Source organism: Poseidonibacter ostreae (genome assembly GCF_009208075.1).
Taxonomy (GTDB): Bacteria; Campylobacterota; Campylobacteria; order Campylobacterales; family Arcobacteraceae; genus Poseidonibacter; species Poseidonibacter ostreae.
Genome location: NZ_WFKJ01000010.1, coordinates 1 through 57118 on the forward strand (window position 1 = coordinate 1; position 57118 = coordinate 57118).

Consider the following 57118-nt stretch of genomic DNA (forward strand, 5'->3'; position numbering starts at 1 on the left):
ACTGTTTTTTGAACTTCTATACAAATATTTTAATCAAAAATTATCTAATAATTCCTTTCTTTTTTTGTCATATTCATCCTTAGTTATTAATTTATGTTCATACATATCCTTAATTTTTTCTAATTTATTCATAGAATCATTTGAGTTAGAATTTTTTAATATTTTTGTATTTCGGTAGTTATATCCTTTAGGACATCTGTAAATACTAAAACTAGCATTACCTGCTTCTCCAAAACCTGCAGATAAATAGTGTTGTAAATAAGCGTTCCCATTATTAATAATAACATCGTTTATCATTAAAATTTTTGCATTTTCGACATGCATATCATGTCCCAAGCCAATTAGATTTAATACTCTAGATTTTTTAATAAACTCACAACCCATTGTTGCAGAATCATTAGGAAGTTCTAAAATATTGTTTGAACCAGGAATAGGTTTATGTGCACAACCTGAAAATAAAAATATTCCTATACTTAAAATAATTGAAGTAATTTTCATAATAGTTCCTTTATAATAGTTTTTCTATGATAACAAAATTTTATCTAAAGAATCTGATAAAAGATTCAATTTTAATTGAAGTTTATAAAAAGGTATACGATAATCATATTTAAGAATTATGCTAGCGTAATAATACATGTTCAATAAGGACTGCTTTAGCAACAGTCTAGTTTATAAGGTGTCATTCCAATTCTTGTTTAATCCACACCAACTCTAAAACCTGGCAGATATAGTACATTATTACTTCTTTAAGATTTACACATTAATAAAATAAATATTTTTACTATATTTAAAAGATACAAAGTTATAATACTTCTATGAATAAAATACAATCCTTTCCGAATGCGCAACAAGTTAAAAGTGATATAAAAGATAAATATACAACTTCAGATAAATTAGAAGAGTGGGAAAACTTTGCTATTAAAATGATTAAAGTATACGAGGTTAGAGAACATAAGAGAGAAGAACAAGAAAGAAAATGTCTTCATTGTCAAGAAGATCTTCATCCAGATAATAGGTCAAATTCTTTACATCATTTAGATTACGATCATATATGTAAAAATAAAGACCGCCCTCATAAATACAGAGTAAAAGAAAAAAATGATGATATTGAGATTCCCCCTTGCAAAAGTTGTAAGGAAGAGTCACCTAAATTATTCAATCAATGCATGGATAAAATTGTTTATGTTCATCAAGAGTGTCATAATGTTATACATGAAATTGAAGAACCAGTTGATAAAGATGGAAATCTTATATTCTAGTATGTAATTAACTTTATTAGATCGTTATCATAAATTAAATTTTCAGTTAATAATCTATCAACATTAAATAGGATATAAAACTCTAAACAGTCTTATCCTAAAATTTTTATATTTGGAGCAGTTTTTACAAAAAAATAGCTTGTTCCAAAAAAAGTTGAATTGTGGAACATTCTCCAAAAGTACAGTTTGTTGAACTTTTTGCAGCCACTTGTAAATAAACCCTTCTTTACTACTAATATAGTGAAGTTTTATGAATATTGAAGGAGTGCAAAATAGCCATTTAAATTTGTCAATTCAATCATTAACATAAGGGTCTATAACAATTACTCTTAAATTTTATATTTTAATGAAAACTATGCGCACATAATTTAGTCTTAGTTATTTAAATATTTCAATCTAAAAAGATGTTTTCATATAACACAATTTGTTTTGTTTTGTATATTCATTATAGAGTCAGCTTGAATCAATATATGATTAAACCCATTTATTTTCAAATCTATCTTCATCTTATTTGTAATAGATTCTATCTCTTGTAATGTTATACTATCATCATCTAATACTATATGAAAAGAAATAAAACTGTATTTTGAACTTGGGTTACTAATATGTAAATCATGATACTCAACTATTCTGGTATCTTTTTTTATAATTTTTTCGAGTTCATGTTCGCTAATATCTGATGTATTCATATCCATAAGAGACAAGAAACTTTTTTTAAGTAGTGGGTATGAATGAAATAAAATATAAACTGAAAAAACCATTGTTAAAATAGAATCAATATAGTAAATTTTAAAAAAATAAATAAATATACCAGCAACAACGACAGCTACTGAAATCAAAGCATCACTTAACATATGTAAATATGCTGATTTTATATTTGCATCTTCGTCACCATTGTGATTATGAGGAGTGTGATCATGTGAAGCACAAGCAGATACTCCAATATTGTTTAAAATATAAGCACTAATACCATTAGCAATAACTGCAATAATACCAACAACTATCATATAAATAGGATCTATAATTTCAGGATTAAAAAATCTATCAATAGATTGATAAATCATTAAAGCCATTGTAATAAATAAGAATAAAGTATTTACAAAAGCAGCCATCATTTCGGCTTTTATGTAACCAAATGTTTTTTTGAATGTTGTAGTTTTCACGCCTAAAATTAAAGCTATATAAGTAATTATAACTGCTAGTACATCACCAGCATTATGTAAGGCATCAGCAATAAGTGCAAATGAGTTGGAGATATACCCAAATATTATTTCAGAAACTACTATTAGTAGATTAACAATGATTATGAGTAGAATTTTCTTTTCTTTTGACATTTTTATCCCTTACTTTATTTATATGTATCATCTTAAAAAGGATTATAGCTAAATGTGACTTAATGAAGAATAGTCTTTAGCAGCAGTTGATTTAAACTTTACCCAATCAAATGCAACTAATAGAATTAAGCAATTAGAAAAGAGTTTAGGTTACCTCCTTTTTCATAGAGTGCCATCTGGTGTTATTTTGACAAAAGAGGGAGAAAAACTCTATCCTATGGCTGTTGAGATTATAAAAAAAGTTGAAATAGCACAATATAAAATGCAAAATATAACTCATCAAGAAACACTTCGTATTGGCTCTGGTCAAGCAAATGTTGCATTAAGATTATTACCCTTTATAGATAAATTAAATAAAAAATATCCAAATATGCAATTAGAACTATATGCAGACGCAAACCCTCAAATATTAGAAAAACTATTAGGTTATAAACTTGATATTGCATTTATTACAGGCGCTCCAAATCATAAAGATTTAATGATTTTAAATAGTTTTGATGATGATTTGTATATGGTAGAACCCAAAAAACAAGATTATACTAACTGTTTATTTGGATACAAGAAAGATAGTACACACTATAAATTTTTAGTTGAATATGAAAAAAATAGAGGTAATGAAAATTTTAAAACAATTTTTATTGAAAACTATGAAGTAATGCTTGGTTGTGTGAAAAATGGAATGGGGAAAGCATATCTATCAAAAAGAATTATTGATAAATATGGCTATTCAAATAATTTAATTCTTACAAAACTTCCAAATGAGTTAAAGACATTCTTGATTTGTAGAAAAGATTATATACCAATAATAAATGAATATTTGAAGAGAGTTAAACTACATTAATTAAAATATAATAAATAATTTGGGTCATATGAACTTCCTATCATTCCTTTTTGAGTAGGAACTTAGAATATTAAGACTTTATAGGACATAAGTTCTTAATAATCTTTTTCTAAACCTCTTATCTTTGGAACATAGTCAACTATTATGAGCTTTCCGTGTTCCACAAAGTGTTCAAAAAGTAAAAACTGTAAAATTCCACAAACATTAAGGGGTTATTGAACAAAAAAAGTAAGCTTTTAAACCATATATTTAAAGCTTCGTCTAATTTTCCTTCAAAAAATATAACCAATAGAGAAAGTCTTAAACTCTAATTGAGAAGAATGTTTAGAAAAGATAATATATTTAATAAATATTTAGAAAAAATGAGTAATATAAATAGTTCAATAGGTTTATTAGTAAGTTAATTATTGAAAAAATGCATTTTACAAGTTACTATTAAAAATAGGCATGTAACTTAACCAACTTGTGGAAAAAACGAAATAAAATAGGTAAAAAATACCTATTTTATATTTATTAAAATAATGAAGATTGGATATATGTATTTCCATCTGTTCCATAAATTTTATTATCTTCAAAATGTTCTTCAACATCTTCTTTTAAATCAAGTATGATAATATCAGTAACCTCATCATCATTAAATTCTTTTTAAATTTTTCTACTTCATCATTTACTTCAAGATTATTAACTATTGAAGAACTAGAATTATTATTGATTGGTTTTTATGGTAATAAGTTTTTTAAATCTTTAGCAGTTATTATAAAATTTTAATCCCAATATTCTTGAGCTTCATCTATTGTAATATCAAATTCTGCAGTTGGATGTAATGGGTTTTTTAACCAACCTCTTAATCTACCAACTTCTGAATTTAATTTTTTGATAAACTTTTTATTTAATTGAAAATGAACATTTCCATATTTATAACCTTTTCAGTTAAAAAAATATCATTTTCTATTTTTGGACAATTCCATTGAATATAATCACTATTGATTTTATATTGAACCTCATCATTCTTATTCTTATCAACATAAACATGAATAACACCATCTATTAATTGAGTTCTTTCATTATTAGGGTTAACTGTTGAAGTATGTAAATAAAACTCTTCAATCACTCCTACGTTAGTTTTTTACCCTACTTTTAAAATTTTCTTTTTAGAACAATTAAAATAGGCTGTTTTTTTCTCTTAAATAAGCCTTAAAACAATTTGCCACTAGAAAAAAGGTCCATTAGCTCTTGACTATATAAAGTTGAACCTGTAACAGTAGCAACCTTTTCGATATTTTGAATAATGAATCCATTCGCAATTCTACTATAGTAAGCGATTTCTTTTTTTATCACATATTTGTTAAATGCTTTAAAATTTGAAATTTTTTCTTTGATTCTAAAAACTTTTAGTATTTCTCCTGTTTCTGTATGAGTAAAATCAACAATTTCAGAAGATTTAATTAAGTCTTCAAAATCTGTATTGTTATCAGCTTCTTGAGTAATTGATTCTTTTTCATTAGAAACAACAATATCAATCTTCTGGATAATAGATTCTTCTTTAGTGAATAAATATTTTATTTCATCACCTATAAACCTTTCCAAGTCTTTATTTAATGAAATGTGTTTTGACATAAAATCATAATTATTTTTTAAATTATCCCCTATTCTCTCAAAAATATATTCTTGTGATTCAGGAAACTTTTCTAACAAAACATCAACTATTTCTTCTGTATCAAATGTTTTTCCACTAAATCTTGCTAAGTAATTAATACTATCAAGACTTTGTAGATATTTCTTCATTATTCTTTTATTTAACATCAAACTTGAAGTAGACATATATATACTTTTTTTAGGAAACTTTTCTAAAAAATAAAGAAAATACTTAATAAGATTTTCTTTTTCAATCAATTTTATTTCTTCTAAATGTTGAACTACTAAAGGATGAACATCTATTGTTTTTGTAACAAATTCTGTATTGTTTAATAAATTCGTATCTGCAAAAAATAAAGGAGTTTTGAAAATAAATCGCATATTTTCTTTAAGTTTGAAAAAGTAACTATCTGTTATATGTTCTTTTATATGTGCCTTGATAGACATTCTTGTACTAACACTAAACCCTTTTGCAAGTGCAAAAGTTTTAATTCCTTCCAGAAGCTTAGTGATTTTTAATTCATAAAGAAAACCTATGTAATCTTTATTTGATAGATTCTCTTGCATTTCTTCTAATAGAATTAATACAATGCCTGATTTATCATTACAAACATAACTCCAATTTGCAGCAGTCATTGATTTATTATGACCACCACAATAAGATATATTTGAGATAATAACCAATGCAAGTTCTCTTAGTGTTAGTGAACCTTTATTTTGGATTATTAATTCTATATTTGATGAGGTTACTAATGAAAATAATGCCTTTTTTTCTTTCTCTTGTCTTTTTCTTTCTTCTTTTAAGATAGAGTAAGCATCTTTTTCTTTTTCAATTCTTGAATAACTTGTGTCAATTTTGACAAAATTATCTATATTAGTATCTAATATCTCATCATAAGTTGTATCATAGAACAAAGTATATAACTTGTTCATTTCATTAATTGTTTCATCATTAAATGATAGGAAATCAAAATAGATACCTTCATATTTAGCATAAAATTCTCTTGATTTAATTAAATCAAATTCTTCTGTACTTTGAATGAATTTACCTTCTTCAAATGCAAATAAACTTGCAACCTCTAATGCTCTAGCTATTACTTCTTTAGAATCAGTATAATAAGCATCTTTTTTAATTATTGCTTCTTTTTCTAATTCTGTAACATTTAAATTATTAAAGTTAATTCTACTTCTTAATTTTGCAATCATATAATTAACAAAATCATGATTATATATATTAGTATTTGATAAGTGTATGAAGTGTGCTATCTCATGCAACAAAGCACTTGTATCTCTTACATCTTCTGCAACTATTAATCCTGATTGAAAGAAAACACCTCTAGCATGTAAATTACCTAGTTTTCTAAACTTTAATGTAAATTTATGAGTGCTATTGATTTTTAATCTTTCTATTTGTTTTATTAGTTTATATGCTTTTTCACAATCACCATCACCATCTATTTCTACAGCTTCAATATATTTGAATTCATTATTCATTAATTTTGAAGCAATTTTTCTAGCTGCTGATTTTTGAGTATGTACACATTGCAATATTCCATCTTTGTTAATGTACGTAGAATTTTGAATAACTTCAGTTATACCACTTCTTTTAAATGTAGTATCAAATGAAAGTTTTTCGTCAAACTCCATAGTATTTCTATAATTATTAAACTTAGTACTTATATGCCCTATTCTCTCAATTAGTTCATCTGCTAGAACGATTGAAGGATAAAGTACTGCTTTCTTTATTTGTTCATTTGAAGTTTCATATAATGCAAGAGCATTAGATAAGTTCTTCAAATCTTTTTTATTTGTATTTAAAACATTTAAATATATTGAATTAATTATTTCAGTTTTTGTTGGAAATGTTTTTTCATTAAGAAAAAATCTAACACCTGATAAAGTAACTTTGTTACCTATTTTGTTGTATGTCTTTCCGAAGAAACTCTCAACATTATTATCAAGTGAATTAATATCCATTACTAGACCATTATTAATACTTAATAAGATATCTTTTGAATCTATTAAGTCTTTTGCAGTCTTATCTATATCTTTTTTAAGTGCTTCAATAAATTCTGATTTAGAACATCCAAAACTTAAAGCTTCTGATGATTTGTCAGTATAGATTGTAGAACCAATTTCATTTAATTTGATAATTTTTCTTAATTTATCTTCATGTTTTGAAACATTTATTAAACTTTTATTTGCCATTTTATTTTCCTTTTAAAAAAGAAAACAGACCAATCCCATAAGGGGTTGGAAAGTTTCCAGAACCCCTTGATGGGTTTTTGTTAGCCAAGTGGCGAGTTTGCTAATTACCAAATTTATTCTGGTAATTATTCTTTTTATTTTTTAAATAAATAAGCTTGAAATATCATTCCAAAAGAAGGCGAGTAAATCATCATCTTCAATTGTTATAATATTGCTATTTATAATGATTGCTAAATCTTCATCAAATGAAAATCTATTATCTTTTATTGTTGAATTAGTACTAGAAATATCTATCTCTTCTAGATTTATTAAAGCTTTTTTCATTAATTGTATATCTAAAATTTCAAATTCTACAGGTAACATTTCGTGTCCTGTACTTATTAAAATTCCAAACTTATTACCATCAAATAATAAATAGTCTTTACCTTCATTAATATCATGATTAAATGCTTCACAAACAGCTTGAGTAATTAGAGTATTTTTTAAAATCCTCATTTTAACAACCTAGTAAGTTCAGCTCTTAATTCAATATGCTTATCTGTTTTTTTAATCTTTTCAAAATCAAAATAATTTCTAAGTCTTCTTAATGCAGGGTTATTACTATTTAAAACATAGTGTTTCCAACATCTTGTAGATGTCATTAAATTTAAAAGTTCAAAAGTGATTAATTCAATATTTAAATCATTTAGAAGCTTTTTCTTTTCTAAAACTTCATTACTATGTATATTAAACAAAGCATTTAATTCAAATCGAGTGATTTTTTTTAATTTTTCACCATCAAAATATAAAAAGTCTTTATTTGTTGTATTTAAGTAATACCAAATATTTGATAATCTAAATTCCATTTGTTTTTCAGATTTAGAATAATCATGTTTATTAATATCTAGTAAGCAAATGCTAGTTCCTTTATCCCTATAGGCATATAGAAACGCACCCTTGTAGTTTTTTAGTATAGATTTATCTGTAACAGTTAAATCTTCTTTAAAATACTTTAAAGTTTTAAGTACTGTATTTTCTAATTCTTTATATATATTTTTGCTCATAATGTTTGTTTCCTTATTTTGAGAAAACAGACCAATCCCATAAGGGGTTGGAAAGTTTCCAGAACCCCTTTGGGTTTTTATTAGCTTATAGCAACTTAGTTAGATGATATTAATTCATCTTTATTATGTAGTTTATGACTAGTTAAGACACAAGTATAATTGAAGTGACTTTTTGATTAATAATAGTATTGATTTGCTCATTAGTTAAAAGACCATAATCTTTAATAATTCCTAATGTTTTATCTTCAACATCTACTTGAGTGTAATTATCATCATTATCAGTTTCAGCAATCCAGTTATCAGACTTTTGTAAAGTGTCAATTAAATCTAAATAAGTATCTTGTGGAACTTTTCTAATTGTATATGATGAGGTTATATTCTCAATACCTGCACTTTTGTTAACAGCTGCAAGTTTAATCAATTCAGAAACACTAATTGATATCCTACTTTCTTTATCCATCTGAAGAATTTTATTAAAATCTATATCTTCATATGTTGGTAGTTGATCATTAATAATTTCCCAATCGTAAGTTTCTCCATTTATAACTAAACTTCCTGAATCTTCACCTGCAAGAATTCCATCATTAATTGACGTTATGAAAGTATCTTCAAGCTCATTTGTAAATCCATTAATTTTAATCTCATGTCCAAGTATAGTTGTATAACCATATTCAATTTCAGTAGTCATTTTTTTTCCTTTTAATGTTAATGGTATGAAGTGATTTTCATAAACCATTTAGTTATCGTTAGCCTGTAATGGCATTGTATTTTTAGGTTTAAATAAAATCAAATAAATCAGTTTGCACCTGTTCTTCTACGTGATGAAGTTCATATGCTTTTTTATAGATTTCATTTCCTTTTAATGTATATATAATTGCATTGTCACCAAAGTTAGAAATTTCATTAATTTCTCTATTGATACTTTTTCTAAATGTTAATTCTTGTCTTATTAATATTTCTGATTTTTTATCATATGTAATTTGACCATTATAACCGTCATTTTGACATATTGAAGAACCACCATTTCTAAAATTAGGAGCATGTTCTTTGAAATATTTATTTATTTTTGATATAAATTCTTTTGAAGTTTTAGAATTGCTAATTTCATCTTTCCAATCAAGTAAATTTGAAAAATAGCCATTCATAAATTTTGTAACTTCACAGATTAATACTTCCTCATCTGTTTGATAATCAGCATATGGAACTTTTAAAGTTTTCCTTAACCAATCTATGAAACTAGGTTCAAAGAAGTCAAATGAAGGAAGTTTAGTTTTATCATTATCGCTGTTACGAGAATAATTAAATTTTCTACCATCAAACCAAAATATTTCTTCAATGCATTCTGGATGAACCCATGAAGAGAAAGATAAGTCAGTAGTTACATGTTTATAGCTTTTACGTTTAATAAAGAATAATCTTGTCGTAAACATGACTCTTCTATATAATTCATAATCACTTAATGCACCTGCTCCTGTAATATAATCATAAGTATCATCAAACCAACCATCATCATAACGACCACAATTGTCTTTGTACTTTAAAATTACTCTTTTTAATTCTTCTAATACCTCATCTTTAGAAGGTAAAAATTTTCTCCAATCAATATCTGAATAAAGCCAATATGCATTTGAATCATTAAATAATTCAAAGAATGTATATTGCTTCATAAGATTTGATCTTTGAACTTTGTTACGAGTATTGAAATAACTATTCCATACTCTATCTTCTCCTTGTTTTGGTGAATCAGGTAACTTATCAAGAATAATTCCAGATTGAGGTTCTTCAAATAATGATAATTGAATACTTTCATTGCTTTTCTCAAAACTTTTTAGTAAATCAACCCAATTTAAAATCTCATTTACACAAGATTCCAAATATTCAATATCACTCTTTCTATTGTACATTTCATGATTAGCATCATTTTTTTGTATTTTTAACTGTAACCAAACACTAAATTTAACATTTGTATTAACTTTATGTATTTTATCTTTACAAGTTAGTAAATTATATTTTTCATTTGAAGAATCAAGTTCAACGACATCAAAATATTTACAAAGCTTGTCAAAGTCTTTTATTTTATTTTTTTCATTTATTAAGTTATTAAAACTCATGTTTTTTCTCCCATAAATGTTTTCCATCTGCACAAGTCCACCAACCATCTAAATCATAGTTCTTTTCTTTTGTTCCAAATCTAAATGGTGAAGTATAACTTTCAAAAGAAGATGGTTCTTTATAAAAGCAGTAGCCTTTATAATCTCCTATAACTTTCCATTTTTCGCCTTTTAATAGTGCAATTGATAATGCTTTCCTATCTTTAAACTTTTTAGTAATTTTATTCATATTTTCTCTTTTTCATTACCCTATTGATGGGGTAGTTATTTTTGTTTTTAATCTTTAAAATAAAGATTGTTGTTTGTAAACTTCTTTTGTATCAAAGAAGTCATATATTGCGTTAAATAGTGAACACCACATTATTCTAATAAGATGTACGTGGTTTCCTCTATCAATCATTATTTGATTATTCCAATGACAATGCCATATCTGAAATTTATAATTTTCAAACTTTTTATTGATTGAACAACAGTCAGCCCTGTATTTAATAACACGAGTTCCTGTAATTCCATATATGTATTCATAAACCATTTCGTCAGCAGCATCATGTTCTTCTGAAACAAAAGTACTAGAGAATTTAATTGGTTTAGGAAAGTTAAGTAATTTTTCTTTTAATTTTTTGCCAGAACTGATACTTTTTAAATCAAAGTTACCAATGTATATATTGAAACATTCTTCAATTGCATCAATGTCAATTTGTTTAAATTCAACATCATTATATTTTGTATCTGTATATCGTTCTAGCCATTCTTTTATATTTTCTAAATTGGGTTTCATGTGAAATTCCTATTATTAATTTTCAAACCATCTCATTTTGTCTTGTAAGGAAATACTTTCACAATGGATAATGTCACCTTTTTTATTGAACTCATCTAATTGTTCAAAGTGACTACCATAATCTCCGTCATATCCGAATAAGTTATGTTCTGGTTGTTTAATTTCTTTATTTTCTAATTTATTCAAAAAGGTAATAAAACCAATTTTGTCTTTTCGCCACTCTTCTCTAATATAGTTTTCTTTTGTTGAGTCAACAAAATCCATGCTAGTTTCAAGAGGTAGTATTTTTATGTAGTTAATAAGCATTTGCTTATCTGATAATTTAATTTTGTTTGAGTGTAGTGATTTCATTAAAGCTATAGAGTTTTTTTCTTTTTTTTCAAGTTGAATAGCCATTTGACAAAAGTATCTATCACAAAACTTACTGCTATCAAAAGCAAACTTATCGTTTTCATCATAAACATATTTCCAATTGTACACATCAACATAACCTACTTTAGGTTTAGTAAAATCTCTCATTTCTTCAACAGCAACTAATACTCTAGGATATAAGGGATTGATTAGGTGTTTAAAATTTCTATCATGAGCAATTTTTACAACACTCATATCTAAGTCACCATCTTCAATCCAACATTCTTGAATATAAGCTAATTCTGCATCTGTAATAAGAGGTGTTTTTCTTTCTTCTATTACTTTTCTTTCACATTTTAATAATTCAGATAACATTCTTTTTCTAAAATATAAAGTGTAACCCCCAGGAATTTTCATTCCATGTCGGTGGTTATCAAAATCATAATTTTTCATTTTATGTTTACCATGAATATATACATCTCTATTATGATCCCAATGACCATCTCTATATTTAGCAAACCAATTTCTTAGTTTTTCCATTTCTTTCATGTATGGGTAGTGTTTAGTTAAGTTACCTAATGTTTTGTCTTTTTCAAAAATCATACAAGACCAACATCCGTATCTAGCACTCATTCCACATTGTAATTTAGAGCCTGTTTCAAAACCTTCTAAAAGACTTCTACATTCATCTCCATCACCAGATGCTTCAGCATAAACTCTTCCAAGGGTTAACGAATCAATCCAAGTAAGTTTGTGATTATCAATATGATTCCAAACGTCAGAAGTATTCCAATGTTCAATAGGAGCATAGAGATTACAATCTTTGAATTCATGTACTTTAAACGAGCCTTCAACCGTTTGTGCTTTCATACGATTTTTTCTCTCTAATGATTCATCTTGTCTTTGACCTGTAATTGCAATAAAACCGTTTTTAGTTTGATTTAAAATGTTAACAATTAGTTTCTTTTGAGGTTGGATTTTTAAACGATCAGTACACCATCTTTTTGAATTTCTAGAGGGCATAATGTAACCTTTTCCAATCAGCAAAGAGAAATAAGTGTTCTTAGTACTAGGTGAAACTTTTCTTACATCTAAACAAAGCTTGTGTTTAATACCAAATTCATCAATCTTATTGATTGAGTTTAAAATACCTTCTATAACGGGGTCCATTTCAAGTAAAGTATCAGAAAAGATTACATAAGTAGTCTTATTAATAAATTCTTGTCCATACATATGTTTAATTAATAATAATGACTTTAGAACTACATCCATAGTTACAGTTGAATCTTTTCCACCCGAATATGCACAACTAAAAACTCTTGAATCAACAACATATAGGTATATTAATTCGCTATATGTATTTATCTGTTTTAGTATGATAGGAGCAGTAAAACCTTCTATATCTAATGAGGTTATACAATTTAAAAAAGATTCAATATCTTGTTTAATTAATGTAATTAGTTCTTTGTCAAAACCTTTATCTTTAAATGATTTTCTTTGTAGTTTTTTTATTTTATCCTCAAAGATTCTTATATTAGGTCTATATGACATAATCTTCCTTTTTGTTGAATGCCAATAATTGGTATTATTTATTAAAATTTGAACACACCATAAAGAGATGTACTAACCCAAAGGGAAAGTAAAATCCCTAGGGGTTTAGCTTTAAAAGCGATTAATTTATTATTCTTTTATTGATTTAAGCCCAATCTTTACCTTCAGTACCATAATTACTATATGTTTTTTTATATAGGCTTTTTGATTCTGATACTTTGATAAAATATTTATTTTGATCAAACTTACAAACAATATATTTCTTTATTAAATAACAATCTGTAGTAACAAGATCAATTGATGTTTCAAAATCAATGTCACGTCCTTTATAGATAGGTTTTTTATGAGAATAATAAGAACCAAAGTCTTTATTTGAAAGTCTGTTTAGTAACTTTTTATCAATATCCTTCATACAAAAAGTATTTACTTCTCGATGTGCATCTATATTGTCTAAGTTATATCCATAGTTTTCAATATCAAATTCAACTTCTTCTTTATTATCTATGTAATAAATTTCCTTTTCATCAATAACTATTTTCTTTAAAGAAAAAACATCTAATTCATTTTCTTCTAAAGCATTAAATGCATATTGAAAATAAGAAACATCTAATTCTTTCTCTACTGTTTTTGATAAAAATAAGTCTATTACTTCTTGATTATTAATAATTTCACATTCATTTAATCTATTAAAAAAGATTTCATTAAATTTTGTGTTCATTCTATTTCCTTTTATTGAATACCATTAATTGGTATTATTATTTAAAATTCAAATACACCTTGTTTTGATGCATGTTCAAATTTTTTAAATTCTTTTGGAGAAAAGTTAACAATTGAAGTATCACAGCTATCAGCACTAATGCTTCTTGCAAATTGAAGTCTTCTTTTTGAACTTACTCTTCCTATATGACATCTTTTATCATACTTATGAGCTAGTTTTGTCCACGATTCCATTGTTTTTAATTTCCATTCGACTTCTGTTGATTTTGGTTTTCCAAATCCGTTAAACGTAGGAGAGCCACCAACAAACAAACCATCAAATTCTATATTTTGTTTATTATTATGTTTACATAGATAAGGTTCTACATCAACTAATTCCATACCATTTTGTACAACTAAAAATTTCGGAAATGGACAAAAATCTAATTTAGATAAATAACTAATGCTATATTCTAAAGATTCAATACCACCACCGATAATGTCAGGTACAACGATAAAATCAGGAAATTTTCTTTCTCTATGCAATGTTCGTAGTTTTTCCTTAAACTTTTTGTCATTAAAGGATAAACCATTTATAAAATCAGCAAATACACCATTATCAAATGCGAAGCCATGTTGTTGAGCATCACTTTGTTTAATTCTTAACATATTTACAGTTTCCATTGTGGACCAATTATTCTCATAAGTAGCAGTTCTTTTTTTACCTGTTGGAGAACCAATATAAAGTTTAGTTTTTGGAATATAGTTCATACCCATAAACTTAAATATTTCAATATCATCAACAAAACTATCTTCTTCAATACTTAGATCAAGTAAACTATTTTGTAAAACAAATTCAGTTGCCTTGTATCTAAACACTTCAGTATGATAATCAATATCTAACATTGAAACAGGTGGTAAGTAAAACTCATATTGATTTGCAACAATAATTTCACCAATTAAGAGATAGCCATAGTGATGATTAAATGCAATATAACCTGTATATTCATTCATTAGATTTCTCTAAAGTGATTTAAGTCAATTTTATTTATCATTACACCAAATGAATGAGTGTCATCTATCCATTGATTAGAACCATTAGTATAGAAGTTTTCTTTAAATCCCTTATAGAGTTCTTCAAAGCCTTCTAGCATAGCATTGTAAGCTTCATCATATGATTCAAAATAACCAAATTCAACTCTTGAGTTTGAATCAAAATGTGTATTGAATTGGGAAAGTTGATATATGTGATTAAATTTATTTATTTTTATAGTTACTTTATAAGAAGTGCCTTTAGCCCATTCTTTGTTTTTTATATAGTTATAAATACCGATTTTCTCAAAAGAAATATTTTCAAAAATCTTAGTTAATTCTTCTTGTAAATCTAAACATTCTTGATTGAATTCAAATGTTATAGCGTTTTGACAATATAAATCACTAGATAAGTATTGATAATTTAAATCTGGTATTGAATCTAACTGGTTTTTTATAACTTGTAATATATTTTTATTTTTAAACATAATAATTGCCTTATAAATTTAAATAAGAGAATACTAACCCAAAGGGAAAGTAAAATCCCTAGGGGTTAGCTTTAAAAGCGACTAGTAAGTAATTTAATTTTTATTGAATACCATTAATTAGGTATTATTAATTTTCTTTTGAGTTTTCAATTATGCTTTTTGTAATTCTTTCAAAATCATCAAGCATGTAATCAAGTGGGTAATTAATATTATAAATAATTTTTTCGTCTGAATCTGAATTTAATATTTCAGTTGTAGACATTTGTTTCATCATAATTTTAATATAAGAGCTATACTCTTCATATGGGTTAGTAATATTTTTACTATCTAAAACAGTATGTAATATTGCATAAAATTCTTCATCTTCATCATAAATTTTTTCAATAAGTTTAGCTTCCTCTTTATAAGAATCAGTAAAATCATCATCAAAAATCATTGAGTATTCGTCATTGCTTGTTTTTTCAGCTACATAAACATGTAAAGAAGACCCAGATGTTAATTCAACTAAGTATTCTTTTGCATTAAATTTAATTTCTTTTCCGTAACTCATAAGTTATCCTTGTTTATTTTATATATAATAAGTATTGTTTCTAGTTGAACAAAATTCCATAATCACGTCTTAATACATCCATCTCTAACTTTTCGTTAAATACCATAAGACCTACTCTAATTCCTTTAGGAACAGGTGTATTATCTAAATAACAAAAATTCATGAACATATCTTTCTCATCATCAACTCTTTCTGTTATACACTTAGATTCAATTGAATCTTTTTTAAAGTAGTATGTACGAACTAATTGAATTGCTTCAAAACGAAGATTAATAGGAACATCTGGATGAAAATAAAAACTATGATTTTTTGCATAATAATCGAAAAAATCATCTGTATTTTCTCCACCAGATTTTTTGTAATATTCTTTTAAAATTTCCATTCCTTCAAATGCTGTATCAAACTTCCAATAATGAAATTTATGATTCATTTGATTTTTCCATTCATCATTTGACCCATTGATAATTAAATCATTAATAGTCAAAGGGTCAAGTCCTAGTTCTTTAAAAAAATCCTTAAACATTTTATTTTCATGTCCAAGTTTTTTAATCGCATTTACACTTTCTAATGTAGATAGTTTCTTATTATTCATAATATTTCCTGATTTTTGATTTTATTCATAAAAGACATTAATTGTATTTATGAATGTTAATTAGTTAGTAATGTGCTATTACAACATTTATTTAGTATTGAGATTCAACACAATTTCCATGAGAAAATTTGTATCTTTGTAATTCCTCTAATGTAACATTAGGATATTTTTCTTTAGCTTCATTTAGCATATCAATTAATGTAAATGCATTGCCTTTATTGTTTCCATCTTTATGAAGTCTTGCAGTAGCACCAAGATTTGGAACTTTCATTTTTAAAACTTTTTCTGTTTTATTTATGAAGTCTTCAATAGATGTATTATCTTTATAGTTCAAACAATTAATAGTAATTTGTGTATTAGTTTTAATTGCAGCTTCTAATTGTTGATTTAGATATGTTGTTGATATCTTTTCTAGTAAGTCGATTCTAATTGTTTTCTTTTGATCTGGATGAGGTTTAGCTAATTTATTTAAAACAATATTGTGATTGTTCTTATAATGCTTTAGTTTATTCTCTTCTAAAACAACCCACTCTTTGAATTTCATAGGTAAGTTCATATATAACCATAATATTTCCATGTGAGAGCCACTTGAAAAAGGACAAAAAATACAATTAGAGGGAAAGGGAACTTCAATATTTAACGAATTAATATACTGTTGACAAGTTGTTCTATCATAACCTATATCAAGTAATGGATATTCAGTAATTATAGATTGTCTTTTCCATTTCTCCTTGTATTCTACATTGTAAGTGAATTCAATTAGAATTTCTTTTTTATTAATTTGAATATATCTATCTGAATCTTTATAGGACACTTTTAAGTTACCATGTTCAGAAGTTGCAAAATATTCAATACCTTTAATAGTTCGCAGATGACCTAATGTTTTATTATTATTCATTAAGATGTGCCAAGAACCATTTACTCTTTTTTCTTCATTTTTAGATATGCCTATAAGAAATCTTATTTTCCCATGATATTTTGCATATTCTACATATTCTCTTTTATTACCTTTGGGTAGATTGTATTTCTTTGAAATTCTATCGCCTAAGTAATTGTATTGAGGTAGTAATTTTAAGTTGTGAGTACAGCTTTTAGGATAACCCATTGAACCAATTGTTGGTGTATTAAGTTTCCATTGATAAGTTAGTGTTTGCCAAGTTCTAGAATGAAACCCCATATCATTAGTAATTTTTACAAATTCAATATTATGTAATTTACACAATGGAATAAGAACTCTATCAATATAATCATACGTGAAAGGATGTTCGTTTCCTGTATCTGCAAAGAGTACTAGTAATTGATGTGTAGCATATTTCTTTCTAAAGTCTTTGTCATAACAGATTTTTAAAAAAATTGTCATACTATCTTGCCCTGCACCCATACATAAAACTGTTAAGTTACTAAGTGATTTTTCATTGACAAAAATATCATCAAATTTATCAAATAGATTTGTTTCTAAGTAAGACATTGTAATTCTCCATTATAAAGACCATACACCACGTTGAACATTGTTATAATGTTTTTGTAGTAATTGTCTAATTTTAGCTTTCCAATGAGTGTTATTAGTAATTAGATGTGCTGCAACTCTTTCAATTTCATCATAGATAATATTGAGTGGAGCAGTCTTATATTTCATCATTACGATTCTAATTGCATTTCTCCAAGTTGTAGCCACCCTCTTTTGTAATTCTGAAGCAATATCAAATGAAATTGCAATCATAGATTTTTTCTTTTTCTTCCATAAAATTAAATATTCATGAAGAATGGGAATAAAATTACCGTTATAATGCGTATTGTTAGATAAACAATTATGCTGAAGTTTAATAGTTACAGATAAAAGTTCATCTTTAGGCATCATTTGTATAAAGTCGGATTGGTAACTTCTAAAGCTTCCATTCTTTCTATGGTCACCAATTAAAGTTGAATAAATACCACCCTCTTTTGTTGCTTCTCTTTGGTTAAATAACATTAGTTGAGATTTTGAAATAAATTCTTCTGGATTATCACATCTTGAAGTATCTCCAACTATTGCATCATCACCATAAACAGAACCAGAATAAGTAATCATATTGTGATATGGGGGATGAGTAAAACATATATCTGTAGGATGAGGTAATTGTTCTAGTATTGAATCTTTTGTAAAGTCATTGCCATTATATAAATCTAGACCTACATAATTTACATTCATATCTTTACATACATCTCTTGATGTTCCAGAACCTTCACACGCATCAACAAACAAGTTTGGACGGAAATGTTCAATCATCTCTTTGATAATATATCCTGAACTATTTCCTCTCCAACTTGACTTTCCCCATTTACCTCTATTTGGATAACTTAATACACTTTTCATTTTTTTTCCTTGTTTTTTTATTACCCTATTGATGGGGTAGTTATTTTTTCTATATTATTTTTTTGTAAAACTTCATTGATATCAGAACCTAGTTCAATATCCCAAGTTTTAACACTTACATTTTTAGCACCTGCATCAAGTATTAAATCTTTAATACCTTTACTAATACTGATGTCATAATTTATATTTTTGTCTTTGAATAAATTCAAATGCTTATTGAATTCATCTAAATAAATATCACTATTTATAAATTGAATTTTAATATTTGTAATATCCCCTACTTTAGATGAAGTTATATTTGAATCATTTAAATCTTGATACTTCATTAAAAGGCTATAGTGAGATAATTCAGTTGATGATAAAGATACATTAAGAGTTTTAATTCCATAAGCAGATTTTTGTCCTGCATAATCTTGATCAAACCAAATTTCTATTTCTTTATTTTCAAAAAGTCCATAATCTTCAATCCTCATACCATTAACACCTGCAATACTTACATCATATGTGTTATGCATGATTGGTAATGAAAAAGAATCTATTGAGCCTTCTTGAAGTCTTATTATTGAATTTTTACTTTGAAGTACTTCTCTTGTTAAACCAAATGGTAATGGAGAAGCTATTCTACTAAATGATAATTCTGGTTCTTTTAAATTCTTACTTTGCCATTGTGCTAGTTTTGTATTTCTAAGTTTTAATCCTGTAACCATATTTGAATACAAATCAAAACTAGGAATAACACAAAAGCCTTCTTCAGAATAATGTTTAAATGAATGAGGGTACTTATGATTATCATCGTTAATTACACCAAAGTGAATTAAGTCTTCAGTTGAGTAAATTTCTTTTAAATGATTAATTAGATTTTCTAAGTCATCAATTGATAAGTACCCTACTTTTGTATTTATAAGATTAACTTTTGATAATAATTTAGTATATGTTAATGCTGAAATACCTCTACTCTTGTAATATTTAATTTTTTTCTTTTGATTTGAAGTTAATGAATACTCATATATTGATGTAACAATCATCATGAATTTTTGTTTCTCATTCATATTAGAATACAATTCTAATGTTTTAGAAAAATTTACTTCAGTATATTTCTTGTTTACATCAAATTTAGTATAAGTCACTTCATTATTTGTTGTTACAGTTGAAGATACTTTTTTAGGTACTTTAAAATTTATTTGTTCAGTATCTAAATGTACTTCTAAAGACTTTTGATATAAATCAAAGTCTATTCCTATTCTTTTTGCAAGTTCTAATAAAGCATCTATTGTTTGTAGACCTTTTTCTTTTCTAAGATAATTATAAATACTTGATTTGTATCCACATTTGTTTTCACGTGAGCATTTGATAAAATTTGATTCTCCATGATTTGGTACAAAAAGTTCTTTTTTACCACAGCTAGGACAAATTCCACCATGAGCATTATTTTTCCATTGAAATTCTGGGAAGTCTATACCAATGTTTATTTGTGACTCTAAGAATTCAATTTTTTGATTAATAGGTATAACTAATGGTTCTAATCCTAATTTGAATCTATTACATAGTTCTAATAGTTTTATTTTGTATTCTTGTTTATTAATCCAAGAAAGTTTGTTATCCATATTTTCTAGTTGTTTAATGAATGCATATAAAGAGTTATATTTATCATTTTTAAAATGTTTTAAAAATAATGCAGCATCCTCTTCATTTAGTGCATGTTTTGTATAGTATTGTAAATCTAACATATTTTATCCTTTCTTGTTACCCTATTGATGGGGTAGTGATTTTTTTGTTTTCTTAGAATTTCTAGAACCTATCCATCCAGTAATAAGATAAATGTTTTCTGAATCATCAATTTTATAAATAATAGTACTACTTCCTATAGACAATTCTAAATCCTTGTTTCTTGGTAATTCATCAATATTGTCTAAAACATATACGTATAAAGGAACAATTGCTGTTAATTCAAACTCACGTTTTAAACCACTAATCCAAAAATGTTCTTTTGGTAAAATTTTTAATGAAGGAGCTTTTACTAAACTTCTTAACTTTTTACTTTTATTAGCTGACATTAGAAATCCTTTTTCTATAATTTATTTTGTTTCTTAATGATTTAATATCTTTTTCTATTTGTTCAATTTTGTATGCTAAATCAAAATCTAAATCAATTAATTTGATATATTTTTTATCATTTTCATAGTCAAGTGAATCATTTTCAAAAGTATGTTGATCATTAACACATTTATTTTTTTTATCTTTTAGTTGGTCCAATTTTTTTAATTTATTTGTTAATTGAACATTTAATTTTTTAATTGACATTATTCACCCTTATTTATAAATTCATATATTTCTTCATTAACTTCCCAATCAAGCATAGTAAACTCCTTGACCAACAATTGAAACAAAAACTAGTGCAACAAAAAGTGATAAACTTGCTATTACAGTTGTTTTAATTATTAGAAAAAATAAATTCTTTCTATAAATATTTTCAGTTGTTGGTGTTAATTTACAACGTATTAAGTGCAATGTAGAAATAAGTGTTATGTAGAATATTACGAAGTAGGGTGGTATTGTATTTATTAATACTATAGTGATTGGTATGATAATAAGATGTAAAATACTTCTTAGCATTGAACTAGTTAGTAAAACATCTTGATTATCAAAAAACATTTTTTGAGTTGATATTGTAGTTTTCATTTTATTTCCTTAAAAAAAGGGAATAAATATCCATAAGGGATATTTAAATCCCTTGTGGGTTTATTTAAAACATTAGATGACTTTTACATAAGAGTAAACATCATTCTTTTTTCTGTATTTTGAATATAGTTCTGGTTCTTCAATCTTAAATCTTGATACATCCATGTCATAGTTATTATTTTTTGAAACTAATTGAATAGTTGTGTCATTAAACTTTGCTATATTATTATTCGTTGTTTTCATAAAATCTTTTAATGATTTTTTTATTATCCATGCTTCTTTTTCGTATTGTTTAAGTAATCCTAATTTCTTTATATATTTTGAAACTTCCATAGGTAATACCGTATTACTTTTTGAAACTAGGGCAGGGCAATCTTTTTTGAAAGGACATTTAGAACAAAATAATTGTTGTTCAGCAAGAGGTTCTTGATTTGTTTGTAATGCATTTGCAAGTAAATTTGCTTTGTTGAATGCAATATCATATAAAGTTTGATTTTGGCTAACTTTAAAAGTTTTATTCCAACCTGTATTAACATCAATTGCAATAACATAACCTCTTATAGTCTTATTAGGGTGTTTTTTCTGTAGTAAACCCATTTGTAACTGAATTTGTAAAATCCAAGATTCATAAGGTTCGTCTACAGGAATACTAGTTGATTTTGCTTCAATAACAACAATTTCTTTTTTACTAGTAATAGTAAAATCAATATGTGCTTTGATATCAAAACCATTAAGTGCTTTTCCATTTGCTTCAACTTGTGTTAAATAGTTCATTCCTTGTAGCATTTTTTCTACAATACCTTCAGCTATATGACCTCTTTGAAAAACTATGTATTGAGGAATATCATATTCAACAATATGTTTTTTTGAAAGATATGCTTTTCTTAAACAACTTCCTATATCAGATGCACCAATATATTTAGTTCTATCACCTAAAGATTCTTTAGTTTCTTCAGCAATGATTTTTGGTAGCTTATCTTCAATGTATAAGTCAAATTCTGTTTTTTGTGAGTTTTCATTTAGTGACATAGTAGTCCTTTTGTGGAAGATTAAAATAAATATTAAAATCTTTTTTTGTTAGTAATTTTTTCTGAATAGTTTTACTTGTTAGAAAATAAATTTCCTTCTATACACTCATTAGTTGAACTAATTCCATGTACTTCTTTAAATTCATCAACCATATTTTTAAGTTTTGTTAAGTCAGAAAGTATTTCATCAATATCTTCAGTATCTTCTTTAGTTACTCCTAAAACATCATTTACAAAAGATGTAATATTTTCATCATTTAGTTTCATTTCATTTTTTAGAAAATTAAACAGTTTTACTGCAGAAGATTGTTTTTTTGGTTTTTGTTGAGTGTTAAAATTTTGATTACTTGATGAGGTTTTTACTTCTTCTGTAACTTCATAAATTATTTCATCATCAACATTTTTATTTTGATTTGTAGTTTGAATACTAGTAGATGAATCAATTAAAATTGTCCATTTTTCGTCTTCGTATGTAAATCCTAATTCTTTTATAGTTTTACTATGTTGAAATGTATCACCTGTTATGTATGCATAATCATTAAGTTTCTCAATTTGTAAACCTAGTTGACTGATTGCATCTTCAATTGAAGCTGTTAAGTAAGACTTTGTTTCAACAATTTGTTCAACCTCATCTTTTGTATAAACACCTAAGATAACGTCAGGACAATATAATCTACTCCATTTCTTAGCAGCTAAGTAAGCAAGTTGCTGTTTAGGATCTTCAGCCCAAAGAGTTGAATTTCTTGTAGTAACTTGCAAAAGTGATAATTTTAATTCTCTAGGTTTTGTTTCATTTAATAATGTAGCACGTACAATAACACCGACACCTTGTTCATCTTCAGGAGTTGAATTTGATACACGATATTTATGCCCTTTTGGTGAAACTTTTTCTTTTGTTTTTCCAATTACATTTTCCCAAGTACCATAATATTCATACTCAAGTCTGGATTGTATTGGAGCATTATTATTAATAATTGCAGATACTAGTTGTGATTCGTAACCAAGGACACCATTTAATAAAAAGGTTTTTTGAGCAACAGAAAATGGATTCATTCCCCATTGAGCAGATTGCATAATAATAGCTAAACAATCACCTTCGTTTTTTAAGTGTTTTGGAATACTAACAGATGATGTTGACATAATTTTTGCAAGTGTAAGCATTTGCTCCATTTGATCTAAACCAACAATATTTAAGCCTGTATTATTTTGTATTAGTGAATTTTTCATTTTAATTTCCTGTATGAATTATGTTTTAAAGTTTAGCTTTGTCACATAAAATAAGGAGAAGGGTAGTGTTGTAATATTTAACACATATAACTCATTTATTTGTATGTGCTAAAAGCAACAGTTGTAAGATTTTTTGATTAGTAAAAAGTGTTAGAACACTTTAAGATTAAGAATTGATTTCAATGCATCAAATAATTAAATTAGAAGTATCATTAACCTAAGTTAGATAGTTACTTTTATTTAATATTTGTTTTTATATTTATAAAATTAAGTGCATTATCAATTTTTTGATTTATGTTAATTAAGAATTTTCTATCTAAAAATATTTTTAATAGAAAATAAACAGTAGATAATAAAATTGTCATAAATATGATAAATTTAAAAATATCCATTATTCTTCCTTTGCAATCTCATCTAATTTTTTAATATACTCTTTAGACATTTTAGCTAAAAGAATATTTAAAATTAATAAGATTGTTATATATATTAATAAGTCTAGCACAAATATATTGCTATATTCATTTGTTAATATGTAATCATATAATGATACAAGTAGACTTATTATAAATCCGATGATTAGAAAAATCGATTGTTTTAGAAAACTTTCAATTTTCATTAATCTGTCTTTTTTACTCATTAGTTTTTCCTTTAGTGAATTAGCAATGCTAATAGAATTAACTTAAACACTAAAAAGAAGAGAACTAGGGTGCAAAAGCAACTAAGTAATTCTATATTAGTGCTTTAGCAACAATAGTTTGGTGTAAAGTTGTACCTCCTTGATTTTTATTAGAATAAATTCCCATAAAAAGACAAGAAGATAATATTCCATATGGAGTAAAATTCTTATCTCCTTATGGAAATTTATTAATTAAATTTCGATATTATTTAAAATCCTTGCGTTCAGATAAGTTCGCAAAACTTATCCCGTTGCACTTGCAACAGCTATGCTTCTCAACATAGAGCAGACTATATTTTATAAAGTATTTATTACTTTATCCCCATTTTTCAACCACTTTGTAATTAATTTATTTTTATGATGCTTTTACATCATCTTTTTTAGTTGTTTTTTTTACAGCTTCAGATTTTTTTGGTTCTATTTCTTCATTTTTTGAATTAATTAATTTAATCCAACTTGTTACTTTTTCTTCTGGAATTTTAATTTCGATTGCAATTTCTTTTGCTAGTTTACCTTCTTGTAAAGATTTAGTTATTGCTGCTTCATGGTAAGAAAACTTTTTAGTTCTTGGGTCAAAGTATAAGTTTTCTTCAGTACCAATTTTAATGATTTCATCAATAATCTTATTTGCTTCTTCAAATTTCTTTGATAGTTCCGAAAATTTCTCAATATCTAATTGATTACCTACTTGTTCTCTTGATTTTTTTGATATGGCATCTAATTTAAAGAACTTACTTAATAAAGTTTTTGTTTCAGTTGTATTTGCAATAATAACTCTTGCATCTCTTCCACCTAATTCAAGAAGGTTTTGATTTCTTTCTTCTTGTGAAATTTTTTTTGGTTTATTATTTTGGATTTTATTATTTGGTGACATTTTTATTTCCTTGTGTTATTACCCTATTGATAGGGTAGTTGATTTTAATTTTATGTATGGTGACATTTTATTTTTTTTTGGGTGTTATTAATTACTTGCTTGTGGCTTACACTACTAAGTTCATACTTACAATAGATTCAGTTTTTGTTAAATTACTTCTCTAAATAAAAAAGGGGTTTATAGATGAGTTCTCTACTATAAGTATGCTTTTCGTTAGTCGTTGAACCTGCTTCTATATATTTATAGATAAATGAACTAAATAATTTAGTTCAAAAGCTCGGCTGCGAATTGGCTCTATTTTGTCAGTTTTTACTTTCCGATAAGCATTACCTTATCTGCTCACTATATATATCACTATATACAGGCAGTATAACAAACCTACTAATATTTTAGGTATTAGGTATTTGACAAGCACATCAAATACAATGTCCACTTTCTAGGTGGTTTCCTCGCAATTTAAGGGGTTTAAACTCGGCAATATTAAGTTTACCGATAGAAACTCTGCACATTTAAACTCAACAAAAAAGTGAGTTAAGGGTAATTATCTGTGTTGCAGAAACAAAAAAAGATAAAACCTAGTAAAAAAAAGTTCCAGATTCTAACAATTTAAAATCAATTTGTCAAGTATTCATAAACAATATATTAACTTTATGTAAATAATGTTAATTATTTGTAAATTATATTGCATAATTTTATGCATTTAATTATAATATGTTTATAATTTATGTATAATAATTTACTTTTAATATATAAGTTAAAAAATATTTAATTTGGAATAAAAAATGGAAAATAGTAGATTCACTTTCACCAAGATTAGAATGGAATTATTTGATTTCTTAAAATTTAATAAAGATGAAAAAGCATATCTCTTTTACTGCATCTCAAGACAACTGATAAGATACAATTTAAAGGATGGTAAAGATGATATTGTTCAAATAATTTGTGAGGGTCTTTTAATTGAGATTAATAAGAATGCAAATATTAAAGAATATGATGAGATTACAAAGAATATTACTAATAGAAAAAAAGAATTAATGATAGATATAAAAACTAATAAAAAATTAATGAAAATCATTAATAAAGAATACAAGATATTAGAACTGAAAAAAGAAATTAGATTTTTAGGAAGAAAGATATCAAATATAACAAGTGATGCATATGGAGTTAGAAGTAGAAAGAAAAGTGATTTCTATAATTCAGTTAGTGATAGTGATAGTGATAGCAGTAATAATAACTTAAAAAAAACTAGAGTTATTCTACCAGAGTATGATGGTGATTTAGACAATAATGCTGATTTTGACATAAAAACAAAATACATTATTAATAATTACTTAGCAGACTTAGACAATACAGAAAAAGTAATGTTTGAAAAATTATACTATGAAGGTGTTTCATATAAGGGAATGCTTGAACTTGATGAGGTTAAATCAGATTACAGTTTAAGAATATTCGTTAAAAAAACTAAAAAATACTTCAAAGAACAATTACTAGATTAATATGAAAAATAAAATAAATATTATAGAAATATCAAATGAATATTGCAAGGAACACAGTATCCCTCAATATGATTCTTTTATAATAATTAATGAAGTTAAAAGTATCATTGAAGACTACTTCAATAAACAAATTTATATAACAAAATCAGCAGTAAGATTCTTAGAATCTGATAAAAAAATCACTATAAGTGATAGATTAATCAAAAAGATAAAACAAGAACTATCCAACTTTATTAAAAAATACATAGAAAATAATTCAAAAATCAATAACAACTATAAATTACAATATTCAGTTCAAATATGTACAGTATATAAAAAAACTCAACATGGATGTTATGTAAGTTTTTTAGACAAATATGGTTTTGTTGATAAGCGTGAAGTAGGCGAGTTAAAGCTTGCAGAGAAATACTATTTATTCATTGAAAAGTATAACAATAAAAAAAAGATTTATAAAGTAATTGAAAATCACCATAAAGTAGGGCAAGTTATATTAGACAGAATGTTCAAATTAGATTGTAGATTTAAAGTGAATAAATATAAATCAAATATATTACTATCTTTCTTATATCAAGGCGATAGACCAAATAAAGATGAGATAACAAGAATAAGATTATATTTTAAAAAAGAAAAAATTATATATAACAAGAAGGAAAACTAATGGTAGATACAGGCTTTGATTTAGATAGAGCAACACAGGGGTTAAATAATGATGATAATAGTAATGATAAAAATCATAATGACAAGGAATCCACTACCTTAATTGGTGCAGCTTCAGAAATACAACAATATTCTGTATTTGAGAAAGAACAAAAAAAACATATTAATTCAAATTTCTTTACACTAGGAAAAGTTATAGAGTTTTTTAAAATTGGTTTTGTTAATGGGTTTATAGAAGGAATTGTTTTAATTAATATGATAATTTTTCTTCAAGTAATATACCCGACATTTAAAGAATATTTTTTAAATCAAGGATTAACAGCTAATGAAAAGTTTATTTGGTTCATGATTAGTTATTTTCCAATGATTATATTAACCATCTGGTTAAGTACACTTGCAAGGTTTTATCATGGTTCAATAACTAAGAAAGCTACTTTATCATTACTTACAGGAAGAACATTAGCATTTTTAGCAAAAGCACTAATTGTGTTTTTTTTGTTTAGTGCAATTTATGAAGTTTCAATGAATAGTCAAGAAGCAACATATCATTTCCTTTCCTTTTTTACTGTAATTGTAGAGTTCTTTTTACCAGATAATTATATTTTAACAAATGATGATTTATGGAACTACTATATAAATTATATTATCCCATCATTAAAAGAAACAACGATAAACACTTTTATAGGACTAGTTATTTTTGCAGTTATTCCATACATTATTGTAATTACTACAGGGATAGTAAGAGTAGTTAAACAAGTAAAAGGGGGGAAAACTTATGACGAATATTAAAAAGACAGAATTTTTATTAAATAGCTTAAAAATTTTAAAGCCAAAACTTTATAAAAAGATGATTCATACAGGAAGATTATTTGAATTCTTAATAGAAAAAAAGCACTTATCAGAAAAAGAAATTAAAGATTATGTAAGTGCATCATATTTATGTAATATTGGATTTTTAAGTCTTGAAGAATCATTATTAAAAGATCATACAAGAGCAGAAAGAATTAACATAGTAAAAAGACATGTAAAGGTAAGTAAGAACTATTTAACTAGAACAGGATTCACTCAATTAGCAAAAATAGTTGAATTACATCATGAATACCCTAATGGCTTGGGTTATTTTAAAGAGCAGCAAAGTAATAAGCTTATTGGGTATATAAATATCGCAGATGAATTTATTGATTTAACTATTGAATATTTTAATTATGACCAGGTACTAACATTAGATGAAGCTATAGAAGAAATTACTAGAAGATATAAAAATAATAGCTTATTTAAAAATCCAGAAATGATAAAAATTAGAGCAGATTTAACAGAATATTATGAAAGGTTTATAATAAATGTTTAAAGTTTTCAAAAAAAAGAAAAAAGAAGGAATTCATATAGGAAAAGGTTATTCATTAGATGACCATGAAAGACTAAATTTTCTTGATATTTTTCAAGAAGATGCAAATAGAAGAGGGCATACAATAGTATTTGGAACTACAAGAGTAGGAAAAACTAGATTAGTGGAAAATGGAATTATTCAAGATATAGAAAATGGAAAGAATGTAATTATAATTGACCCAAAAATAGATATTGATTTATTTTCTAGAGTATTTCAAGTAGCAAGTAGTTGTGGTAGAGAAAATGAAATTACTTTAATTAATTCATTAACACCAGATTTATCAGCAAAAATAAATCCTTTAGCAAACTTTCACACACCAGAAGAACCTATATCACATATTATGTCTACAGTACCAAGTACTGATGAGTTCTTCTATAATGTAGCTTATGACACTACTACAGTTATCGTAAGAGGAATAATTAAAGTTAGAGAAGATGAAGGTTTTGATAAGTATTTTACTTTTAATGATTTTATGAAATGGCTACCATATGGTAAGTTTACAGAATTAAGAGATAGATTATTAAAATTTGAAGATACTGATTCAAAAATAATAGTAGGACAGATTGATGATATTTTAGATTCTGGTCCAGAATATTTTAATAAGGTTAGTAAAACTCTTAAATCAGCAATTATGCAACTTAGTTTGGGAAATACTGCTGAAGTAGTATCAAGATCAAAGAACAATGATTTTCTTAATAGACTTGAAGAAGGGAAGGGTGCAATTTTATACGTTCAAAGTGCTGCATTACTTCAACCAAGAGCATCTTTTATGTTAGGTAGAGTAATTATCTCAATGATACAATCTTTAGTTGGTAGGTTCTATGCTTCAGGTAGGAAGTTTGAACGACCACTTGTAATATATGGAGATGAATTTTCAAATATTGTTTACAATGGAATAGATGATATGTTTAATAAAGCAGGGGGATGTAATTGTTTTATAGTTGCACTAACCCAATCACCTGCTGATATCGTTGCAGTTATTGGAGAAGATAAAGCAAGAAAGATATTTGATAACACCAATACAAAAATACTTATGCGTATAAATGATATTTCAAGTGCAAAAATGCTTACCACATATGGTGGAACTATGTTTAGAAATACTGTACAGCTTAATCTTCATGGTGGACTAAGAGGTACAGAAGTTGAAGAAGATGTAATTAGAGAAACAGATTTATTAAGATTAGAAAAAAGAGAATTTTATTACTTTGGTTTTGAAGGTATATTCAAAGGAAAAACAGATCCTTTAGGTGAGCCAGATATTAAAATACTTTTACCAAATATTATAAGAAATGAGAGAAAAGAAAATGATTGAATTAGTTGTAAAGTTTCTTTATAGATATAAGTATGTAAGAATATTATTAAAACAGACTATTTTCTATTTTCTATTAATGTATTTCTTTGGTTTATTACTAAATTTATATTTAACAAAAGAACTTGATTTAAATTTTTTTAATTGGATAGACTCATTTCATTATAATCCGACTGCAATTATATTAATACTTGTAGGTATAACACTATGTTTTTTTACTATTACTCTTTATTTTTACACACAATTAAATCATAATAAAAAAATAGAAATCAAACTTGAGGATATAGCTCATATATGGACAAATGAAATAGAAGAAGTTGAAAAAGAAAGGATAGTAAAAGAATACAATCATTCACCATTTTTAATTAGAGCAATAAATGATAAAATTTATAATAGTAAGAGAATACAAAGATTCAATTCTGAAAACATTATAAGTAATATTAGATACTTTAAAGATGAAGAACTATATATAATAAATGAAGTATTAGCATTTTTGGACAATAACTTAAAAGTAAGTAGTGTACCAAGCTATAATGCTGATACAGAAAATACATATATAAATGACCAAAACTATTTTAAAGAGTTTAATACAGGTAAATCAAATGTCAAACTTTTAAGTCAAATTTCATTAGTAGAACATACTATTAATGTAGTTACTCATGCAATAGAAGAGTTTAGAAAAATAGAAAATGAAGGTGAATTTTCAGTTGATAGTTTAAAACTTTCTACAGTAATAATTTCGGCACTTTCTCATGATATTGGTAAAATAATTAATAATAACTTTCTAAAAGAAATAGGTCTTGATGAGGTTATAGTTAAAGATATGAATCATACTGATATATCAATAGCTTACTTTAAAAATTTTATTGAAAAGATTGGTAATTTTGATGAAAAAGAAATGATAAGTAAGTCAATTAAAGAGCATCATGGTTCAACACTTCCTAGTGACAAACTTTCAAAACTAATATTCATTGCAGATAAAGAAGCAAGAAAGAAAGAATCTAGAGAATTAATTATTGAATTAAAACAAGCAGCTCAAGAAAAAATTGAAAAATACGAAAGAGAAAAAAAATTATCTGATGATAAAATCCAAAATGACAAGCTAAAAAAACAACTTGAAGAAAAAAATGCTTTAATCAAAGAATTAGAAAATGAAAAGAAGATATCTACTGCTCAAGAGGAAATTGTAGCTATTAATGAAGAGGAATATAATAAAGCTAAATCTATTGTTTCTTCAGAGGTTATAAATAAAGTTGAAAATGATAAAGAGCGAGATACCGAAAAACTTATTGAATTCATAAAGAAAAATATTAATAGATATACAAAAAGAGGTGATAGTCTAGTTTTAAGAGAAAAAGATTTGATTGATAATCCAAAAGATTTTTTAAAATCAATTTCTGATGAAGAAAATATTTATTTCACATATCAAGGTATTAAAGAAGTATTTGAGCATATAGAAGAAAAGAAATTAGCATTTAATGATATGAAAGATCATAACTTCTTTAAAATATTAAAAGAATTAGAAATAATTCATTTTTATAATGAAACACAGTTTTATAAAAAGTTTAATATTAATTATATAAATGTAGATGAGAAATTAAGTAATGTTGTTAGTTTAATAAAAATGCCAATGAATAAACTAAATATAGATATCGAAAATATGATTGAAGAAAAAATGAATAGCCCAATAAAAAAATACTTTATAACTGAAGCAAATAAGTAAAAGGAAATGACATGAGAGATTTATCTAAAAAGATGGAATTAGCAAAAAATCCTAATAGTAAAGTATTAATTTGCAATACACCAGAAGCAAAATTACTAGCAGAGTTAATACCTAATATTGATAAGGTATATAAATATCTTAGAAATAATGTAGGAACAAAGAATGTTGAAATTGAATATTTTAATGAGAAAAGAGAAGATGTTGTCTTTATTATTAAAAAATTAAATTCATTTATCAATGAAATGGCAGTTGAGAATAACCTAAAAAATATTAATGAAATTGTAATAGAAGAAGGAAAGTAAATTATGAGTAATGAGAATATAAATAGAGTAGTTATAACACTTAATGATGAAGAGCACGAAAACTTTATGCTACATAAAAAGAATTCAGGAAAAACAGGTCAACTGCTAGGTTATTTGGCTTTTAAGAAGAGTAGATTAATTGAGAAGCCTAAGAAAAGTATTACTCAAAAAGAGGAAGATAAATGAATGAGGTATTGTATTAAAAAATAAACTTATTATTATATTAAATCTTTTAGTAATTAAGTAAAACTATGCATATCTATTAATGATTATACGATTGAACTTTTTAATAATATAAAAGAGTTTTCTACTTTATAGCAAATATTATAATTATATCATTACTAATCATTAACTATAATATGATATAATTTTCATATGATACATATATCATATGTAAGGACTTAATCATGACTAAAAATTTTAAAACAAATAATATTTCTTGCATTAATTGTGCAAATCTAATTAAAGCATCACTAGAAGATAAATTTGGAGATATAAAAATTAACCTTGAAACTAATCCAAAAGAAGTAATTGTTGAAATAAAAGATAATACCCAAGAATCAGAATTTAAAAAAGAAATGTCAGCTCTTGGCTTTCAAATTATAGAGGATTAGAATGAGTGATTCTAATAAATTAATTCGTTCCTGTTGTGAAGATATTAGTTATATCTCTGATATAAAGAATGCTTTACCCAAAGATGATGTTCTTCTTTCTATATCAAATGTTTATAAAGCTCTAAGTGATCCAATTAGAATGAAAATATTATATGCATTACTAGAGTACGAAATTTGTGTAGGAGAGATGGTAAATGTTTTAGGTATACCACAATCACATGTCTCTCATCAATTAAGAACTTTAAGAAAATATGGAATAGTAGATTTTAAAAAAGATAAAAAAATGTCTTTTTATTATATAAAAGATGAGTATATAAGAGAGATGTTATTGTTACTTTTAAAGAATAAGGAGCTGATATGTCAAAACAGAGAATAAGTCTTAATATTTCTGGAATGACTTGTGTTAATTGTTCTAATGGTATTGAAAAGTTTCTAAATAAAAAAGAGGGTGTTCTTAAAACAAAAGTAAGTTTTTCTACTAATGAAGGTGAGTTTGAAATTGATACAAAGCTTTATTCTAAAGATAAGTTATCCCTTGATATAGAAAAACTTGGTTATAAAGTAGAAGAAGATTTTGATGCTTTAGAAAAAGAACAATTAATAAGTTTTAAGAAATTAAGAAAAATATTTATGATATCTATCTCAATTACAATAGCTATTTTTATATTAGCTTTTTCTTCTTTACTTGATGAGAATATAAATAAATATATAATTTTTGCCTTAGCTTCAATAGTTCAATTTTATTGTGGAGCTAGATTTTACAAATTATCATACAAATCAGTAATTAATAAAAACTATGACATGAATGTTTTAGTAGCTTTAGGTACAAGTGCAGCATACTTCTATTCTTCAGTTGTAGTATTCCTCCCTTCTTTATTTCCTGAGTATTTACGGTTTATGTACTTTGATGGGGCTGCTGTTATTATTAGTTTTGTTTTATTAGGAAGATACCTAGAAGAGAATTCAAAACAAAAAGCAAGTGGTTTTTTAAAAAAACTTATGACTTTAGCTCCAAATAATGCAAATTTACTTTTAGAAGATAAAAGTATCCAAAATGTTTTAGCAAGTAGTTTAAAAATAGGTGATAGAGTTTTAATTAAAACGGGAGAAAAAATACCTGCTGATGGAATAATAACACATGGTGGAGCAGATATAGACACTTCTATGATTTCAGGAGAATCTCTTCCTGTATTTAAAAATATAGGAGAGGAAGTACTTTCTGGAACCTTAAATACAAATGGTGTAATAACAGTAACTGTAATCAAAGAATCAAATGATACAACTTTATCAAAAATAATAAATTTATTAAAATCTGCTCAAAGTAAACAAATACCAATAAGTAGATTTGCTGATAAAATTGCAAATATCTTTGTTCCAAGTGTAATTGGTATTTCTCTTTTAACATTTATAGTATGGGGATTTATTTTAGGAGATTTCCAAAGTGCTATTATTGCAAGTATTAGTGTTTTAATTATTTCATGTCCTTGTGCCTTAGGTCTTGCAACTCCAATTGCAATTGTAAGTTCAGTTAGTAGAGGTGCTAAAGAGGGGATTTTGATTAAAAATCCTGAAATATTAGAACAAATTAAAGAGATTAAATATGCAGTATTTGATAAAACTGGAACTTTAACAAAGGGTAAGATTGTAGTATCAAATACTGATATTGATGAAAAATACTTTGAACTAATTGGTTCTATTGAAAAATACAGTGAACATCCAATCTCAAAAGCTATTGTTTCTTATATAGAAAAAAAAGATTTAAATATAAATGAAGAGATAAAAGATATACAAATCCTTGCTGGAAAAGGTATAAAAGCTATTGTAAATGGGGATGAAGTTCTTCTTGGAAATAAAAAGCTTTTAGATGAGCATAATGTAATAATAGATGCAAATCATTTAGACTTTTATACAAAAGAACTAGAAAAATCAAATGGAGTTATTTTATCTGCAATTAATAAAAAAACAATTGGTTCTTTTTCTTTAGAAGATACATTAAAAGAAGATGCTGTTGAAGTAATTCAAGCTTTAAAAGAATTAGATATAAAACCTATTTTATTAACAGGTGATAATAAAGTTACAGCTTCAAAGATTGCTAATAAACTTAACATTGATACAGTATATAGTGAAGTAATACCAACCCAAAAATATGAAATAATAAAAGAATTACAAAAAGAAAGTAAAGTAATGTTTATAGGTGATGGTATAAATGATGCTCCATCTATTAAACAATCAGATATTGGTATAACATTAAATTCAGGAGCTGATATTAGTAAAGATGCTGGAGATATTATTTTGATTAACAATGAACTAATGTCTATTATACGAAGTATTAACTTATCTATTGAAACTATGAAAATAGTAAAACAAAACTTATTTTGGGCATTTATATACAATGCTTTAGGTATTCCAATTGCAGCAGGTATTTTATATCCATTCTTTGGAATCATGCTAACACCTATGTATGCAGGGATTGCAATGAGTTTTAGTTCTGTTACTGTTGTTTTAAATTCTCTACGATTAAAAATGAAAAAACTATAATTCTTCTCCTCTCCTACTTCTAAAAACCTTCAATTTTATAATTGGAGGTCTTTTTTCTAAAAAAATTAAATATTAATTGTTTTCCTCATTCCTTCCTTACTAACTCTTTATAATACACCATATAAAAAATCAAAGGATTAAAAATGAAAAAGATTATAACAACAGGTTTATTAGCAAGTTTATTAGCAGCTTCACTATATGCACAGAACGATTTCTCAGCTTTCTATCCACCAGAAAATGATGATACACCAGATTATCTTGTAGAAAATAAAGTTGAAAATTTAAATACAGTAAGAGTTTCATCCGCATCAACAATTGATTCAAATGCATTTCTAGCATTTTATCCAGCAGAGAATGATGATACACCAGATTATCTTGTAGAAAATAAAGTTGAAAATTTAAATACAGTTAGCGTTTCATCAACATCAACAATTGATGCGAATACCTTATTAGCATTTTATCCAGCAGAGAATGATGATACACCAGATTATATATTAAGTAACAATAAAGATGAAATTTTATGTGCCATGAATTCAAGTGAACATAATGCAAATCATAGTTACTTAAAAAATTGCTAGTTTCTATTCTAGACTTACACTCATAAATTTTAATAGTAAGTCTAGAAGAATTTAATATTTCTTCACCCCTTTACTCTTTAAACATCAAATTATACCAATACAACTATTCTTAAATTTAAATAATCCAACTAGAATGAAAATATTATACGCATTATTAGAATAATTTATTTCCAAAAAGTTTTAAATATTAATTATTTTCCTCATTCCTTCCTTATTAACTCTTTATAATACACCATATAAAAAATCAAAGGATTAAAAATGAAAAAGATTATAACAACAGGTTTATTAGCAAGTTTATTAGCAGCTTCACTATATGCACAGAACGATTTCTCAGCTTTCTATCCACCAGAAAATGATGATACACCAGATTATCTTGTAGAAAATAAAGTTGAAAATTTAAATACAGTAAGAGTTTCATCCGCATCAACAATTGATTCAAATGCATTTCTAGCATTTTATCCAGCAGAGAATGATGATACACCAGATTATCTTGTAGAAAATAAAGTTGAAAATTTAAATACAGTTAGCGTTTCATCAACATCAACAATTGATGCGAATACCTTATTAGCATTTTATCCAGCAGAGAATGATGATACACCAGATTATATATTAAGTAACAATAAAGATGAAATTTTATGTGCCATGAATTCAAGTGAACATAATGCAAATCATAGTTACTTAAAAAATTGCTAGTTTCTATTCTAGACTTACACTCATAAATTTTAATAGTAAGTCTAGAAGAATTTAATATTTCTTCACCCCTTTACTCTTTAAACATCAAATTATACCAATACAACTATTCTTAAATTTAAATAATCCAACTAGAATGAAAATATTATACGCATTATTAGAATAATTTATTTCCAAAAAGTTTTAAATATTAATTATTTTCCTCATTCCTTCCTTATTAACTCTTTATAATACACCATATAAAAAATCAAAGGATTAAAAATGAAAAAGATTATAACAACAGGTTTATTAGCAAGTTTATTAGCAGCTTCACTATATGCACAGAACGATTTCTCAGCTTTCTATCCACCAGAAAATGATGATACACCAGATTATCTTGTAGAAAATAAAGTTGAAAATTTAAATACAGTAAGAGTTTCATCCGCATCAACAATTGATTCAAATGCATTTCTAGCATTTTATCCAGCAGAGAATGATGATACACCAGATTATCTTGTAGAAAATAAAGTTGAAAATTTAAATACAGTTAGCGTTTCATCAACATCAACAATTGATGCGAATACCTTATTAGCATTTTATCCAGCAGAGAATGATGATACACCAGATTATATATTAAGTAACAATAAAGATGAAATTTTATGTGCCATGAATTCAAGTGAACATAATGCAAATCATAGTTACTTAAAAAATTGCTAGTTTCTATTCTAGACTTACACTCATAAATTTTAATAGTAAGTCTAGAAGAATTTAATATTTCTTCACCCCTTTACTCTTTAAACATCAAATTATACCAATACAACTATTCTTAAATTTAAATAATCCAACTAGAATGAAAATATTATACGCATTATTAGAATAATTTATTTCCAAAAAGTTTTAAATATTAATTATTTTCCTCATTCCTTCCTTATTAACTCTTTATAATACACCATATAAAAAATCAAAGGATTAAAAATGAAAAAGATTATAACAACAGGTTTATTAGCAAGTTTATTAGCAGCTTCACTATATGCACAGAACGATTTCTCAGCTTTCTATCCACCAGAAAATGATGATACACCAGATTATCTTGTAGAAAATAAAGTTGAAAATTTAAATACAGTAAGAGTTTCATCCGCATCAACAATTGATTCAAATGCATTTCTAGCATTTTATCCAGCAGAGAATGATGATACACCAGATTATCTTGTAGAAAATAAAGTTGAAAATTTAAATACAGTTAGCGTTTCATCAACATCAACAATTGATGCGAATACCTTATTAGCATTTTATCCAGCAGAGAATGATGATACACCAGATTATATATTAAGTAACAATAAAGATGAAATTTTATGTGCCATGAATTCAAGTGAACATAATGCAAATCATAGTTACTTAAAAAATTGCTAGTTTCTATTCTAGACTTACACTCATAAATTTTAATAGTAAGTCTAGAAGAATTTAATATTTCTTCACCCCTTTACTCTTTAAACATCAAATTATACCAATACAACTATTCTTAAATTTAAATAATCCAACTAGAATGAAAATATTATACGCATTATTAGAGTATTGAATTTATCATCAATTAAAGAACTTGTTCATTAAAATGACTAAACTGAGATTATAATATCTCAAGTTTATTTTTTACCTATAGCCATTTTAAGATATTTTTCATATGTTTCTAAGTCTGTTTCTCCAAGAAATTTTTTAACAAACTCTCCATCTTTAGAAAATAAAAATAGTTCAGGAATTCTTTGAACATCGTCTAAATCTTTTGCTAATTTAAAGTTTTCTTCACCAACAGTTATAGGATATGTAATACCATATTTTTCAATAAACTCAATAATTTCAGATGTAGGTTTATCTTCTTCTTTCTCAAAAAGTACAGATACTATTTCAAAATCATCTTTATATTTTTCTCTTAACTCTTTTAAAACAGGAAGACCTTTAATACATGGAGGACACCATGTTGCAAAGAAATCAAGTAAAATAGCTTTTTTACCTTTATAATCTTTAAAATCTAAACCTTCTTCTGTACTTGTAAGTTCTATTATTTTACCATCAGTAGTTATAAGTTTAAATGTCTTAGATACAAACTTTTTTACATATGGCGTATTGTTTTTAGTATTTGCAATTAAATTCTGATCAATCTCAGATTTAGAATCACAACCTGTAAATAAAAAAAGTGCTGTAAGCAGTGCTGCAAAAGTATAATTAATTTTCACGATTATCCTTGGTTATTATCTTAATATTTATATATTATTACTTGAAATTATAGTAAAAATAAGTTAATAGTTAATAAATATCTTTACTCAAGAGTAGAAAGTTCTTTTAAAAGTTTTGTAGCTTCTTCTTTTTCAAAAAAGAAATTCATTGATAAGTCTTGAATTATTTGTTTTAGAAGTTTTATATTCTTTTTTCTACACACTTATTCCTCATAAAAGAAGTACTATCAATAATAAATAATTTAAAATAAAAGGAAAATTTATGAAAACTCTGAATAGAAGAACTTTTGTAAAAGGAGTAATTGCAACAAGTTTACTTACTTCCATACCAATAAATTTAAGTGCAAGTACAAAAATATCAAGTAGAAAAGAAACTAAAGAAATAAGTGGAACAGAGTTTAATTTAAGTATAGAAAAAACTTCTGTAAATATTACTGGTAATCCAAGTGTTGCTACAACAGTAAATGGAATGTTAAGTGGTCCAACACTTAGATGGAAAGAAGGAGATACTGTTACAATTAATGTAACTAATAACCTTAGTGAAGACACTTCTATCCATTGGCATGGGCTTATTTTACCTCCTGCAATGGATGGAGTACCCGGAATTAGTTTTGATGGAATTAAGCCAGGAAAAACATTTACATATACTTTCCCAATAGTTCAAAGTGGAACGTATTGGTATCATTCTCATTCAGGTTTTCAAGAACAATCAGGTGTTTATGGTGCAATTGTAATTGAACCAAAAGAAGAAAAATTAACATATGATAAAGAATATGTAATTTCTTTATCTGATTGGTCAGATGAAAAACCTGATAATGTTTATAGAAAAATAAAACTATCAGCTGATTATTATAATTTTAAACAAAGAACAGTTGGAGACTTTTTTGATGAAGTAAAAGACCTAGGTTTTATGGGAGCTTTTAATCAACGGAAAATGTGGAATGAAATGGCTATGACTGATAGAGATTTATCTGATGTAACAGGATATACATATACTTATCTTATGAATGGTCAAAATCCTGCAACAAATTTTAAAGCTTTATTTAAAAATGGTGAGAAAATAAGACTACGTTTTATTAACAGTTCCGCTATGACATTCTTTGATGTATGTATTCCTGGTCTTAAAATGACTGTAGTTGCGGCTGATGGAAATTATGTACAACCTGTAGCCGTAGATGAGTTTAGAATAGGTGTTGCTGAAACTTATGATGTTATTGTTGAACCTGAAACAAATACTTCATATGCTATTTTTGCTCAAAGTCTTGATAGAAGTGGTTATGCATTAGGTGCTTTAACTTATGATCAAAATATAATAGCAAGTACGCCTAGTTTAGACCCTCTTCCTATCTTATCTCATTCTGATATGGGAATGGATATGAATAATATGGATCATTCAGGTCATGATATGTCTTCAATGAAAGGATCAATGTCAAAAGATAAGCCTATGGATCATTCGATGATGGGTCAAAATATGAAAAAGTCTGAAATGCCTATGGATATGAAAGGGATGGATCATTCTAAAATGGGGCATGATATGTCATCGATGATGCAAGAAGAGTCTAAACCTATGGATCACTCAATGATGGGAGGGAATATAAAAAAGCCCGAAATTCCTATTACAAAATTAGAAGAAGCAAGAGGAGTTCAGACAACTATGAGAGCTATGGATCCTCAATATAGACTTGATGATCCAGGTGTTGGGCTTAGAAATAATGGAAGACGTGTTTTAACTTATGCTGATTTAAGATCATTAACACCAACAACACATGATAGATATCCTGATCGAGAGATAATTTTACGTTTAACAGGAAATATGGAAAGATATATGTGGTCTATAAATGGAATTGCATATAAAGATGCTAAACCTTTGGAATTTAAATATGGTGAAAGATTAAGAATCACTTATATAAATGACACGATGATGAATCATCCTATGCATTTACATGGAATGTGGAGTGATTTAGAAACAGGAGATGATAATTATCTTCCTAAAAAGCATACTATTATTGCACAACCTGGTTCAAAAATCAGTTTCCGTGTAAATGTAGATGCAAAAGGTTCTTGGGCTTATCATTGTCACTTGCTTTATCATATGGCAGGAATGTTTAGAAAAGTCGTAGTGGCTTAAGGAGTATTTGATGAAAAAATTATTAGTAACAACAGCATTAGCAAGTTTATTCATAACATCAAGTTATGCAGGTGGTGGAGGTGATATTTTAAGAAGTTCATTATTAGTTGATCAACTTGAATATCAATATAGTGATACAAAAACATTAAGTTGGGATATAACTGCATATAGTGGATATGATTTAAATAAAATTTATATTTATTCAGAAGGTGAAAAAGCTAAAAATGAATCTGCTGAAAGTGAAAATCAATTGGTTTTCTCAAAAGCTATAGCTCCTTATTGGGATATTCAAGCAGGGATAGGATACGACAAAAATGAAGAATCTAATCAAAAATGGGGTGTTCTATCAGCTCAAGGTTTAGCCCCATATTTCTTTGAAACAAGAGCTAGTCTTTTACTTGGAGATGATGGAAATATTGGACTTAGAGCAGAGGCTGAATATGAAGCTCTTCTTACTCAAAAGTTAATATTAAGTCCAAGTATTGGGATAGCAGCCTATACTAAGAATAATGAAGAGATGGGAATAGGTAGTGGTTTCTCAAATATTACTTTAGGCACAAGACTTAGATATGAAGTTAAAAGAGAGTTTGCACCTTATATTGGTGTCGAGTGGAGTAAAAACTTAGGAAATACAAATGATATGTCGGCTTTAGATGAAGTATATGCTACTGCAGGTGTTAGATTTTGGTTTTAATAGAAGTTCCTCATTGCTTCCATATTAAGTATATATAATTACAAATAAAATAAAAAGGACAAATTATGAAAAAATTATCAACAATATTATTAGGATTAGGTTTATTAGCAGGAAGTGCATTATATGCAGGTGGTTCTCATTCTGATGAACATTCAACAAAAGTAGAGTCTTCAAATGATCATATGGGTAATCATATGCATGAAGGTAAGATGACAAATCATATGAATGCAGATGGAATGCCAGATAAAGAAGTGAAAAAAGAAGTAAATGATCATATGGGTAATCATATGCATGAAGGTAAGATGACAAATCATATGAATAAAGATGGTATGTCTGATGCCGAGATGAATAGTAAAAAAGATAAATAAAAAGTTATAATGTAAACCTTAAAATAAAAAATCTATCTTTTAATATATTAGATAGATTACTTTTAAGGATTTATATTATTAAATAAAATAATACTAAATAAACCATTATCATATAAGATTTTTTTAGAGAATACAACTTCATTTAATAAAATAAAAAAGTATTTTGAATGAAAAAAGTTTTAATAATATCTCAATAAATTTATAACTAAATACTACATCTATACTACATTCTGCTTCGATATAATCAAATTAAACTTATAATGGAGAGAAGATGAAAAAAACAATATTACTGTCAGCTATAACATTAATGACATCAAATTTATTTGCAGGAGATTTAAGTGATGCATTTAAAAATGGGAAAATAAAAGGGGAATTAAAATCTTACTATTTTCAAGAGAAACAATCAGATACAGGAAGTTCTTCAATTTTTCATAATGGAGGGTCTATAAACTACCTTACAGGTAATTATTATGGTTTTAATTTAGGCTCAACATTTCAAGCTTCAAGTGTAAGTAATATTGATGGTACAAATAGATTTACTGAAGATGAAGATGCCTCAGGGGCAGTTTTATCAGAATTATTTGTTTCTTATACAAAAGGTAATTCATCTGTAAAAGTAGGAAGACAATATATTGGAACACCATTGATTGCAGGTTCTGGTTCAAGAATGATTAGACAATCATTTCAAGGTTATACTTTTACAAACAAAGATTTACCAAATACTAGTATTTCGTTAATATATGTTGATAGATTCCAAGGAAGAACAGATAATAATGGGAATACAGGAAATTTTGTTAAGACTTTTATTACCAACTCTCCATATTCTAACTCTCCATATTCTTATACCCTTGAAAAAGGTGCTTATTCTATTTATTTAGAAAATACTTCAATAAAAGACTTAGCTATAAATGCTCAATATGTAGATGCTATTGATAATTTTAAAACTGTTTATTTAGATTCGACTTATAATTTAGGTAACTTTTCGGCTACAGGTCAATATATAGGTACAAAATTTGATGATAATAAAGCAGATGGTAATTTTATTGCACTTAAACTTGGAACAAAAATAAATGCTTTTACTATAAATGCAGCAGTAAGTAAAAATATTTCTAATGGAAATGTAGAATCTGGATTAGGTTATGGAGCGGATACTTCTTTAACTGCAAATGAAATTTATGGGGGTGTTTTCTCTTATATTAATGGAGCAAAAGCTTACAAATTAGATGTTGGTACTAAAATTGATAAAGTAGGAATCAATCTAGCTTATGTTTATACCGATTTAGAAAATAATAAGTCAAATGATAAAGAAACAGATATTACAGTTTCTTATGATGTAAATAAAAATTTTAAAATAAATCTTTTACATGCTATAGTTAATGGAACAGAAGATTATAGTAGACCTAATGCGGATAGTGAAACAAGAATTAAAATACAATATACTTTTTAACACTCTCAATAATTCACAATATTTATATAAAAGAGAAGGAAGGATAATCTTCCTTCTCTTAAAGATTAAACCTATAACCAATACCTTTTAAAGTAGAAATAGCATCACTATCAAGTTTCTTTCTCAAGTTTTTTATATATGTTCTAATTGTAGTGGCTTCTGGCATTTCATCATAAACCCAATTATTAATAGAAATCTCTTCAATAGAAATAGTTTTATTCTTACTTTTAATAAAATATTCTAAAAGCTTTGCTTCTGTTTTTGATAAATTAAACTCACCATTTGTATTTATGATAACTTTTCTATTGTAATCATAAAAAACATCATTACTAATTTGTATTTGTCCAAAACTATCTATTTGTCGTAACCTTTTTATATTTTCTATTCTAAGTACTAATTCACTTAATTCAAAAGGTTTTTTTATATAGTCATCAGCTCCTGCATTAAATCCAGTTTTAACATCATCACTTGTATCTCTTGATGTAATAAATATAGTTGGAATATTAATATTGTTTTTTCTGAGATTTCTTAAAAGATCAAAACCATTGATATTTGGTACATTTACATCAAATAAAAGAAGATCGAAATTCTCATCGTAGATAACTTCTTCTGCTTCACTACCATTCATTATACTTACTACGTCATAATGTAACTCTAATAAGTGTTCTTCAATAATTTCATTTAAAATAGTATCATCTTCAAGTAGTAATATTTTCATCTGTTTTAACTCCTAATGTTTTTCATAAATTGCTAGAGAACCGTTTTTATTAATAGATAAAACATTATAAGCTTGTTTCATATTCCCTTGTTCCATTCCAGGACTTCCTACTGGCATTCCTGGTACTGTAATTCCTATAATATTTGGCTTTTCTGTAAGCATTTTTTTTACAGCCGAGTAATCAACATGCCCTTCAATCACATAACCATCTACAATAGCTGTATGACAAGAAGCCATATTCTTAGAAATACCAACTTTTGATTTAATTTCATTCATATTATTTGACATAATAGTTTTTACTTCAAAACCTTTTGTTTTCATAATGTCAATCCATTTTGTACAACATCCACAATATGGAGATTTATATACGGTCATTTTTTTACCTTCCATTGCAAAAACTGAACTTGCAAGAAGTATTGATATTAAAATTGCTTTTTTCATTAATTGTTCCTATATAAGAGATTTTTTCATTTCATCAAATTGTTCTTTTGTAATTTCACTTTTAGCAAAACGTTTTTTCAAAATATCAATAGCACTAGAGTCTTTCTTTTCATTAAAGATTGAAAGTATTAGATAAACCAAGATAAACCAAAAAATAAACATTGCCACTCCATGAAATAGAGTCATGTTCATATTCATATATGTAAACATTTTATATCCTTTTTTTTCTTTATTATAGAAGATTAATGAGGACTTTATGTGGAGAAAATGTCGAAGTGAAAGAATAAATTAAGTTCGCGCTTAAGTATAGATTTCGAAATTTTAGGAAAATTACTTCGACATAATTTGTAAGAGTTAAATAAATAACTTAACCTAATTATAGTAGATTTACATGTAGTTAACATGTAGAATACTAGATTTTAAGAATATATCCTAATCCTTTTATAGTTGATAAGTTATTTAGTTTCTTTCTTATATTCTTTATATACGTTCTGATTGTGGCAATAGAAGGCTCACTTGCATATTCCCATATATTTATTACTAGCTCTTCAACAGATATAGTTCGGTTTTTATTAAGAAGAAAATATTTTATTATTTCGGCTTCTTTTTTTGGTAATGTAATTATTCTATCATTTTGTATAAGGTACATATTTATTAAATGAAAACTGGTTTTACTATCAATTTTTAATAATTCTGTTGAAGACATTAAAATATTTTTTTCTATATATTCAATTCTAATTTTAAGTTCTTCAAGTCTAAAAGGTTTTCTTAAAAAATCATTTGCACCTATTCTATAAGCTTTTTCAAATTCTTGAAAGTTAGTTGATGCTGTCATAAATATAATAGGTATAGTAAATCCAAGATTTTTAAACTTCTCAAATATATTTAATCCATTTATTTCTGGGACGTTAATATCAAATAATAATAAATCAAACTTTTGATTGTATAACATTTCATTTGCTTCATTTCCTGTAAATACTTGAAAAACACTATAAAAGTGTACTTCTAGATATTCTTTTAATATGTCTGATAACATCAGATCATCTTCAAGTAATAAGATTTTCATTGTTTTAATCCATTTTTCATTTATTATATATTTCCTATAAGGAGGGAATGTGTATAAAAACTACATGTTAACTACATTCTATAATGCTATAGTTCTCTTACTATTTACAATATTTTGTATATAAGCCTCTTTTTTAAGAGAATTCAAATTTTTAGGAGAACAAATGAAAAAAATCGCAAAATTAAGTTTAGCTACAGCAATAGCAATCACAGGGTTCACTTCAAGTGTATACGCAGCAGATTCAATATCTGAAGCATTTTCAAATGGAAAAGTAAAAGGTTCAGTTAAATCATACTATTTCGCACAAACTTTTGATGACGTAACTAAAGATGATAGTTCTATTTGGGCAAACGGTGGATCTTTAAACTTTGTAACTGACTCATATAAAGGTCTTGTATTAGGTACTACTTTCCAAACATCACATGTTACTTCAATTGATGATACTGCTGGTGCAACAAAATCAAGTATGGATGCCCAAGGTTCAGTTTTATCAGAGGCTTATTTACAATATACATATGATAACACTACATTTAAAGGTGGAAGACAATTTGTATCAACACCTTTATTAGCAGGTTCTGGTTCAAGATTAATTAAAGAAGCTTTTGAAGCATATTTACTTGTTAACACTGATATTCCTGATACAACAATTGTTGCAGGTCTTGTTACTAAATATCAACAAAGAACGGATTATACAACTACTGCACCATTTACTACTACAAATACAGATGCAAACGGTGGACCAGGTGAGTTTATGAAGATTGGAACTGATGGAATAAGAACAGTTTATATCAAAAACAATTCACTTTCAAATTTAAATGTTCAATTCCAATATGCTGATGCAGTAGATATTGCATCACTTCTTTATGTTGATGCAAAATATAATTTTGGACCTGCTTATGTTGCAGCTCAATATTATGATACTAATTATGATGCAGCTACAACAGCAGATTCTTCTATGTATGGTTTAAAAGTTGGTGGAAATGTTATGGGCCTTGATTTATTTGCAGGATATACTTCAACTAATGATGATGGGGATGTTGTAAGAGGACTTGGACAAGCTGCATATGCTCATTATACAGCTACTACAAAAACAGCAGGAGCAAGTGCTTTTGCAGCAGGAACTGATTCATATCAAGTTGGAGCAGGATATAAATTCGGAGATTTAAAAACTAAAGTAAGATATTCAAGTTTTGATAACCCAACAGTAAATGCTGATTTAGCTGAAACTACATTAAATTTAGAGTATAAATTTACAAAAGCTTTAACAGCACAAATTGATTATTCAATTTTAGATTATGAAAATGATACTAAAGATGCTACAGATTTAAGATCAAGATTAATTTACTCATTCTAATATTATAGGGGTTTTGGGGCCCCTATAAATAAAATAATATTATGATATAATATTTCCTATTATAAGGATTTGTATGAAAATATTATTAATGGAAGATGATTTAATTTTAAATGAAATCATTACTGAGCATCTTGAAGAAGAAGGATACAAAGTACTTTCAGTATTTGATGGTGAAGAGGCTCAAGAAAAGATTTACTCACAAACTTTTGATTTACTGCTTTTAGATGTTAATGTTCCTAACTTATCAGGCTTTGATTTATTAAAAGATATTCGTTCAAAAGAAATTAAAACTGCAGCTATTTTTATAACATCAGCAAATATGCTTGAAGATATAGAAGAAGGATTTAATTCAGGATGTGATGATTATATTAAAAAACCTTTTGAATTAAAAGAGTTAGATTTACGTATTAATAATATTAAAAGATTACACAATATTTCTCCTTCAACAAATATAGAGTTATCAACAAATTTATCCTTAGATATTAAAAAACTTTGTATAAATAAAGATGAAGAAGATATCCATATTACACAAAAAGAGTGTGATGTTTTACTATATTTAATTAAAAATAAAAATAAAAATGTAAGTATTGATGAATTGAGTCTAAATGTTTGGGCTTATGAAGATTCACCAATTGCTTCTACAATACGAACATATATAAAAAACCTACGAAAGATAGTAGGGGAAGAATACATTTTAAATACTAGAGGGGTTGGTTATAGATTTAACGGTTAGTGAAAAAAGAACTTTTATAAGGTTTCTTACTCTATATCTAGGTTCATCTCTTATACTAATGTTATTGATTGCATTTTTTTATTTTGAAAATGAAAAAAGATTATATTTTGATTTAGCTAAATCAAATATGCAAAATACTGTTTCAAAAATATCTTCAAAAATAATATTCTCACATATGACAGATACTCCTTTTGATAAAACAAAGATATTAGATACAAATGAATATCGGATATCTTTTTACAATGAAAAAAAAGAAAAAATATTTGGAAACCTTGATGATGAAATAGATTTTTCAAAAGATATCATGCAACATGATGAAAAGCATTTTATTCTAATAGATAAATCTACTCTAGGACATCTAGGTGTTTTTTATATTGCAATTGAAGAGAATTTATATTTCAATGAAATAAAAGAGATGAAAGTAAATATACTCTTCTTTTTTCTTATTATATATTCTTTTATATCTTTAACTGGATTTTATTTAGCAAAGCTCTTTTTAAAGCCTATAAAAGAAGAGAGAGAAAAACTAAATAATTTTATTAGAGATACAACTCATGAGTTAAATACTCCAATTTCTGCTATTCTAATGTCAACTGAAAAATCACAACTCAGTGAAAAACAAATAGAAAGAGTTAGACTAAGTGCTAGAAGAGTATCTGAGATATATAAAGACTTAACATATATTTTTTTACAAAATAATGATGAAAAACGTATTACTGAAAGCTTATCCTTTGATATGTTAATTTTAGAACAACTAGAATATTTTGAGCCATTAGCTTCAAAGAAGAGAATTAAAATAAATTCATCATTAGAAACTTTTGAGTATGTAATCAATAAAGATGATGCTATTCGAGTTGTTAACAATCTAATCTCAAATGCTATTAAATATAATAAAGTAGGTGGACAAATAGATATATCTTTAAAGAATAGAATATTAAAGATTTCTGATACAGGTATTGGTATTGAAGAAGAAAAACTTAAAGATATTTATAAAAGATACTATAGAGCTACAAAAGAGCAGGGTGGTTTTGGTATAGGATTAAATATAGTAAGTAAAGTTTGCAGTAAATATAAAATTGAAATACAAATTAAATCAAGATTAAAAGAAGGTACTGTATTTACTCTTAACTTCTAAAAGCCAAGTATAAGTAAATGGAGCTTCTTTTTTTGATGGACTAGCAGATAAGTATTTTATTATAGCTTCTGCAATATTTTCTGCTTCTTTAATATATATTTCTTTAAGTGAGTAACTTTTTGATTTTGAAAGTTTTAATCCTGATACATCATCAAGAGGAGTAGCATCATCTATTGGTTTTGTACTATCAATCATTATGCTACCCACAATCTATTTTTATAATTGCCGACTAAAAATTCTTTCTCAACCTTTGATATGATTTTATCAAGTGATTTTTTTCTAAGTCTTGAACTTCTAAAATGGATGTACTTTGAACAAGTGAAGCCATAAATATTGCTTTTTCCTTTGCTCTTTGTTTTTCTAGTTGTTTTAAAGATATAACTTCATTCCCTGCAAAATCAAGACCAAGTAAATTGGTAAGTCTTTCAATTGTGCTTAGTTTTATATCTTCTCCTGCAAAAAATCTATTTATAGTTCTAATACCTAAGTTACTTAATTTTGCAAGATTCTCAATGCTTATATTAATTTGTTTTTTGACTTAATTAAAAATATGGGGGTTTGAAAACCTTAGTAAACTTCTGTATACTGGTAAGAAACCAAGGTATTTCTATAATGGATTATAAAAAAACTCTAAAAACTGTCCAAAATGTTCCTCTAAGAATGTTATCAAGATAGGTAAAAGAAGAGGAATTCAAAGATATTTATGTAAAGATTGTAGGAAAAAATTTCAACATCAAAGACGACCAGAACAACTACAAAAAATTATCTTCAAAGAATACTTTCTACAACGCCAAATTCTAAAACAATTATCAGCCAAATATAATAAATCAATACCTTGGATAATGAAACAAAGAGATGAATTTAAATCCCTTCTTAGAGAATCCCTACAGACAGCCAGTGAAGAAGAACTCACTTCTCACTTAGGCTATGAAAAACATCAAGAATCAGATAATCCAAACTATCGTAATGGGTCAAATAAAAAATCATTAAAAACCAAATATGGTGAAGTTGATGTTGCAATTCCAAGAGATAGAGATGGTTCTTTTGAGCCAAAGCTTGTTCCAAAAAGAGAAAGACTTTTAAAAGGAAGTGAAGATTTAATACTTTCACTTTATGCAAAAGGAATGAGTGTAAGAGATATACAACATCATCTTGATGATTTGTATGGTTATGAACTATCAGAACAAACAATTTCAAATATCACAAGTGCAATAATAGAGAAAGCCAAAGAGTGGCAGAACCGTCCTTTAGAATCCATTTATCCCATAATCTTTATGGATGCTACAGTACTTAAAATAAGAGTAGATAGAGTAGTTAAAAATATAGCAGCTTATATTATGTTGGGAATAACTTTAGATGGTAAAAAACAATTTATACAGCTAATACAGAAGAAGATGAACAGTTAGCTCTTACAGAATTTAATGATATATGGGGTAAAAAATATCCTCATATTGCACAATCTTGGACTTCAAATTGGAATGAGTTATCCACTTTCTTCAAATATCCACAATCAATAAAAACATTAATTTATACAACAAATCCAATTGAATCATTAAATTCAACAATAAAAAGAAAAACTAAAACAAAAGGCTCATTTCCAACAATAGATTCAGCTTTTAAAATGTTATATCTATCAACACAAGAGGTTCAAGTAAAATGGAAAAAACTAGAATGAGAAATTGGAGTGAGATTTACCCTCAACTTTGCATATTTTTCAGTGAAATTATGGAAAAATATACAAAGTAATTAAGATTTAACTGGTGGATTTACACAGTTTATTTTACAGGGTCTATAAAGTGATCTGTCACATTTATAATAAATATAATATTAAATTTGATAATTTATGTCTTTTTATTAAAGTAATTTTAGATATCTGTACCACTATAAGATTAGACACGCTTAATGATGGAACTGTCGGTTACTGTATCTCCTATGATATATCACATTTTCCTTGGGCTTATAAATCTTTTATTAGAGAATGCTTTTTTGTTATCACTCTTTTAGTAGCATCTTTAATTGGGTAAGAAATTGAGATAAGTCCTACCCAAATAGTATCAATTATTTGAAAAGATTAGAATAATATCATTCTATTTCATTTCTAAAGTTTTTCAAGAATATTTTTTCACCTACTACAATAAAAAGAATAGCTAATAATGCGGCATAAATAACAATAAAATCTTGTTCTGCTTTTACTATAAGAAAAACAGTAAGTATAACTACATCAAGAATAATAGCAGTCAATAAAATAATTGCATTAGCTTTAATTTCTTTTCGTAGATGACGAAAGACTCCCCAGTGAATTGTAATATCCATAATGAGATAAAATATTGCACCTAAAGAAGCAATACGACTTAAGTCAAAAAATATTGTGAAAAATATTGCGATGACAACAGTATAGACCAAGGTATGTTTCTGAATATCACCAGGCATTCCAAAATAACTATGTGGCACAAGTTTCATCTCTGTCAACATTGCTAGGATACGAGAAACAGCAAATACGCTTGCAATAACACCAGATATAGTCGCAATGATAGCTAATCCAACAGTAAACCATAAGCCATAATTACCAAATATTGGTTTGGAAGCTTGTGCCAATGCATAATCTTTTGCAGAAATAATCTCAGAAATACTTAAATTGTTTGCAACTGCTATTGCAACTAAAAAATATATGATCACACATATAGTAATAGATATAATTATTGCCCGTCCGACATTACGATGAGGATCTACAATTTCAGAGCCACTATTAGAAATTGTTGTAAAACCTTTATAAGCTAGTATAGCTAAGGCTATAGCTGCTATAAAACCAGTAATTGACGATATTATGTAGCAAACTCACCAACATTTAGGAGCCATTTTTTGGGATTTTAGCCCAATATAATAGTATAATTTACTTTAAATAAACTATAAGAGGTAAAGGATATTATGCAACATGTATTAAGTCAATTAATTAGTAAGAGAGCTGAGTTAAAAGGTGAAGTTAAATACTTAAGAGAAAAACTATTTGAAATGGAAAATGTTGTTGATAGTTTAGATGTGGCTATAAAGGTTTTTGATCCAGAATTCAACTTAGATGACATTAGAGATAAGCGATATAAAAAGAGATCTCATATATTTATGCATGGAGAAGCCAATAGATTGTGCCTCGATGTTTTAAGAAGATCAAGTAGCCCATTGACAATGAAAGAAATAGTTCAAGAGGTTATGAAAAAGAAAAAATTAAATTATGAAGATTTAGATTTAACTAAAAATATTGAAGAGTCCCCAATTTTACGAACTAACTTCCATAAAAACGATTTGATCACTTCTATAGATGATGGTGAAAGAATTAAAAAATGGAAAATAGCTTAAGCTACTCCTAACCGCTCACTAACTCTATGATTCCCTTGCCAATAACCTGTCCACTCATTGGATTGTAAAGTCTTCATACATTTTACAGAAATATCTTCAAGTATAGAACGATTATCCAACCGTCTTGTATCCTCTCTATATGCTATCTCATTAGCATAGTTAGATATATATAATTGTCCCATTTTATGAATCTGTCCCTGTTGAAATCTTCTGAAACGAGCAAAAAAACTTTCTGCTTGATTTGAGCAAGCATTTTCTTCACTCATATACTCTATTGAATGATTAACTCTTCTCATTTCATATCTTGCATGTAATGAATCATAAGCATTAGCTTCATCTGCATGTAGTTCTGTTCCTTCAACTATTCTATTATTAGCTATATTCATAATATCAGTAGTGTTTTCATTATGTAATACATAAGTTAAAGTTCTCTTACTTCCTATGAACTCAGCTTCTCCACTATATCTCTGTCTTACAACTATAATACATCTTTTATTTGGGTTTTGATTAGCTATTAGTCTTCTATCAATTCTATCATTAATATTATTGGCTGGTCTAACATAATGATTAACATAGGCACCATCAATCTCACATACTCCATCCATTGGTGTTTCATCTCTTGTTTCTAAGAGGGCTTCTCTAAATTTATGAAGTAGCACAAAAGCTGTTTTATATTGAATATTAAGTTCACGGGATAGTTTTAAAGCACTCATTCCTTTAACTTCATTAACAAATAAAGCAATAGCCATTACATAAGTTCTTAAAGATAATTTATGACTTGCAAAAAGAGTTCCAGAAGTGATTGAAAATTGTTTATGGCAATCTTTGCACTTCCATATTGATCTTGTATTTAAATAATAATGCTTACCAATACTTCCACAACATGGACAAACTGGTTTACCATTAGTTTGATCCCATCTAATTTTTCTAAAAAAGCTTTCAGCTTGTTTTTCTGTCATACGTGCAATCTCAACCAAACTAAAACTTCTTGCTGCTTTTGATAATAAAAAATGTTGTGCCATGGTTTTCCTTTGTATGTCATATATGAGATGATTATAGCATATATGACATTAGTGTTTCTTTAACTAAAAACTATTTTAATAAATTTTAAAAAACATGAGAGAAAACTGTTATATATGAGAGAAAAGCTTTATAACTGCTATATTAATGTCATAAATACTATTAAATTGTCAAATATGAGATGATTACTGTAGATTATTATGAATTAATTTGATAAAATAATTAAAATCTTTACTGGAGGTATATAAAATGTCAGAAGATTGGAATAAAAAAGCAACAGGTATTCTAAAAAGCATATTAACAAGAAGAAATATACAATATCCTGAATTAGCTACAAAGCTAAATGCAATTGGTTTAGATGAGACACAAAGTAGCATAGCCAGTAAAATAAGTAGGGGAACTTTTAGTTTCGTGTTTTTCATACAATGTATGAAAGTTTTAAATATTGAAGAAATAAAAATAGATTAGGAGAGGGAAAGATGGCAAAAAAAGAAGTAGTAACAGATTATTGGGTTAGGGATTTATTAAAAGAAGCTGAGATTGAGCTTGAACCACAAGGTAGTAGCATTTTGGAAATTGATAATGCCCTAAAGAGTGCATCTAAGAGTGGCTCTGGTAAAGTTGGATTTCCTGAATTTGTAGGGGTTGTCAAAGATATTTTAATTGTTATTGAAGATAAGGCATCATTATCTAAACATGTAAAATTGGATATAAATAATCTCATTAGTATGGAAACAAAAGATATTAAAGATTGTGCTCTAAATGGAGCTTTATTCTACGGAAAGCATTTAGCAAAAAATACTTCATACAAAAAAGTTATAGCTTTTGGTATATCTGGAAATGAGAAAAAGCATAAAATAAGTCCAATTTTTATTGATGAAACAGAGTATTATAGAGAGTTACCAGAAGTTGAGTCTTTTATTTCATTTAATAAAGATAATATTGATGAATACTACATAAGAGAAGTTTTAAAAGAAGCAACTAACAAAGAAAAGGAAACTGCTGAGATATTAAAAGATGCTGCCAGATTACATGAGGATCTAAGAAACTATGGAAATCTTAAAGATGTAGATAAGCCGCTTATTGTTTCTGGAATACTTTTAGCTTTAAAGGAATCTGAATATAAGAACTTTTCAATTGATGATTTAACTGCAGATGAAATAAAAACAGATGGTCAAAAAATATATGATGCAATTCTTTCAAATTTAACAAGAGCAAATGTTTCTCCTGATGTAAAAAAAGATAAGATTCTTAATCAGTTCGCTTTAATAAAAGATACTAAGATATTAAATGAACTGAACTTGAAGCTTGGGAAGACACCCTTAAAACACTATGTAGAGTTCTTAGATAAAAATATTTATAAAACTATAAAGTATACAAAATCTTCAGAGGATTTTTTAGGTAGATTTTATGGGGAGTTTATGTCATATTCTGGTGGAGATGGTCAAGCATTAGGTATTGTTTTAACACCAAAGCATATTACAGATATCTTTTGCGATTTAGTGGATATCAAACATGATGATGTTGTTTTAGATCCAACATGTGGAACAGGTGGATTCTTAGTGGCTTCAATGCATCATATGTTAGAAAAACTTGATGAAGAAAAAGCTGAATATGGTATGTCTGAGAGTAAATACAAACAAAAACAGTCAAATATAAAGCAAAAACAATTACATGGGTTTGAATTACAGCCATACATGTTTACAATAGCAACAACTAATATGATTTTAAGAGGAGATGGTAAAAGTAATTTAATTAATGATGATTTCATTGCACAAATACCTTCTAAATTACAATTAAGTCAGTCAACTGTCGGAATGATTAACCCTCCGTACTCTCAAGGATCAAAATCTAACCCTGACTTATATGAAATAAATTTTGTTAATCATTTGTTAGATTCTTTAACAACAGGAGGAAGATGTATTGCAATTATACCCCAATCTTCAATGACTGGGAAAACAAAAGAAGAAAAAGAAGTTAAAGATAATATATTAAAAAAGCATACCTTGGAAGGAGTAATAACATTAAATAAGGATTCTTTCTATGGAGTTGGAACTATGCCTTGTATTGCAATATTTACAGCAGGAATTCCACATGACGAAGACAAAGTTTGTAAGTTTATTGATTTTAGAAATGATGGATATAAAGTAAGTCCACATATAGGGCTAATTGAGACAGAGCAAGCAAAAGATAAAAAACAGCACTTATTAGATGTTTGGTTTAATAGGCTTCAATCTGAAACTAAATTTTGTGTAGAAACAACTGTTAGTGCAATGGATGAATGGTTACATAGCTTCTATTATTTTAACGATGAAGTACCATCAGATGAGGATTTTGAAAAGACTATTGGAGATTATTTGACTTTTGAATTCTCAATGATTATGAATGATAGAGAATATCTATTTGATGAGAGAGGTATTCCTGATGAATTTAGAGAATAAAAAATGGAAAGAATTTAATTTTACTGATATCTTTGATATAAAAGGTGGATATTATAATAAAAAGCCTAAGTTAGAAAAAAATGGTAATATTCCTTTTATTGGTGCAGTTGACAATTCTAATGGAATTACGGAATTTTATTCGATAGAAAATATTGATGATAGTAGTAAGACAGGTAATGGAAACAATCATACCATTGATAAAAAAATATTTAAAGGTAATTGTATCTGTGTGACAAATAATGGATCTGTTGGTTATGCTTACTATCAATTACAGTACTTTACATGTAGCCATGATGTAAACCCATTATATTTAAAAAATTATATACTTAGTAAAGATTTGGCTATGTTTATAATTGGATCAATTGAGAAACAAAGAGTTTGCTTTCAATACTCCCGAAAGTGGAGACCTAAAAGAATGGTAAAGTCAAAAATTCTTTTGCCAGTAAATAAGGATGATGAACCAGATTATAAATATATGGAAGAATATACGAAATCAAAAATTAATGCAAAAAAAGAAGAATACAAAAGATATGCTCAAAAAAAATTAGATGAATTGGTGTATGAAGAAGTTGAACCATTAGAAAATAAAGAATGGAAAGAATACTTTGTAACTGATATATTTGATGTAATTAAAAGAGGAAAAAGACTTACTAAGTCTAATCAAGAGAATGGTAACATGCCTTATATTTCATCAACAGGTTCTAATAATGGAATAGATAACTTCATTGGGAACAATAAAGATGTAAGAATATTTAATAACTGTTTAACAATAGCTAATAGTGGAAGTGTTGGTTCCAGTTTTTACCACCCTTATGCTTTTATAGGAAGTGATCATGTTACAGGTTTAAAAAAGGATTGTATGAGTGAATATGAATACATGTTTATATCAACATTAACAAATAGATTTTCAGAGAAATATAATTTTAATAGAGAAATTAATGATTCACGAATTTCAAGAGAAAAAATACTACTTCCTATGGATGAGAATGAGAAGCCAGATCACGGGTATATGAAACAATATATGATAAACATGATACACAGAAAACTTACTCAATATTTAAAATACTCAAAAAATTAATCAAAACTGAAAACAATAGGGCTCTAAGCCCTATTTTAACTCAAATACAAAACACTAACAAATTTCAAAATTTACAGTCAAAAATAGCCCTTATGTTATATATAGATTTTTTTATATATATAACATAGCAATTATTTAAATTCATAAAGGCAATTTCATTACACACTAAACCACTACAAAAGTTTAAAAATCTAAGAACAATCCCATTTCTAATAAACTTTTTCATCCTTTTAGGCTCCTCATGGGATCTGGAGTTTAAGATGAATAAAAGTAAAGAATTAGATCAATTTTACACAAATAATAAAATTGCTGAGAGTTGTATGGATGAGTTAAACAA

The 57118-nt window shown here is 26.5% G+C and carries 67 protein-coding genes and 2 pseudogenes (1 of these 69 cut by a window edge); 33 read left to right on the plus strand and 36 right to left on the minus strand.

Features of this window, described 5'->3' with window-relative positions:
• Nucleotides 1-33: 33 nt before the first annotated feature.
• Complete coding sequence (locus tag GBG18_RS04770; protein WP_152188886.1) at nt 34-498, minus strand: SHOCT domain-containing protein; 465 nt, start codon at nt 496-498, stop codon at nt 34-36.
• A gap of 317 nt (nt 499-815) precedes the next feature.
• Here GBG18_RS04770 and GBG18_RS04775 point away from each other — a divergent pair, with 317 nt between their 5' ends.
• Complete coding sequence (locus GBG18_RS04775; RefSeq protein ID WP_152188888.1) at nt 816-1259, plus strand: hypothetical protein; 444 nt, start codon at nt 816-818, stop codon at nt 1257-1259.
• Nucleotides 1260-1669: 410 nt separating this feature from the next.
• On the opposite strand, the gene GBG18_RS04780 is transcribed toward GBG18_RS04775, so the two are convergent.
• Entirely contained in the window at nt 1670-2593 is a 924-nt protein-coding gene (locus tag GBG18_RS04780) for a cation diffusion facilitator family transporter (RefSeq protein WP_130234450.1), read from the minus strand.
• Nucleotides 2594-2681: 88 nt separating this feature from the next.
• On the opposite strand from GBG18_RS04780, the pseudogene GBG18_RS15640 reads away from it, so the two are divergent.
• Nucleotides 2682-2786 (plus strand): annotated as a pseudogene (locus tag GBG18_RS15640) (helix-turn-helix domain-containing protein); the annotation flags it as partial.
• A 69-nt stretch (nt 2787-2855) separates the two neighbouring features.
• Complete coding sequence (locus tag GBG18_RS04785) at nt 2856-3434, plus strand: LysR substrate-binding domain-containing protein (RefSeq protein WP_255467362.1); 579 nt, start codon at nt 2856-2858, stop codon at nt 3432-3434.
• Nucleotides 3435-4323: 889 nt separating this feature from the next.
• On the opposite strand, the gene GBG18_RS04790 is transcribed toward GBG18_RS04785, so the two are convergent.
• The 25 genes from GBG18_RS04790 to GBG18_RS04905 all read right to left on the minus strand — a co-directional run bounded on the left by GBG18_RS04790 (nt 4324) and on the right by GBG18_RS04905 (nt 25306).
• Complete coding sequence (locus GBG18_RS04790) at nt 4324-4545, minus strand: hypothetical protein (protein WP_152188892.1); 222 nt, start codon at nt 4543-4545, stop codon at nt 4324-4326.
• An 83-nt stretch (nt 4546-4628) separates the two neighbouring features.
• Complete coding sequence (locus GBG18_RS04795) at nt 4629-7277, minus strand: hypothetical protein (RefSeq protein ID WP_152188894.1); 2649 nt, start codon at nt 7275-7277, stop codon at nt 4629-4631.
• A gap of 141 nt (nt 7278-7418) precedes the next feature.
• Nucleotides 7419-7772 carry a hypothetical protein gene (locus tag GBG18_RS04800; RefSeq protein ID WP_152188895.1) on the minus strand — a complete coding sequence of 118 codons (354 nt, stop codon included), beginning with the start codon at nt 7770-7772 and terminating at the stop codon, nt 7419-7421.
• Complete coding sequence (locus GBG18_RS04805; RefSeq protein WP_152188897.1) at nt 7769-8320, minus strand: hypothetical protein; 552 nt, start codon at nt 8318-8320, stop codon at nt 7769-7771. Before GBG18_RS04805 ends, GBG18_RS04800 begins: the two co-directional genes overlap by 4 nt.
• Nucleotides 8321-8462: 142 nt before the next feature.
• Nucleotides 8463-9008 carry a hypothetical protein gene (locus GBG18_RS04810; RefSeq protein ID WP_152188899.1) on the minus strand — a complete coding sequence of 182 codons (546 nt, stop codon included), beginning with the start codon at nt 9006-9008 and terminating at the stop codon, nt 8463-8465.
• Between the two features lie 88 nt (nt 9009-9096).
• Nucleotides 9097-10431 (minus strand): hypothetical protein, encoded by a 1335-nt coding sequence (locus GBG18_RS04815; RefSeq protein WP_152188900.1) that lies wholly within the window; start codon nt 10429-10431, stop codon nt 9097-9099.
• Complete coding sequence (locus tag GBG18_RS04820; RefSeq protein ID WP_152188902.1) at nt 10421-10660, minus strand: hypothetical protein; 240 nt, start codon at nt 10658-10660, stop codon at nt 10421-10423. Before GBG18_RS04820 ends, GBG18_RS04815 begins: the two co-directional genes overlap by 11 nt.
• 54 nt (nt 10661-10714) lie before the next feature.
• On the minus strand, nt 10715-11209 hold the full coding sequence (locus GBG18_RS04825) for a hypothetical protein (RefSeq protein WP_152188904.1): 495 nt from the start codon (nt 11207-11209) through the stop codon (nt 10715-10717).
• Between the two features lie 15 nt (nt 11210-11224).
• A complete protein-coding gene (locus GBG18_RS04830) occupies nt 11225-13111 on the minus strand; it encodes a phosphoadenosine phosphosulfate reductase domain-containing protein (RefSeq protein WP_152188906.1) in 1887 nt (628 codons plus the stop codon).
• A gap of 145 nt (nt 13112-13256) precedes the next feature.
• A complete protein-coding gene (locus tag GBG18_RS04835) occupies nt 13257-13829 on the minus strand; it encodes a hypothetical protein (protein ID WP_152188907.1) in 573 nt (190 codons plus the stop codon).
• 41 nt (nt 13830-13870) lie between these two features.
• Nucleotides 13871-14821, minus strand: coding sequence for a hypothetical protein (locus GBG18_RS04840; RefSeq protein ID WP_152188909.1), 951 nt, complete (start codon nt 14819-14821; stop codon nt 13871-13873).
• Nucleotides 14821-15327 (minus strand): hypothetical protein, encoded by a 507-nt coding sequence (locus tag GBG18_RS04845; RefSeq protein WP_152188911.1) that lies wholly within the window; start codon nt 15325-15327, stop codon nt 14821-14823. The genes GBG18_RS04840 and GBG18_RS04845 overlap by 1 nt, the downstream gene beginning before the upstream one ends.
• 127 nt (nt 15328-15454) lie before the next feature.
• Complete coding sequence (locus tag GBG18_RS04850) at nt 15455-15877, minus strand: hypothetical protein (protein WP_152188913.1); 423 nt, start codon at nt 15875-15877, stop codon at nt 15455-15457.
• A gap of 40 nt (nt 15878-15917) precedes the next feature.
• Entirely contained in the window at nt 15918-16469 is a 552-nt protein-coding gene (locus GBG18_RS04855; RefSeq protein ID WP_152188915.1) for a hypothetical protein, read from the minus strand.
• A gap of 91 nt (nt 16470-16560) precedes the next feature.
• Nucleotides 16561-17937 carry an adenine nucleotide alpha hydrolase family protein gene (locus tag GBG18_RS04860; RefSeq protein WP_152188917.1) on the minus strand — a complete coding sequence of 459 codons (1377 nt, stop codon included), beginning with the start codon at nt 17935-17937 and terminating at the stop codon, nt 16561-16563.
• 12 nt (nt 17938-17949) lie between these two features.
• On the minus strand, nt 17950-18822 hold the full coding sequence (locus GBG18_RS04865; RefSeq protein WP_152188919.1) for a hypothetical protein: 873 nt from the start codon (nt 18820-18822) through the stop codon (nt 17950-17952).
• Between the two features lie 20 nt (nt 18823-18842).
• Nucleotides 18843-20549 (minus strand): hypothetical protein, encoded by a 1707-nt coding sequence (locus GBG18_RS04870; protein ID WP_152188921.1) that lies wholly within the window; start codon nt 20547-20549, stop codon nt 18843-18845.
• Nucleotides 20550-20570: 21 nt separating this feature from the next.
• Nucleotides 20571-20876, minus strand: a complete 306-nt coding sequence (locus tag GBG18_RS04875; protein ID WP_152188922.1) for a hypothetical protein — start codon at nt 20874-20876, stop codon at nt 20571-20573.
• A complete protein-coding gene (locus GBG18_RS04880; RefSeq protein WP_152188924.1) occupies nt 20866-21123 on the minus strand; it encodes a hypothetical protein in 258 nt (85 codons plus the stop codon). The genes GBG18_RS04875 and GBG18_RS04880 overlap by 11 nt, the downstream gene beginning before the upstream one ends.
• Before the next feature lie 48 nt (nt 21124-21171).
• The gene (locus tag GBG18_RS04885; RefSeq protein WP_152188926.1) at nt 21172-21501 is read right to left on the minus strand and encodes a hypothetical protein; all 330 of its coding nucleotides are present in this window, start codon (nt 21499-21501) and stop codon (nt 21172-21174) included.
• 72 nt (nt 21502-21573) lie between these two features.
• Nucleotides 21574-22530, minus strand: a complete 957-nt coding sequence (locus GBG18_RS04890; RefSeq protein WP_152188928.1) for a PD-(D/E)XK nuclease family protein — start codon at nt 22528-22530, stop codon at nt 21574-21576.
• 71 nt (nt 22531-22601) lie between these two features.
• Entirely contained in the window at nt 22602-23756 is a 1155-nt protein-coding gene (locus tag GBG18_RS04895) for a RecT family recombinase (RefSeq protein WP_152188929.1), read from the minus strand.
• 236 nt (nt 23757-23992) lie between these two features.
• Complete coding sequence (locus GBG18_RS15300) at nt 23993-24148, minus strand: hypothetical protein (RefSeq protein ID WP_193311071.1); 156 nt, start codon at nt 24146-24148, stop codon at nt 23993-23995.
• Complete coding sequence (locus GBG18_RS04900) at nt 24148-24393, minus strand: hypothetical protein (RefSeq protein ID WP_152188931.1); 246 nt, start codon at nt 24391-24393, stop codon at nt 24148-24150. Before GBG18_RS04900 ends, GBG18_RS15300 begins: the two co-directional genes overlap by 1 nt.
• Before the next feature lie 394 nt (nt 24394-24787).
• Nucleotides 24788-25306 (minus strand): hypothetical protein, encoded by a 519-nt coding sequence (locus GBG18_RS04905; RefSeq protein WP_152188933.1) that lies wholly within the window; start codon nt 25304-25306, stop codon nt 24788-24790.
• Nucleotides 25307-26124: 818 nt separating this feature from the next.
• Here GBG18_RS04905 and GBG18_RS04910 point away from each other — a divergent pair.
• From GBG18_RS04910 to GBG18_RS04980, 15 genes are all read left to right on the plus strand, one after another.
• Nucleotides 26125-26802 carry a hypothetical protein gene (locus GBG18_RS04910; protein ID WP_152188935.1) on the plus strand — a complete coding sequence of 226 codons (678 nt, stop codon included), beginning with the start codon at nt 26125-26127 and terminating at the stop codon, nt 26800-26802.
• Nucleotide 26803: 1 nt separating this feature from the next.
• Complete coding sequence (locus GBG18_RS04915; RefSeq protein WP_152188936.1) at nt 26804-27460, plus strand: hypothetical protein; 657 nt, start codon at nt 26804-26806, stop codon at nt 27458-27460.
• Nucleotides 27460-28248 carry a hypothetical protein gene (locus GBG18_RS04920; protein WP_152188938.1) on the plus strand — a complete coding sequence of 263 codons (789 nt, stop codon included), beginning with the start codon at nt 27460-27462 and terminating at the stop codon, nt 28246-28248. The genes GBG18_RS04915 and GBG18_RS04920 overlap by 1 nt, the downstream gene beginning before the upstream one ends.
• Entirely contained in the window at nt 28235-28807 is a 573-nt protein-coding gene (locus GBG18_RS04925) for an HD domain-containing phosphohydrolase (RefSeq protein WP_152188940.1), read from the plus strand. The genes GBG18_RS04920 and GBG18_RS04925 overlap by 14 nt, the downstream gene beginning before the upstream one ends.
• Nucleotides 28800-30158, plus strand: a complete 1359-nt coding sequence (locus tag GBG18_RS04930) for a type IV secretory system conjugative DNA transfer family protein (RefSeq protein ID WP_152188942.1) — start codon at nt 28800-28802, stop codon at nt 30156-30158. Before GBG18_RS04925 ends, GBG18_RS04930 begins: the two co-directional genes overlap by 8 nt.
• Complete coding sequence (locus tag GBG18_RS04935; RefSeq protein ID WP_193311072.1) at nt 30151-31878, plus strand: HD domain-containing protein; 1728 nt, start codon at nt 30151-30153, stop codon at nt 31876-31878. Before GBG18_RS04930 ends, GBG18_RS04935 begins: the two co-directional genes overlap by 8 nt.
• An 11-nt stretch (nt 31879-31889) precedes the next feature.
• Nucleotides 31890-32180, plus strand: a complete 291-nt coding sequence (locus tag GBG18_RS04940) for a hypothetical protein (RefSeq protein ID WP_152188946.1) — start codon at nt 31890-31892, stop codon at nt 32178-32180.
• Nucleotides 32181-32183: 3 nt separating this feature from the next.
• Nucleotides 32184-32366, plus strand: a complete 183-nt coding sequence (locus tag GBG18_RS04945; RefSeq protein ID WP_152188947.1) for a hypothetical protein — start codon at nt 32184-32186, stop codon at nt 32364-32366.
• A gap of 221 nt (nt 32367-32587) precedes the next feature.
• The gene (locus GBG18_RS04950) at nt 32588-32794 is read left to right on the plus strand and encodes a heavy metal transport/detoxification protein (protein ID WP_152188949.1); all 207 of its coding nucleotides are present in this window, start codon (nt 32588-32590) and stop codon (nt 32792-32794) included.
• A gap of 1 nt (nt 32795) precedes the next feature.
• The gene (locus GBG18_RS04955) at nt 32796-33170 is read left to right on the plus strand and encodes an ArsR/SmtB family transcription factor (protein WP_152188951.1); all 375 of its coding nucleotides are present in this window, start codon (nt 32796-32798) and stop codon (nt 33168-33170) included.
• Nucleotides 33152-35332, plus strand: coding sequence for a heavy metal translocating P-type ATPase (locus GBG18_RS04960; protein ID WP_152188953.1), 2181 nt, complete (start codon nt 33152-33154; stop codon nt 35330-35332). Before GBG18_RS04955 ends, GBG18_RS04960 begins: the two co-directional genes overlap by 19 nt.
• A gap of 143 nt (nt 35333-35475) precedes the next feature.
• Nucleotides 35476-35910: a hypothetical protein gene (locus tag GBG18_RS04965; RefSeq protein WP_152188954.1), complete on the plus strand. Its 435-nt coding sequence runs from the start codon at nt 35476-35478 to the stop codon at nt 35908-35910.
• Between the two features lie 258 nt (nt 35911-36168).
• The gene (locus tag GBG18_RS04970; protein ID WP_152188954.1) at nt 36169-36603 is read left to right on the plus strand and encodes a hypothetical protein; all 435 of its coding nucleotides are present in this window, start codon (nt 36169-36171) and stop codon (nt 36601-36603) included.
• A gap of 258 nt (nt 36604-36861) precedes the next feature.
• Nucleotides 36862-37296: a hypothetical protein gene (locus GBG18_RS04975; protein WP_152188954.1), complete on the plus strand. Its 435-nt coding sequence runs from the start codon at nt 36862-36864 to the stop codon at nt 37294-37296.
• Nucleotides 37297-37554: 258 nt separating this feature from the next.
• Nucleotides 37555-37989: a hypothetical protein gene (locus GBG18_RS04980; RefSeq protein WP_152188954.1), complete on the plus strand. Its 435-nt coding sequence runs from the start codon at nt 37555-37557 to the stop codon at nt 37987-37989.
• A gap of 230 nt (nt 37990-38219) precedes the next feature.
• Here GBG18_RS04980 and GBG18_RS04985 read toward each other — a convergent pair whose 3' ends face one another.
• Complete coding sequence (locus tag GBG18_RS04985; protein ID WP_152188956.1) at nt 38220-38807, minus strand: TlpA family protein disulfide reductase; 588 nt, start codon at nt 38805-38807, stop codon at nt 38220-38222.
• A 262-nt stretch (nt 38808-39069) separates the two neighbouring features.
• Between GBG18_RS04985 and GBG18_RS04990 the strand changes: the two genes are divergently transcribed.
• The 4 genes from GBG18_RS04990 (at nt 39070) to GBG18_RS05005 (ending at nt 43444) form a co-directional block, all read left to right on the plus strand.
• Nucleotides 39070-40935, plus strand: coding sequence for a copper resistance system multicopper oxidase (locus GBG18_RS04990; protein WP_152188958.1), 1866 nt, complete (start codon nt 39070-39072; stop codon nt 40933-40935).
• A 10-nt stretch (nt 40936-40945) separates the two neighbouring features.
• Complete coding sequence (locus tag GBG18_RS04995; protein ID WP_152188960.1) at nt 40946-41629, plus strand: copper resistance protein B; 684 nt, start codon at nt 40946-40948, stop codon at nt 41627-41629.
• A 65-nt stretch (nt 41630-41694) separates the two neighbouring features.
• The gene (locus GBG18_RS05000; RefSeq protein ID WP_152188962.1) at nt 41695-41997 is read left to right on the plus strand and encodes a hypothetical protein; all 303 of its coding nucleotides are present in this window, start codon (nt 41695-41697) and stop codon (nt 41995-41997) included.
• A gap of 271 nt (nt 41998-42268) precedes the next feature.
• Complete coding sequence (locus tag GBG18_RS05005) at nt 42269-43444, plus strand: OprD family outer membrane porin (RefSeq protein ID WP_152188964.1); 1176 nt, start codon at nt 42269-42271, stop codon at nt 43442-43444.
• Between the two features lie 58 nt (nt 43445-43502).
• Here GBG18_RS05005 and GBG18_RS05010 read toward each other — a convergent pair whose 3' ends face one another.
• The 4 genes from GBG18_RS05010 to GBG18_RS05025 all read right to left on the minus strand — a co-directional run bounded on the left by GBG18_RS05010 (nt 43503) and on the right by GBG18_RS05025 (nt 45669).
• Entirely contained in the window at nt 43503-44162 is a 660-nt protein-coding gene (locus tag GBG18_RS05010) for a response regulator transcription factor (RefSeq protein ID WP_152188965.1), read from the minus strand.
• 12 nt (nt 44163-44174) lie between these two features.
• A complete protein-coding gene (locus GBG18_RS05015; protein ID WP_152188967.1) occupies nt 44175-44603 on the minus strand; it encodes a DUF411 domain-containing protein in 429 nt (142 codons plus the stop codon).
• Nucleotides 44604-44612: 9 nt separating this feature from the next.
• Nucleotides 44613-44813 carry an SHOCT domain-containing protein gene (locus GBG18_RS05020; RefSeq protein ID WP_226896405.1) on the minus strand — a complete coding sequence of 67 codons (201 nt, stop codon included), beginning with the start codon at nt 44811-44813 and terminating at the stop codon, nt 44613-44615.
• A gap of 202 nt (nt 44814-45015) precedes the next feature.
• The gene (locus GBG18_RS05025; protein WP_152188969.1) at nt 45016-45669 is read right to left on the minus strand and encodes a response regulator transcription factor; all 654 of its coding nucleotides are present in this window, start codon (nt 45667-45669) and stop codon (nt 45016-45018) included.
• Between the two features lie 163 nt (nt 45670-45832).
• On the opposite strand from GBG18_RS05025, the gene GBG18_RS05030 reads away from it, so the two are divergent.
• From GBG18_RS05030 to GBG18_RS05040, 3 genes are all read left to right on the plus strand, one after another.
• Nucleotides 45833-47023: an OprD family outer membrane porin gene (locus tag GBG18_RS05030; RefSeq protein WP_152188971.1), complete on the plus strand. Its 1191-nt coding sequence runs from the start codon at nt 45833-45835 to the stop codon at nt 47021-47023.
• 73 nt (nt 47024-47096) lie between these two features.
• Nucleotides 47097-47756: a response regulator transcription factor gene (locus tag GBG18_RS05035; protein WP_152188972.1), complete on the plus strand. Its 660-nt coding sequence runs from the start codon at nt 47097-47099 to the stop codon at nt 47754-47756.
• A 58-nt stretch (nt 47757-47814) separates the two neighbouring features.
• Entirely contained in the window at nt 47815-48891 is a 1077-nt protein-coding gene (locus GBG18_RS05040; RefSeq protein WP_193311073.1) for a sensor histidine kinase, read from the plus strand.
• On the opposite strand, the gene GBG18_RS05045 is transcribed toward GBG18_RS05040, so the two are convergent.
• Nucleotides 48856-49086, minus strand: a complete 231-nt coding sequence (locus GBG18_RS05045) for a hypothetical protein (RefSeq protein ID WP_226896406.1) — start codon at nt 49084-49086, stop codon at nt 48856-48858. The two genes, GBG18_RS05040 and GBG18_RS05045, sit on opposite strands and share 36 nt — an antisense overlap.
• Before the next feature lie 34 nt (nt 49087-49120).
• Complete coding sequence (locus GBG18_RS15735) at nt 49121-49417, minus strand: hypothetical protein (RefSeq protein WP_152189010.1); 297 nt, start codon at nt 49415-49417, stop codon at nt 49121-49123.
• 121 nt (nt 49418-49538) lie between these two features.
• Between GBG18_RS15735 and GBG18_RS15805 the strand changes: the two are divergent.
• From GBG18_RS15805 to GBG18_RS15740, 3 genes and pseudogenes are all read left to right on the plus strand, one after another.
• Nucleotides 49539-49613: pseudogene (locus GBG18_RS15805) on the plus strand (IS1/IS1595 family N-terminal zinc-binding domain-containing protein); the annotation flags it as partial.
• Nucleotides 49614-49733: 120 nt separating this feature from the next.
• Complete coding sequence (locus tag GBG18_RS05055; RefSeq protein WP_152188975.1) at nt 49734-50297, plus strand: IS256 family transposase; 564 nt, start codon at nt 49734-49736, stop codon at nt 50295-50297.
• On the plus strand, nt 50261-50566 hold the full coding sequence (locus GBG18_RS15740; protein WP_152189012.1) for a transposase: 306 nt from the start codon (nt 50261-50263) through the stop codon (nt 50564-50566). The genes GBG18_RS05055 and GBG18_RS15740 overlap by 37 nt, the downstream gene beginning before the upstream one ends.
• A 407-nt stretch (nt 50567-50973) precedes the next feature.
• On the opposite strand, the gene GBG18_RS05065 is transcribed toward GBG18_RS15740, so the two are convergent.
• A complete protein-coding gene (locus GBG18_RS05065) occupies nt 50974-51717 on the minus strand; it encodes an amino acid permease (RefSeq protein ID WP_152188977.1) in 744 nt (247 codons plus the stop codon).
• Nucleotides 51718-51816: 99 nt separating this feature from the next.
• On the opposite strand from GBG18_RS05065, the gene GBG18_RS05070 reads away from it, so the two are divergent.
• Nucleotides 51817-52242 carry a hypothetical protein gene (locus tag GBG18_RS05070; RefSeq protein WP_152188979.1) on the plus strand — a complete coding sequence of 142 codons (426 nt, stop codon included), beginning with the start codon at nt 51817-51819 and terminating at the stop codon, nt 52240-52242.
• Here the strand turns inward: GBG18_RS05070 and GBG18_RS05075 are convergent.
• Nucleotides 52239-53264: an IS1595 family transposase gene (locus tag GBG18_RS05075; RefSeq protein ID WP_152188980.1), complete on the minus strand. Its 1026-nt coding sequence runs from the start codon at nt 53262-53264 to the stop codon at nt 52239-52241. The two genes, GBG18_RS05070 and GBG18_RS05075, sit on opposite strands and share 4 nt — an antisense overlap.
• A 247-nt stretch (nt 53265-53511) precedes the next feature.
• On the opposite strand from GBG18_RS05075, the gene GBG18_RS05080 reads away from it, so the two are divergent.
• From GBG18_RS05080 to GBG18_RS05095, 4 genes are all read left to right on the plus strand, one after another.
• Complete coding sequence (locus GBG18_RS05080; RefSeq protein WP_152188982.1) at nt 53512-53730, plus strand: DUF6471 domain-containing protein; 219 nt, start codon at nt 53512-53514, stop codon at nt 53728-53730.
• Between the two features lie 11 nt (nt 53731-53741).
• On the plus strand, nt 53742-55703 hold the full coding sequence (locus GBG18_RS05085) for an HsdM family class I SAM-dependent methyltransferase (protein WP_152188984.1): 1962 nt from the start codon (nt 53742-53744) through the stop codon (nt 55701-55703).
• Entirely contained in the window at nt 55687-56781 is a 1095-nt protein-coding gene (locus GBG18_RS05090) for a restriction endonuclease subunit S (RefSeq protein WP_193311074.1), read from the plus strand. The genes GBG18_RS05085 and GBG18_RS05090 overlap by 17 nt, the downstream gene beginning before the upstream one ends.
• Nucleotides 56782-57041: 260 nt before the next feature.
• Nucleotides 57042-57118, plus strand: partial view of an SAM-dependent methyltransferase gene (locus GBG18_RS05095; RefSeq protein WP_152188988.1) — the 5' end (the start) only. 718 nt of this gene lie beyond the right edge of the window; 77 of the gene's 795 nt are visible here — the first part of the coding sequence; it begins with the start codon at nt 57042-57044; its stop codon lies beyond the right edge, outside the window.

Bases quoted from the DNA above. Each gene is read 5' to 3' on its own strand.
- GBG18_RS04770 (WP_152188886.1), bottom strand. From the start codon at position 498: ATGAAAATTACTTCAATTATTTTAAGTATAGGAATATTTTTATTTTCA.
- GBG18_RS04775 (WP_152188888.1), top strand. From the start codon at position 816: ATGAATAAAATACAATCCTTTCCGAATGCGCAACAAGTTAAAAGTGAT.
- GBG18_RS04780 (WP_130234450.1), bottom strand. From the start codon at position 2,593: ATGTCAAAAGAAAAGAAAATTCTACTCATAATCATTGTTAATCTACTA.
- GBG18_RS04785 (WP_255467362.1), top strand. From the start codon at position 2,856: ATGCAAAATATAACTCATCAAGAAACACTTCGTATTGGCTCTGGTCAA.
- GBG18_RS04795 (WP_152188894.1), bottom strand. From the start codon at position 7,277: ATGGCAAATAAAAGTTTAATAAATGTTTCAAAACATGAAGATAAATTA.
- GBG18_RS04800 (WP_152188895.1), bottom strand. From the start codon at position 7,772: ATGAGGATTTTAAAAAATACTCTAATTACTCAAGCTGTTTGTGAAGCA.
- GBG18_RS04805 (WP_152188897.1), bottom strand. From the start codon at position 8,320: ATGAGCAAAAATATATATAAAGAATTAGAAAATACAGTACTTAAAACT.
- GBG18_RS04810 (WP_152188899.1), bottom strand. From the start codon at position 9,008: ATGACTACTGAAATTGAATATGGTTATACAACTATACTTGGACATGAG.
- GBG18_RS04815 (WP_152188900.1), bottom strand. From the start codon at position 10,431: ATGAGTTTTAATAACTTAATAAATGAAAAAAATAAAATAAAAGACTTT.
- GBG18_RS04820 (WP_152188902.1), bottom strand. From the start codon at position 10,660: ATGAATAAAATTACTAAAAAGTTTAAAGATAGGAAAGCATTATCAATT.
- GBG18_RS04825 (WP_152188904.1), bottom strand. From the start codon at position 11,209: ATGAAACCCAATTTAGAAAATATAAAAGAATGGCTAGAACGATATACA.
- GBG18_RS04830 (WP_152188906.1), bottom strand. From the start codon at position 13,111: ATGTCATATAGACCTAATATAAGAATCTTTGAGGATAAAATAAAAAAA.
- GBG18_RS04835 (WP_152188907.1), bottom strand. From the start codon at position 13,829: ATGAACACAAAATTTAATGAAATCTTTTTTAATAGATTAAATGAATGT.
- GBG18_RS04840 (WP_152188909.1), bottom strand. From the start codon at position 14,821: ATGAATGAATATACAGGTTATATTGCATTTAATCATCACTATGGCTAT.
- GBG18_RS04845 (WP_152188911.1), bottom strand. From the start codon at position 15,327: ATGTTTAAAAATAAAAATATATTACAAGTTATAAAAAACCAGTTAGAT.
- GBG18_RS04850 (WP_152188913.1), bottom strand. From the start codon at position 15,877: ATGAGTTACGGAAAAGAAATTAAATTTAATGCAAAAGAATACTTAGTT.
- GBG18_RS04855 (WP_152188915.1), bottom strand. From the start codon at position 16,469: ATGAATAATAAGAAACTATCTACATTAGAAAGTGTAAATGCGATTAAA.
- GBG18_RS04860 (WP_152188917.1), bottom strand. From the start codon at position 17,937: ATGTCTTACTTAGAAACAAATCTATTTGATAAATTTGATGATATTTTT.
- GBG18_RS04865 (WP_152188919.1), bottom strand. From the start codon at position 18,822: ATGAAAAGTGTATTAAGTTATCCAAATAGAGGTAAATGGGGAAAGTCA.
- GBG18_RS04870 (WP_152188921.1), bottom strand. From the start codon at position 20,549: ATGTTAGATTTACAATACTATACAAAACATGCACTAAATGAAGAGGAT.
- GBG18_RS04875 (WP_152188922.1), bottom strand. From the start codon at position 20,876: ATGTCAGCTAATAAAAGTAAAAAGTTAAGAAGTTTAGTAAAAGCTCCT.
- GBG18_RS04880 (WP_152188924.1), bottom strand. From the start codon at position 21,123: ATGTCAATTAAAAAATTAAATGTTCAATTAACAAATAAATTAAAAAAA.
- GBG18_RS04885 (WP_152188926.1), bottom strand. From the start codon at position 21,501: ATGAAAACTACAATATCAACTCAAAAAATGTTTTTTGATAATCAAGAT.
- GBG18_RS04890 (WP_152188928.1), bottom strand. From the start codon at position 22,530: ATGTCACTAAATGAAAACTCACAAAAAACAGAATTTGACTTATACATT.
- GBG18_RS04895 (WP_152188929.1), bottom strand. From the start codon at position 23,756: ATGAAAAATTCACTAATACAAAATAATACAGGCTTAAATATTGTTGGT.
- GBG18_RS15300 (WP_193311071.1), bottom strand. From the start codon at position 24,148: ATGGATATTTTTAAATTTATCATATTTATGACAATTTTATTATCTACT.
- GBG18_RS04900 (WP_152188931.1), bottom strand. From the start codon at position 24,393: ATGAGTAAAAAAGACAGATTAATGAAAATTGAAAGTTTTCTAAAACAA.
- GBG18_RS04905 (WP_152188933.1), bottom strand. From the start codon at position 25,306: ATGTCACCAAATAATAAAATCCAAAATAATAAACCAAAAAAAATTTCA.
- GBG18_RS04910 (WP_152188935.1), top strand. From the start codon at position 26,125: ATGGAATTATTTGATTTCTTAAAATTTAATAAAGATGAAAAAGCATAT.
- GBG18_RS04915 (WP_152188936.1), top strand. From the start codon at position 26,804: ATGAAAAATAAAATAAATATTATAGAAATATCAAATGAATATTGCAAG.
- GBG18_RS04920 (WP_152188938.1), top strand. From the start codon at position 27,460: ATGGTAGATACAGGCTTTGATTTAGATAGAGCAACACAGGGGTTAAAT.
- GBG18_RS04925 (WP_152188940.1), top strand. From the start codon at position 28,235: ATGACGAATATTAAAAAGACAGAATTTTTATTAAATAGCTTAAAAATT.
- GBG18_RS04930 (WP_152188942.1), top strand. From the start codon at position 28,800: ATGTTTAAAGTTTTCAAAAAAAAGAAAAAAGAAGGAATTCATATAGGA.
- GBG18_RS04935 (WP_193311072.1), top strand. From the start codon at position 30,151: ATGATTGAATTAGTTGTAAAGTTTCTTTATAGATATAAGTATGTAAGA.
- GBG18_RS04940 (WP_152188946.1), top strand. From the start codon at position 31,890: ATGAGAGATTTATCTAAAAAGATGGAATTAGCAAAAAATCCTAATAGT.
- GBG18_RS04945 (WP_152188947.1), top strand. From the start codon at position 32,184: ATGAGTAATGAGAATATAAATAGAGTAGTTATAACACTTAATGATGAA.
- GBG18_RS04950 (WP_152188949.1), top strand. From the start codon at position 32,588: ATGACTAAAAATTTTAAAACAAATAATATTTCTTGCATTAATTGTGCA.
- GBG18_RS04955 (WP_152188951.1), top strand. From the start codon at position 32,796: ATGAGTGATTCTAATAAATTAATTCGTTCCTGTTGTGAAGATATTAGT.
- GBG18_RS04960 (WP_152188953.1), top strand. From the start codon at position 33,152: ATGTCAAAACAGAGAATAAGTCTTAATATTTCTGGAATGACTTGTGTT.
- GBG18_RS04965 (WP_152188954.1), top strand. From the start codon at position 35,476: ATGAAAAAGATTATAACAACAGGTTTATTAGCAAGTTTATTAGCAGCT.
- GBG18_RS04970 (WP_152188954.1), top strand. From the start codon at position 36,169: ATGAAAAAGATTATAACAACAGGTTTATTAGCAAGTTTATTAGCAGCT.
- GBG18_RS04975 (WP_152188954.1), top strand. From the start codon at position 36,862: ATGAAAAAGATTATAACAACAGGTTTATTAGCAAGTTTATTAGCAGCT.
- GBG18_RS04980 (WP_152188954.1), top strand. From the start codon at position 37,555: ATGAAAAAGATTATAACAACAGGTTTATTAGCAAGTTTATTAGCAGCT.
- GBG18_RS04990 (WP_152188958.1), top strand. From the start codon at position 39,070: ATGAAAACTCTGAATAGAAGAACTTTTGTAAAAGGAGTAATTGCAACA.
- GBG18_RS04995 (WP_152188960.1), top strand. From the start codon at position 40,946: ATGAAAAAATTATTAGTAACAACAGCATTAGCAAGTTTATTCATAACA.
- GBG18_RS05000 (WP_152188962.1), top strand. From the start codon at position 41,695: ATGAAAAAATTATCAACAATATTATTAGGATTAGGTTTATTAGCAGGA.
- GBG18_RS05005 (WP_152188964.1), top strand. From the start codon at position 42,269: ATGAAAAAAACAATATTACTGTCAGCTATAACATTAATGACATCAAAT.
- GBG18_RS05010 (WP_152188965.1), bottom strand. From the start codon at position 44,162: ATGAAAATATTACTACTTGAAGATGATACTATTTTAAATGAAATTATT.
- GBG18_RS05015 (WP_152188967.1), bottom strand. From the start codon at position 44,603: ATGAAAAAAGCAATTTTAATATCAATACTTCTTGCAAGTTCAGTTTTT.
- GBG18_RS05020 (WP_226896405.1), bottom strand. From the start codon at position 44,813: ATGTTTACATATATGAATATGAACATGACTCTATTTCATGGAGTGGCA.
- GBG18_RS05025 (WP_152188969.1), bottom strand. From the start codon at position 45,669: ATGAAAATCTTATTACTTGAAGATGATCTGATGTTATCAGACATATTA.
- GBG18_RS05030 (WP_152188971.1), top strand. From the start codon at position 45,833: ATGAAAAAAATCGCAAAATTAAGTTTAGCTACAGCAATAGCAATCACA.
- GBG18_RS05035 (WP_152188972.1), top strand. From the start codon at position 47,097: ATGAAAATATTATTAATGGAAGATGATTTAATTTTAAATGAAATCATT.
- GBG18_RS05040 (WP_193311073.1), top strand. From the start codon at position 47,815: ATGTTATTGATTGCATTTTTTTATTTTGAAAATGAAAAAAGATTATAT.
- GBG18_RS05045 (WP_226896406.1), bottom strand. From the start codon at position 49,086: ATGATTGATAGTACAAAACCAATAGATGATGCTACTCCTCTTGATGAT.
- GBG18_RS05055 (WP_152188975.1), top strand. From the start codon at position 49,734: ATGAAACAAAGAGATGAATTTAAATCCCTTCTTAGAGAATCCCTACAG.
- GBG18_RS05070 (WP_152188979.1), top strand. From the start codon at position 51,817: ATGCAACATGTATTAAGTCAATTAATTAGTAAGAGAGCTGAGTTAAAA.
- GBG18_RS05075 (WP_152188980.1), bottom strand. From the start codon at position 53,264: ATGGCACAACATTTTTTATTATCAAAAGCAGCAAGAAGTTTTAGTTTG.
- GBG18_RS05080 (WP_152188982.1), top strand. From the start codon at position 53,512: ATGTCAGAAGATTGGAATAAAAAAGCAACAGGTATTCTAAAAAGCATA.
- GBG18_RS05085 (WP_152188984.1), top strand. From the start codon at position 53,742: ATGGCAAAAAAAGAAGTAGTAACAGATTATTGGGTTAGGGATTTATTA.
- GBG18_RS05090 (WP_193311074.1), top strand. From the start codon at position 55,687: ATGAATTTAGAGAATAAAAAATGGAAAGAATTTAATTTTACTGATATC.